This is a genomic window from Streptomyces naganishii JCM 4654, assembly GCF_014650575.1.
GTDB classification, from domain to species: domain Bacteria; phylum Actinomycetota; class Actinomycetes; order Streptomycetales; family Streptomycetaceae; genus Streptomyces; species Streptomyces naganishii.
Window position 1 is genome coordinate 513316 of sequence record NZ_BMVF01000002.1, and the last position, 56696, is coordinate 570011.

General features: G+C 73.2%; 50 protein-coding genes, 1 tRNA gene and 1 pseudogene (1 of these 52 running past the window's edge). 32 read left to right on the plus strand and 20 right to left on the minus strand.

Features of this window, described 5'->3' with window-relative positions:
- Positions 1-262: the 3' portion of a hypothetical protein gene (locus tag IE217_RS05130; protein WP_308432688.1), read on the plus strand. The gene continues 797 nt to the left of window position 1, outside the view; only the last 262 of its 1059 coding nucleotides appear in the window; its start codon lies off the left edge, out of view; its stop codon occupies positions 260-262.
- Positions 263-349: 87 nt separating this feature from the next.
- On the opposite strand, the gene IE217_RS05135 is transcribed toward IE217_RS05130, so the two are convergent.
- Complete coding sequence (locus tag IE217_RS05135) at positions 350-1132, minus strand: SURF1 family protein (RefSeq protein ID WP_190176474.1); 783 nt, start codon at positions 1130-1132, stop codon at positions 350-352.
- A gap of 111 nt (positions 1133-1243) precedes the next feature.
- Between IE217_RS05135 and IE217_RS05140 the strand changes: the two genes are divergently transcribed.
- A complete protein-coding gene (locus IE217_RS05140; protein WP_229865034.1) occupies positions 1244-3070 on the plus strand; it encodes a S9 family peptidase in 1827 nt (608 codons plus the stop codon).
- Positions 3071-3616: 546 nt separating this feature from the next.
- Here IE217_RS05140 and IE217_RS05145 read toward each other — a convergent pair.
- Positions 3617-5623: an NAD-binding protein gene (locus IE217_RS05145; protein WP_190176558.1), complete on the minus strand. Its 2007-nt coding sequence runs from the start codon at positions 5621-5623 to the stop codon at positions 3617-3619.
- Positions 5624-5820: 197 nt separating this feature from the next.
- Between IE217_RS05145 and IE217_RS05150 the strand changes: the two genes are divergently transcribed.
- The 5 genes from IE217_RS05150 (at position 5821) to IE217_RS05170 (ending at position 10129) form a co-directional block, all read left to right on the plus strand.
- Positions 5821-6867 (plus strand): permease, encoded by a 1047-nt coding sequence (locus IE217_RS05150; protein WP_229865036.1) that lies wholly within the window; start codon positions 5821-5823, stop codon positions 6865-6867.
- A complete protein-coding gene (locus IE217_RS05155; RefSeq protein ID WP_190176475.1) occupies positions 6864-7583 on the plus strand; it encodes a TIGR03943 family putative permease subunit in 720 nt (239 codons plus the stop codon). The genes IE217_RS05150 and IE217_RS05155 overlap by 4 nt, the downstream gene beginning before the upstream one ends.
- A gap of 209 nt (positions 7584-7792) precedes the next feature.
- The gene (locus IE217_RS05160) at positions 7793-8638 is read left to right on the plus strand and encodes an LLM class flavin-dependent oxidoreductase (RefSeq protein ID WP_190176476.1); all 846 of its coding nucleotides are present in this window, start codon (positions 7793-7795) and stop codon (positions 8636-8638) included.
- Positions 8639-8790: 152 nt separating this feature from the next.
- Positions 8791-9384, plus strand: coding sequence for an RNA polymerase sigma factor (locus IE217_RS05165; protein ID WP_190176559.1), 594 nt, complete (start codon positions 8791-8793; stop codon positions 9382-9384).
- Positions 9374-10129 (plus strand): hypothetical protein, encoded by a 756-nt coding sequence (locus IE217_RS05170; protein WP_190176477.1) that lies wholly within the window; start codon positions 9374-9376, stop codon positions 10127-10129. The genes IE217_RS05165 and IE217_RS05170 overlap by 11 nt, the downstream gene beginning before the upstream one ends.
- A gap of 18 nt (positions 10130-10147) precedes the next feature.
- Here IE217_RS05170 and IE217_RS05175 read toward each other — a convergent pair whose 3' ends face one another.
- Positions 10148-11062, minus strand: a complete 915-nt coding sequence (locus IE217_RS05175; protein ID WP_190176478.1) for a serine/threonine-protein kinase — start codon at positions 11060-11062, stop codon at positions 10148-10150.
- Positions 11059-12996 carry an ABC transporter ATP-binding protein gene (locus IE217_RS05180; RefSeq protein WP_190176479.1) on the minus strand — a complete coding sequence of 646 codons (1938 nt, stop codon included), beginning with the start codon at positions 12994-12996 and terminating at the stop codon, positions 11059-11061. The genes IE217_RS05175 and IE217_RS05180 overlap by 4 nt, the downstream gene beginning before the upstream one ends.
- A 485-nt stretch (positions 12997-13481) precedes the next feature.
- Here IE217_RS05180 and IE217_RS05185 point away from each other — a divergent pair, with 485 nt between their 5' ends.
- The 6 genes from IE217_RS05185 to IE217_RS05210 all read left to right on the plus strand — a co-directional run bounded on the left by IE217_RS05185 (position 13482) and on the right by IE217_RS05210 (position 17922).
- A complete protein-coding gene (locus IE217_RS05185; protein WP_190176480.1) occupies positions 13482-13922 on the plus strand; it encodes a Tat pathway signal sequence domain protein in 441 nt (146 codons plus the stop codon).
- The gene (locus tag IE217_RS05190; RefSeq protein WP_190176481.1) at positions 13919-14578 is read left to right on the plus strand and encodes a class F sortase; all 660 of its coding nucleotides are present in this window, start codon (positions 13919-13921) and stop codon (positions 14576-14578) included. Before IE217_RS05185 ends, IE217_RS05190 begins: the two co-directional genes overlap by 4 nt.
- Before the next feature lie 76 nt (positions 14579-14654).
- On the plus strand, positions 14655-15146 hold the full coding sequence (locus IE217_RS05195; RefSeq protein ID WP_189706520.1) for an RNA polymerase sigma factor: 492 nt from the start codon (positions 14655-14657) through the stop codon (positions 15144-15146).
- Between the two features lie 817 nt (positions 15147-15963).
- The gene (locus IE217_RS05200) at positions 15964-16614 is read left to right on the plus strand and encodes a hypothetical protein (RefSeq protein ID WP_190176482.1); all 651 of its coding nucleotides are present in this window, start codon (positions 15964-15966) and stop codon (positions 16612-16614) included.
- A 91-nt stretch (positions 16615-16705) separates the two neighbouring features.
- A complete protein-coding gene (locus tag IE217_RS05205) occupies positions 16706-17122 on the plus strand; it encodes a hypothetical protein (protein WP_190176483.1) in 417 nt (138 codons plus the stop codon).
- A 488-nt stretch (positions 17123-17610) separates the two neighbouring features.
- A complete protein-coding gene (locus tag IE217_RS05210) occupies positions 17611-17922 on the plus strand; it encodes a putative quinol monooxygenase (RefSeq protein ID WP_229865038.1) in 312 nt (103 codons plus the stop codon).
- A gap of 567 nt (positions 17923-18489) precedes the next feature.
- Here IE217_RS05210 and IE217_RS05215 read toward each other — a convergent pair.
- From IE217_RS05215 to IE217_RS05225, 3 genes are all read right to left on the minus strand, one after another.
- Positions 18490-18563 (minus strand) — tRNA-Pro (locus IE217_RS05215).
- A 33-nt stretch (positions 18564-18596) separates the two neighbouring features.
- Positions 18597-19397 (minus strand): Pr6Pr family membrane protein, encoded by an 801-nt coding sequence (locus IE217_RS05220; RefSeq protein WP_190176485.1) that lies wholly within the window; start codon positions 19395-19397, stop codon positions 18597-18599.
- Positions 19398-19611: 214 nt separating this feature from the next.
- Positions 19612-20538 (minus strand): metallophosphoesterase, encoded by a 927-nt coding sequence (locus tag IE217_RS05225; RefSeq protein WP_190176486.1) that lies wholly within the window; start codon positions 20536-20538, stop codon positions 19612-19614.
- A gap of 260 nt (positions 20539-20798) precedes the next feature.
- Between IE217_RS05225 and IE217_RS05230 the strand changes: the two genes are divergently transcribed.
- On the plus strand, positions 20799-21263 hold the full coding sequence (locus IE217_RS05230) for a GatB/YqeY domain-containing protein (protein ID WP_190176487.1): 465 nt from the start codon (positions 20799-20801) through the stop codon (positions 21261-21263).
- A 113-nt stretch (positions 21264-21376) separates the two neighbouring features.
- On the opposite strand, the gene IE217_RS05235 is transcribed toward IE217_RS05230, so the two are convergent.
- Positions 21377-23680, minus strand: coding sequence for a transglycosylase domain-containing protein (locus tag IE217_RS05235; RefSeq protein WP_190176488.1), 2304 nt, complete (start codon positions 23678-23680; stop codon positions 21377-21379).
- A gap of 481 nt (positions 23681-24161) precedes the next feature.
- Here IE217_RS05235 and wblA point away from each other — a divergent pair, with 481 nt between their 5' ends.
- The gene (gene wblA, locus IE217_RS05240) at positions 24162-24500 is read left to right on the plus strand and encodes a transcriptional regulator WblA (protein ID WP_189706502.1); all 339 of its coding nucleotides are present in this window, start codon (positions 24162-24164) and stop codon (positions 24498-24500) included.
- 132 nt (positions 24501-24632) lie between these two features.
- Here wblA and bagB read toward each other — a convergent pair whose 3' ends face one another.
- Together bagB and bagA are read right to left on the minus strand one after the other, a co-directional pair.
- On the minus strand, positions 24633-26060 hold the full coding sequence (bagB, locus tag IE217_RS05245; RefSeq protein WP_229865039.1) for an ATPase BagB: 1428 nt from the start codon (positions 26058-26060) through the stop codon (positions 24633-24635).
- Complete coding sequence (gene bagA, locus IE217_RS05250; protein WP_190176489.1) at positions 26057-27034, minus strand: ATPase BagA; 978 nt, start codon at positions 27032-27034, stop codon at positions 26057-26059. The genes bagB and bagA overlap by 4 nt, the downstream gene beginning before the upstream one ends.
- A gap of 106 nt (positions 27035-27140) precedes the next feature.
- Between bagA and sp36 the strand changes: the two genes are divergently transcribed.
- The 4 genes from sp36 to IE217_RS05270 all read left to right on the plus strand — a co-directional run bounded on the left by sp36 (position 27141) and on the right by IE217_RS05270 (position 29589).
- On the plus strand, positions 27141-27299 hold the full coding sequence (gene sp36 / locus IE217_RS05255) for a Sp36 family protein (protein ID WP_009189813.1): 159 nt from the start codon (positions 27141-27143) through the stop codon (positions 27297-27299).
- The gene (locus tag IE217_RS05260) at positions 27296-27760 is read left to right on the plus strand and encodes a RidA family protein (RefSeq protein WP_190176490.1); all 465 of its coding nucleotides are present in this window, start codon (positions 27296-27298) and stop codon (positions 27758-27760) included. The genes sp36 and IE217_RS05260 overlap by 4 nt, the downstream gene beginning before the upstream one ends.
- Positions 27761-27854: 94 nt before the next feature.
- Positions 27855-28724, plus strand: coding sequence for an NUDIX hydrolase (locus IE217_RS05265; RefSeq protein WP_190176491.1), 870 nt, complete (start codon positions 27855-27857; stop codon positions 28722-28724).
- A gap of 34 nt (positions 28725-28758) precedes the next feature.
- Positions 28759-29589, plus strand: coding sequence for an MBL fold metallo-hydrolase (locus tag IE217_RS05270; RefSeq protein ID WP_190176492.1), 831 nt, complete (start codon positions 28759-28761; stop codon positions 29587-29589).
- Positions 29590-29624: 35 nt separating this feature from the next.
- On the opposite strand, the gene IE217_RS05275 is transcribed toward IE217_RS05270, so the two are convergent.
- Together IE217_RS05275 and IE217_RS05280 are read right to left on the minus strand one after the other, a co-directional pair.
- Positions 29625-30380, minus strand: coding sequence for a nucleotidyltransferase domain-containing protein (locus IE217_RS05275; RefSeq protein ID WP_229865041.1), 756 nt, complete (start codon positions 30378-30380; stop codon positions 29625-29627).
- Positions 30381-30457: 77 nt separating this feature from the next.
- On the minus strand, positions 30458-31132 hold the full coding sequence (locus IE217_RS05280; RefSeq protein WP_009189818.1) for a Crp/Fnr family transcriptional regulator: 675 nt from the start codon (positions 31130-31132) through the stop codon (positions 30458-30460).
- 320 nt (positions 31133-31452) lie between these two features.
- Between IE217_RS05280 and nth the strand changes: the two genes are divergently transcribed.
- From nth to IE217_RS05295, 3 genes are all read left to right on the plus strand, one after another.
- Entirely contained in the window at positions 31453-32559 is a 1107-nt protein-coding gene (nth, locus tag IE217_RS05285) for an endonuclease III (RefSeq protein WP_190176493.1), read from the plus strand.
- A 91-nt stretch (positions 32560-32650) separates the two neighbouring features.
- Positions 32651-33424, plus strand: a complete 774-nt coding sequence (locus IE217_RS05290) for an NUDIX hydrolase (protein WP_373297958.1) — start codon at positions 32651-32653, stop codon at positions 33422-33424.
- A gap of 120 nt (positions 33425-33544) precedes the next feature.
- The gene (locus IE217_RS05295) at positions 33545-34744 is read left to right on the plus strand and encodes a MarP family serine protease (protein ID WP_190176494.1); all 1200 of its coding nucleotides are present in this window, start codon (positions 33545-33547) and stop codon (positions 34742-34744) included.
- A 364-nt stretch (positions 34745-35108) separates the two neighbouring features.
- Here IE217_RS05295 and IE217_RS05300 read toward each other — a convergent pair whose 3' ends face one another.
- From IE217_RS05300 to IE217_RS05320, 5 genes are all read right to left on the minus strand, one after another.
- The gene (locus IE217_RS05300) at positions 35109-36068 is read right to left on the minus strand and encodes an alpha/beta fold hydrolase (RefSeq protein ID WP_190176495.1); all 960 of its coding nucleotides are present in this window, start codon (positions 36066-36068) and stop codon (positions 35109-35111) included.
- The gene (locus tag IE217_RS05305) at positions 36065-36559 is read right to left on the minus strand and encodes a phage holin family protein (RefSeq protein ID WP_190176496.1); all 495 of its coding nucleotides are present in this window, start codon (positions 36557-36559) and stop codon (positions 36065-36067) included. The genes IE217_RS05300 and IE217_RS05305 overlap by 4 nt, the downstream gene beginning before the upstream one ends.
- Positions 36560-36652: 93 nt before the next feature.
- Positions 36653-38092, minus strand: coding sequence for a Na+/H+ antiporter NhaA (nhaA, locus tag IE217_RS05310; RefSeq protein WP_190176497.1), 1440 nt, complete (start codon positions 38090-38092; stop codon positions 36653-36655).
- 266 nt (positions 38093-38358) lie between these two features.
- Positions 38359-40314 (minus strand): acetate--CoA ligase, encoded by a 1956-nt coding sequence (gene acs, locus IE217_RS05315; protein ID WP_190176498.1) that lies wholly within the window; start codon positions 40312-40314, stop codon positions 38359-38361.
- A gap of 361 nt (positions 40315-40675) precedes the next feature.
- On the minus strand, positions 40676-43036 hold the full coding sequence (locus IE217_RS05320) for a bifunctional SulP family inorganic anion transporter/carbonic anhydrase (RefSeq protein ID WP_190176499.1): 2361 nt from the start codon (positions 43034-43036) through the stop codon (positions 40676-40678).
- Between the two features lie 263 nt (positions 43037-43299).
- Here IE217_RS05320 and IE217_RS05325 point away from each other — a divergent pair, with 263 nt between their 5' ends.
- Entirely contained in the window at positions 43300-44562 is a 1263-nt protein-coding gene (locus tag IE217_RS05325) for a polysaccharide deacetylase family protein (protein WP_190176500.1), read from the plus strand.
- A 7-nt stretch (positions 44563-44569) separates the two neighbouring features.
- On the opposite strand, the gene IE217_RS05330 is transcribed toward IE217_RS05325, so the two are convergent.
- Positions 44570-45550, minus strand: a complete 981-nt coding sequence (locus IE217_RS05330; protein WP_190176501.1) for an ATP-binding protein — start codon at positions 45548-45550, stop codon at positions 44570-44572.
- A gap of 100 nt (positions 45551-45650) precedes the next feature.
- Here IE217_RS05330 and IE217_RS05335 point away from each other — a divergent pair, with 100 nt between their 5' ends.
- A complete protein-coding gene (locus tag IE217_RS05335) occupies positions 45651-46475 on the plus strand; it encodes a Fic family protein (RefSeq protein ID WP_190176502.1) in 825 nt (274 codons plus the stop codon).
- Positions 46476-46855: 380 nt separating this feature from the next.
- On the opposite strand, the gene IE217_RS05340 is transcribed toward IE217_RS05335, so the two are convergent.
- Complete coding sequence (locus IE217_RS05340) at positions 46856-47689, minus strand: HAD family hydrolase (protein ID WP_190176503.1); 834 nt, start codon at positions 47687-47689, stop codon at positions 46856-46858.
- 582 nt (positions 47690-48271) lie between these two features.
- Between IE217_RS05340 and ssd the strand changes: the two are divergent.
- From ssd to IE217_RS05375, 7 genes and pseudogenes are all read left to right on the plus strand, one after another.
- A pseudogene (ssd, locus tag IE217_RS05345) lies at positions 48272-49366 on the plus strand (septum site-determining protein Ssd); the annotation flags it as partial.
- Between the two features lie 168 nt (positions 49367-49534).
- A complete protein-coding gene (locus IE217_RS05350) occupies positions 49535-50695 on the plus strand; it encodes a TadA family conjugal transfer-associated ATPase (RefSeq protein ID WP_190176563.1) in 1161 nt (386 codons plus the stop codon).
- Positions 50696-50858: 163 nt separating this feature from the next.
- Positions 50859-51710, plus strand: coding sequence for a type II secretion system F family protein (locus IE217_RS05355; protein ID WP_190176504.1), 852 nt, complete (start codon positions 50859-50861; stop codon positions 51708-51710).
- Positions 51707-52525: a type II secretion system F family protein gene (locus IE217_RS05360; protein ID WP_190176505.1), complete on the plus strand. Its 819-nt coding sequence runs from the start codon at positions 51707-51709 to the stop codon at positions 52523-52525. Before IE217_RS05355 ends, IE217_RS05360 begins: the two co-directional genes overlap by 4 nt.
- A gap of 66 nt (positions 52526-52591) precedes the next feature.
- Positions 52592-52792: a DUF4244 domain-containing protein gene (locus IE217_RS05365; RefSeq protein ID WP_190176506.1), complete on the plus strand. Its 201-nt coding sequence runs from the start codon at positions 52592-52594 to the stop codon at positions 52790-52792.
- A complete protein-coding gene (locus IE217_RS05370; RefSeq protein ID WP_268249129.1) occupies positions 52779-53210 on the plus strand; it encodes a TadE family type IV pilus minor pilin in 432 nt (143 codons plus the stop codon). The genes IE217_RS05365 and IE217_RS05370 overlap by 14 nt, the downstream gene beginning before the upstream one ends.
- Entirely contained in the window at positions 53207-53572 is a 366-nt protein-coding gene (locus IE217_RS05375; RefSeq protein ID WP_190176507.1) for an Rv3654c family TadE-like protein, read from the plus strand. The genes IE217_RS05370 and IE217_RS05375 overlap by 4 nt, the downstream gene beginning before the upstream one ends.
- Positions 53573-53736: 164 nt before the next feature.
- Here the strand turns inward: IE217_RS05375 and sftH are convergent, their stop codons facing one another.
- A complete protein-coding gene (gene sftH, locus IE217_RS05380; protein ID WP_190176508.1) occupies positions 53737-56202 on the minus strand; it encodes a DEAD/DEAH box helicase in 2466 nt (821 codons plus the stop codon).
- 83 nt (positions 56203-56285) lie between these two features.
- Between sftH and bldG the strand changes: the two genes are divergently transcribed.
- Positions 56286-56627: an anti-sigma factor antagonist BldG gene (bldG, locus tag IE217_RS05385; protein ID WP_009189842.1), complete on the plus strand. Its 342-nt coding sequence runs from the start codon at positions 56286-56288 to the stop codon at positions 56625-56627.
- The last annotated feature ends 69 nt before the right edge of the window (positions 56628-56696 follow it).

The following is a 56696-nucleotide window of genomic DNA, read 5'->3' on the forward strand; positions in this document are numbered from 1 at the left end:
CGGCGGCACCGACACCGGCGGCACCCAGAGCGGCGCGCCCTCGCCCGACCCGTCGCCCAGCCAGGACGCGGGCGCCACCAACTCCACGACCGGCACGGAGACCGGCGCCTCGACCCAGATGGTCAGGGAGGACGGCGCGCCGGCCGACGGCAGCGTGGTGGTCTCGCACACCGCGGAGGCGGGCTCTCCGACGGTCTCGGCGACGGTGCCGAACGCCTGCTCCGGCACGGTCTACCGCACGGGCGTGCTCGCGGCGTCGTGACCGCGGGGGTGCTCACGGTGTCGTGACCGCGGGCGTCTCACCGCGGGGTGCTTCACGGCGTCGTGAGCGGAGAGCGCGCGGGCCCGCTCACACCACGGCGGGCTCCTCGCCCTCCGGCACCAGCCCCAGCTCGGCGTCCCGCAGGGCCTCCACCTCGCGCCGCACCAGCCGGAACCACATGAACACCACGAACCCGGCGAAGACGAACCACTCGCCGGTGTACCCGAGGTTCTGGAAGGCCTTGAGGTCGAGCCCGGTGTTGTCCGGCGCCTTCGCCGGCACCGCCTTCATCCCGGAGTCGGCCTTGTCGAGGGTGATCCACGCGTCGTAGACGTCGTACGGCACGAGGTTCACCAGTGAGGCCGCGCTGATCGCGCCGGTCTGTCCTGCGGGCAGTCCGCCCTGGGCGGTGACCCCGTTGTCGCCGGGCGTCTCGGAGGCCTGGAGCGCGCCGGTGACCGTGACCTCGCCGGAGGGCGGGGCGGGCGCCTTGGCCGCGTCGGCGGTTCCGGGCAGCCAGCCCCGTACGACGGGGAGCGCCTTGCCGGAGTCCGTGCGCAGCAGCGTCAGCACGTAGTACCCGCGCTTGCCGTCCAGCTCGCGGCCGGGGACCAGCAGTTGCGTGGCGTACCGGCCGGTGGCGGTGGCGCGCATGCCGGAGGTCCTCTTGTCGACGGGCAGCAGCCGCGCCAGCGGCGTCGCCGCCGCGGTGCGGTCCGCGTCGGCCCGCTGGGTCGCGGCGCGGTGGTCGTGCACCCGTCCCTCGAACCGGCTGAGCTGCCACGATCCCATGAAGATGCAGAAGGGGATCGCCAGCAGGACGAAGACGTTGATCCCCCACCAGCGGGGCGTCAGCAGAAACCGGTACACACCACAACGGTACGGTGCCGTCCGGCGGTGGCGGCGCACTGGGGGTCGAAGTTGTCCACAGGCTGGGGAAGGGGGCGGCGCGTTTCGGCTCCGGCCAGGCAATATGGGGCCATGACTGAGAGCAACGGGTCCCTGCCGCGGGACCTGCGGGGACCGATCGCACAGATGCCGGACTGGGAGAAGCGCTTCCGCGCGCCCCGCGTGTCGCTGCCCGACTGGGCGGAGGACGCGCCCGACCGCGCCCTGTTCGTGTCGAACGCGACGGGGACGTACGAGCTGTACGCCTGGGACCGGGCGAGCGGCGAGCAGCGCCAGGCGACGGACCGGCCCAACGGCACGACGGACGGTGTGCTCTCCCCGGACGGCGAGTGGATCTGGTGGTTCGACGACAAGGACGGGGACGAGTTCGGCATCTGGCGCCGCCAGCCCTTCACCGGCGGCCCCGACGAGCCGGCCGTGCCGGGCCTGGAGCCGTCCTACCCGGCGGGCCTGGCCCTCGGCCGTGACGGCCGTACGGCGGTGGTGGGCCGCTCCACCGACGAGGGCGGCACGACGATCCACCTCGCACGCGCGGGCGAGGCTACCGTCGAGATCTACCGGCACCGCGAGTCCGCGGGCGTCGGCGACCTCTCCCACGACGGCACGCTGATCGCCGTCGAGCACACCGAGCACGGCGACGCGATGCACTCCGCGCTGCGCGTCCTGCGACCGGACGGCACGCCGGTCGCCGAGCTGGACGACACCAAGGGCGGCACGGTCGAGCTGGGCCTGGAGGTGCTGGGCTTCGCCCCGGTCGAGGGCGACTCCCGGCTGCTGGTGGGGCATCAGCGCCGCGGCCGCTGGGAGCCGCTGGTGTGGGACGTGATCACGGGCGAGGAGACCGACCTGGCCCTGGAGCTGCCCGGTGACGTGAGCGCCGAGTGGTATCCCGACGGCAGCGGGCTGCTCGTCGTCCACAGCTTCGAGGCCCGCAGCGAGATCCTGCGCTACGACCTCGCCACCCGTGAGCTGGTCGCGATCCCCACCCTGCGCGGCACGGTGTCCGGCGCGACCGCCCGCCCGGACGGCAGCGTGGAGTACCTGTGGTCCTCGGCCGCGGAGCCGCCCGCGGTGCGCTCCACCGAGGGCGGGGTGGTCCTGGACCCGCCCGGCATGAAGTGCCCCGGCTCGGTGCCGGTGGAGGACGTGTGGGTGGACGGCCCCGGCGGCCGCATCCACGCCCTGGTGCAGAAGCCGGCCGGCGCGACCGGCCCGCTGCCCACGGTCTTCGACATCCACGGCGGTCCCACCTGGCACGACAGCGACTCCTTCGCCGCCGGCCCGGCCGCCTGGGTCGACCACGGCTACGCGGTGGTCCGCGTCAACTACCGCGGTTCCACGGGTTACGGCCGCGCCTGGACCGACGCCCTCAAGCACCGGGTCGGCCTGATCGAGCTCGAGGACATCGCGGCGGTCCGCGAATGGGCGATCACCTCGGGCCTCGCCGACCCCGACCGCCTGGTCCTCACCGGCGGTTCCTGGGGCGGCTACCTCACCCTCCTCGGCCTCGGCACCCAGCCGGAGGCGTGGACGCTCGGCATCGCCGCCGTCCCGGTCGCCGACTACGTCACGGCGTACCACGACGAGATGGAGGCACTGAAGGCCATGGACCGCACCCTCCTGGGCGGCACGCCGGAGGAGGTCCCGGAGCGCTTCGAGGCGTCCTCCCCGATCACCTACGTCGACCGGGTGCGGGCCCCCGTCTACATCTCGGCGGGCGTCAACGACCCCCGCTGCCCCATCCGCCAGATCGACAACTACGTCAAACGCCTGGAGTCCCGCGGCGCCCTCCACGAGATCTACCGCTACGACGCGGGACACGGCTCACTGGTGGTGGACGAACGCATCAAACAGGTCCGCCTCGAACTCGACTTCGCGGCTCGCAACTTGCCCAACTGAACATTCGGCCGACGGCCGGCCCGGCCCGGGGACGGCCCCCACCACTGCCACCGCGACCGAGCTGAGGGCCGGTCCCGCCGCACCCCGACCCGAGGACCCGTCCGGGACTTGGCGGGCCGGGGCCGCGGACCGCACCGGGCCGGGACCTGGCGGCCGGGGGGCCCGGGCCCCGAGCTGAGGGTTCGGCCGGGGCCGCGGGCCGCGCCGGGCCGGGCCGGGCCTGCAGATCGGGGTTCAGGCCGCAGGCCGGAGTCCGGCGGTGGCCTGGTCGGCGAGGGCGCCGGCTGCGGCCGCAAGAAGGGCGCCGCGTGATCCCTGGCCGGGGTCCGGGCCGCAGGCCGCGGGGCCTGACGTTGGCGGACGATGTCCGCCCCCTCAGGTCCCCGTGCGTTCCCGCGCGCTGCGGCCCAGCAGTTTCGTGAGGGCGTGTCGGCCGCGGGGCCCGGGCCCCGAGCCGAGGGCTCGGTCGGGGCCGCGGGCCGTGCCGGGCCTGCGGCTTGGGCCGGAGACTGGGCCCGGGGGAGGGGGCGGCCCGTGACCGGTCTCTCAGGGGGCCGTGGGGTGGCGGGGGCGGCGGCCCAGGAGTTCTGCGAGGCCGCGGCGGGTCGCTGCCAGGACCACCCGGTCCTCGCGGCGCAGGACGTACGTCGCGGGCAGGTTCCAGATCAGGGCCGTCCCCGGACGGCCCCCGCGCCCCGCCGCCTCCTCCGTCGCGTCGTCGGCGCCGGCGTCCCGCCGCTCACCGCGCGCCCCGGACGCCCCCGCCGCGCCCGCGTCCAGCGCGAGCACCCGCCAGTACCCCGCGCGGAACGCCTCCGCGACCGTGCGCCCCTCCAGTTGCGGATGCCCGCCCACGTCCACCGACGCGAACAGCAGCACCCGCCGCTCCACCGGGATCGCCCCGAGGATCTGCCGGCCGAACATCGCCCCGGCGAAGGCGGGCGCCGCCAGGTGCGACACGCTCCGGCTCCGGGTCAGCGCCCGCGGATGCGCGGCCCGCAGGGTGCGGTACACCGCGGTCGCGAAGTCGTCGTCGTAGAGCCGCAGCACCACTCGCAGATCCGGCCGTACGGACCGCGCGTACAGCGCCGCCTCCAGGTTGGTCGTGTCCGCGCTGGTCACCGCGAGCAGCGCGTGCGCGCGGTGGATCTTCGCCGCCTCCAGCACCCCCTCCTGCGTGACGTCCCCGAGCACCACCGGCACCCGCAGCCGCCGCGCCGTCGCCAGCCCCCGCGCCTCGGGATCGGACTCCACGCACACCACCGGGATGTGCAGCTCGCGCAGCCGCGTCAGCACCCGCGTGCCGATCTTGCCGAGCCCCAGCAGCACCACGTGCCCGCCCAGCCCGCGCGGCGGCTTGCGCAGCCCGGACGCCGACCGGAAGGTCCCGAGCGCCTCCAGCACCGCGGCCAGCAGCACCGGCAGCAACAGCAACCCCACGAGCCCGGACAGCAGTTGGAGCACCTGCCGCCCGAGCGGCTTGCCCAGTGCGGGATCGTCGATGGCGAACAGGTCCAGCAGCGTCAGGTACAGCGCGCCCAGCGGATGCACCCCCGTCACCAGCCACAGCGCCACCGCGAGCGCGAACACGCACGCCACCAGGCCCGCCAGCGACCACCGCAGCCGCCGCGAGAACAACGACGCCAGCGGCCCCGCGACCCCGACCCCGCCCCGGCCGCCGCGCCCGGCCGACAACGGCGGACCGGCGGCGTACGACACCTGCTCCAGCACCACCGTGCCGCGCCCGGTGGCCGCCCGCACCATCGCCTCGTCCGGCAGCAGCCGCGGCCGCTGCTCGCCGCTGCCCTCGGACCCGTCCGCGCCCGCCGGATCGCTGCTCGTCGCCGACAGCAGCGCGAGCGTGCACAGTCCCGGGTCGGCGACCTGCCCCGGCGCGGGCGGCGGCCGCTCCACCGCGCGCAGCAGCAGCCCGTCGGTCTGCACGACCTTGCTGGTTCCGGCCACGGCGGTGGCCGCGAGGGCGGGGGCGGCGGTGTCGGCGTCCGACAGCACCGTCGTGGAGGCGTCGGCGTCACCCCCGCCGTCGGCCCCCTCGCCGCCACCGCCGCCCTCGCGGAGCGCCAACGCGGCCGCCTGGTCGAGGAGTTCCTCGATGTGCTGGCCGAGCCGCCGGTTGTAGAGGCGCAGCACGAGCCGCAGCCTGGGGTTGAGCCGGCGGGCGGTGAGCGCGGCCCGGATGTTGGTCTCGTCGTCTTCGTACACCAGCGCCATGGCCGCGGCCCGCTCCACGCCCGCCTCCGCGAGCACCGCCTCGGTCAGCTCGGAGACCTCCAGCGCGCGGTCGTCGCCGGGCAACCGGCCGTTGCCGCCGCCCCCGGCCGGGCTTCCGTTGCCCCCGGCCCGGCTCACCGCCGCGCTCACCACCCGGTCCACCCGGTCGAGCAGCGCGGAAGTGCCCCGGGCGCGGCCGACCACCGGCGGCCGCACCACGTGCTCGGCCGGTGGCACGACGAGCGTCACGTGCTCCCCGTACACCCCGCGCAACTCGGCGGCCAGCCGGTGCGCGAGCCCGTCGTCCCCGCACACCACCATGTGCGCGCCCGCGCCGTCCCCCGGCGCACCACCCTGATACGGAACGCTCCCCACGCCGGGAAAGACTGCCCCAAGGTGACCGCCGGTTCCAGAATTCGGCCCCGGTCGGTGCCCCGGCCGGTGAACAGTCGGGGGCTCTGGGCCGTACGGGAGAAAAGGGAGCAGAACCAGCCCAGCCCGCCGGAGGTAGCGCGCACGTGGCCATCACCAGACCAGCCCCGCCGGGCTCGGCCCACGCCGACGAGCGCTCCGGCCCGGGCGCACCGGCCGGCGGGCCCGGACCCGAGCGGGACGGCTGGCACCTCACCTCCCCGGTCGCCCTGACCCTGCTCCTGCTCGTCGTGGTCGTCGCGCAGGGCCCCCTCCGCGGGGCGCTGTCCGCGCCGGTGATGCAGAGCTGGATGACCGTGTTCGTCGCCGTGGTGGTGCAGGCCCTGCCCTTCCTCGTGCTCGGCGTACTGCTGTCGGCGGCCATCGCGGTGTTCGTACCGCCGTCGTTCTTCGCCCGCGCGCTGCCCAGCCGTCCCGCCCTCGCCGTCCCGGTCGCCGGGGTGGCCGGCGCGGTGCTGCCCGGCTGCGAGTGCGCGTCCGTGCCGGTGGCCGGCGCCCTGGTCCGGCGGGGCGTCACCCCGGCCGCGGCGATCGCGTTCCTGCTCTCCGCCCCCGCCATCAACCCGATCGTGCTGACCGCCACCGCCGTGGCCTTCCCCCGCGACCCGGAGATGGTCCTCGCCCGCTTCGCCGCGAGCCTGCTGGTGGCCTGCGCGATGGGCTGGCTGTGGCAGCGCCTGGGCCGCGCCGACTGGCTGCGCCCGCCCGCCCGCGCCTCCCACGAGGGCGGCGGCAAGGGCGAGGCCTTCTGGGGCTCGGTGCGCCACGACGTGATGCACGCCGGCGGTTTCCTGGTCGTGGGCGCGATGGCCGCCGCGACCCTGAAGGCGGTCGCCCCCGCGAGCTGGCTGCGCACGGCGGCCGGCAACCCGTTCGTCGCCGTCCTCGCGCTGGCCGTCCTCGCCGTCCTGCTGTCGATCTGCTCGGAGGCGGACGCCTTCGTGGCGGCCTCGCTGACGCAGTTCTCGCCGACGGCCAAGCTGGTGTTCCTGGTCGTGGGGCCGATGATCGACCTGAAGCTGTTCGCCATGCAGACGGGCACCTTCGGCCGCCGCTTCGCCCTGCGCTTCGCGCCCGCCACCTTCGTCCTGGCCGTGCTGGGCGCCGTACTGACCGGGGCGGTGCTGCTGTGAACCGGCAGGCGCAGTCGGTGGTGATGTTCCTGGTCGGCGCGGCCCTGCTGCACGCGGGCCTCAGCGGCCTCTACCTGCGCTACGTCAAGGCGGCCCTGCAGCCCCTGCTGCTGGCGTCGGGAGCGGTGCTCGTCGTGACGGCGCTCATGACGCTCTGGTACGAGCGCAGGAGACGCCACGCCCCGGAGGAAGAACACGGGCACGCGCACCGCGAACCCCGCGTCTCCTGGCTCCTCGTCCTCCCCCTCTTCGCGCTGATCCTCGTCGCCCCGCCCGCCCTCGGCTCCTACAGCGCCGTCCGCACGGGCACGGCCCTGCAGAAGCCGTACGCCTACGAGGCCCTGCCCAAGTCCGACCCGCTGCCGCTCAGCGTGGTCGACTACGCCGGCCGCGCGGTCTACGGCCACGGCCGCTCGATCGCCGGCCGCCGCCTGAGGATCACGGGCTTCGTGGCGCTGGACCGCGGCGGTGCGCCGTACCTCGTCCGCATGGCGCTGAACTGCTGTGCAGCGGACGCCCAGCCCGTCAAGATCGCCCTGACCGGCCACGTCCCGCCGGTCCTCGAGCCCGACACCTGGCTGGAGGTCACCGGCGCGTACACCGCCCGTCAGACGCGCGACCCGGTCAACAACGGCCCGATCCCCTACCTCGACGTCACCGGGGCCAGGCCGGTACCGACACCGCACGACCCGTACGACGAGACCTGGAACCAGTAGCCCGAAGACGAGACATGGAACCAGTAGCCCGAAAAGGAGTGGCCGGTGACGAGCCGGCCACCCTAGGCTGACGGCACTTCGAAGAGGCCTCCCCGGAAGTACGCCGCAGAGCGGGAGCGTCCCACCCCGCGCGGGTGCCGGAGGGGCGGCAAGGGTCCTTGGCGACCCGTTTTCCGCCCTTCCCGCCTTACCGACTACGGAGGCTCTTCATGAACGTGGGCATCGGCCTGCCCGTCGGCGATCCGGCCACCCTTCTCACCTGGGCCCGGCGCGCCGAGCACGGCCCCTTCACCACCCTCGGCCTGCTCGACCGGCTCGTCTACGACAACCCCGAACCGCTGGTCGCCCTCGCCGTGCTGGCGGGCGCGACCTGCCGCGTCCGCGTCCAGACCGAGGTGCTGCTCGCCCCCCTGCGCGACACCGCGCTGCTGGCCAAGCAGGCGGCCACGCTGGACCGGATGACCGGCGGCCGCCTCGTCCTCGGGCTCGGCGTCGGCGGCCGGGAGGACGACCACCGGGCCGCGGGCACCGACATCCGCACCCGTGGCCGCCGCATGGACGACCAGATGGCGCTGCTGTGCCGTCTGTGGTCGGGCGAGCCGTACGGCGACGGCGTGGGCCCCATCGGCCCGGCCCCCGCCCGCCCGGACGGCCCCGAGGTGCTCTTCGGCGGCTTCAGGCCCGCCGCCCTGGAACGCGTGGCCAGGTGGGGCGACGGCTTCCTCGCGGCGGCGCCCCCGTCCTGGGCCGGCGGCCTGTTCGACACGGTCCGCGCGCAGTGGCGCGAGTACGGCCGTACCGGCGCCCCGCGCATCGTCGCCCAGGTGAACGTGGCCCTCGGCCCGCCGCCGGTCGTCGAGGAGGCCCGGGCCGCCATGCACGCGTACTACGCCTTCACCGGCACGCCCGACCGGATGGTGTCCGGCATGCTCACCACCGCGCGGGAGATCCGCGGGGCCATCGGCGCCTACGGGGACCTGGGCGCCGACGAGGTGATGCTCTACTGCCACGGCGCCGACCCCGCCCAGGCCGACCGCCTGGCCGACCTGCTCTGACCCGCGCGGAACCCGGGGTCACCGCGGGCACGACGGCACGAATCGACACGACAGCGCGACGGGAGGACGGCGGCGCGGAAGAATCGGAGGCGGAACGCGGGATTGCGCGCCGCCGGGCAATCCCGGGTGGCGTACGAACCGTATGTATGGATATGTCGAGATTCCGGTTCCCTGTGGGTCGTCTCCCGGACGAGGCTCTGCTGTCCGGGCTGGCCGGCGGTGACCCGGAGCTCGCCGTCAGCTTCGTACGGCGGTTCCAGCACCGGGTCTTCGGCGTCGCCATCGCCGTCACCGGGGACCCGCAGCTCGCCGAGGACATCGCGCAGCAGACCTTCGAGCGGGCGTGGCGCCACGCGCAGATCTACGACTCGCGGCGCGGCTCGGTCACGACCTGGCTGACCACGATCGCCCACAACCTCGCCATCGACGCGGTCCGTTCACGGCGGCCCGAGCCGGTGGCGCCCGAGGATCTGGACGCGATCCTGGGCGTGGTCAGCGAGACGCCCGAGCAGCACGCGCTGGCCGACGAGGCGTCGTCCCGGCTGCGGGCCGCGGTCGCCGAGCTGCCGCCCGAGCAGGGCCGGGCCCTGGTGCTGGCCGGCATCTACGGCATGACCGCCCAGCAGGTCGCCGACTGGGAACGGATACCTCTGGGCACCGCCAAGACCCGGATCCGTACCGCGATGGGCAAACTGCGGACCGCGCTCGCGGCCCCCTCCGTGCGGCGAGGCGACCATGCCCAGTGACGTGAACTGCCAGGAACTGCGCGGGATCGGCGCCGAACTCGCCCTCGGCGTGCTGCCGGGCCGGGAGCGGGCGGGCGCGGTCGCGCATCTCGACCGGTGCGCGTACTGCCGGGAGTACGTCCAGCAGCTCACCCAGGTCGGCGACCGGCTGATCGGTCTGCTGCCGGGCAGCGAACCGCCGGTCGGGTTCGAGACCCGTGTGGCGCAGGCGCTGAAGCAGCTGGCGGCGGCGCACGAGGGGCGCCCGCACGCCCGCGCGAGCGGCCTGCGCGCGGGTGCGTTCGGCCGGCTCCGGCCGCGGCTCGCGGCCGCCGGGGCCGCGCTCGTCCTCGCCATCGGGTTCGGCGGCTGGTCGGTCGGTACGGCGATCGAGGCCACCATGGCCCGGCCCGCGGCGCCCTCGGGCGGGCAGACCGGCATGCTGTGGGGAGGGCTGACCTCAACCCAGTCCCGGGTCGGCAGGCCCGCCGGCGAGGTCTACGCCCACCCCGGCTACCCGGGCTGGGTCTACATGTCCGTCGACCTCTCCCAGGCCGGCACCCCGTACAGCGGCAAGGTCTCCTGCGTGCTGGTGCGCAAGGACGGCAGCACGGTGCGCGCGGGGAGCTTCACCCTGCACAAAGGCCAGGGCTCCTGGGGCGCCCCCGTCTCCGTCGACCCGCGCAGCCTCGCGGGTGCCCGCGTGACGGCGGCGGACGGCCATGTCCTGGCGGGCGCCCGCTTCGCCATGGGCGCGGAGACCTGAGCGGGGCGTCGCGGGGCCTCAGCAGCTTCCCGGCGGATACCCGGGGAGCAGCGCGGCGAGTGCGGTGGCGAGGCGGCCGACCGTGGGCCGGTCGGCCGGGTCCGGCCGCAGACAGCCGTCGACGGCCGCGGCGAGCGGGCGCGGCAGCCGCCGCCGCGCGGCGACGGGCGGGGCGGCCTCCTCCAGCTGGGGATACCGGGGGTCCGTGTCCTGGCTCCAATCCCGTTCCCGTTCCCGTTCCCGGCCCCGGTCCCGCTCGAACGGCACCTCCCCGGTCGCCGTCTCGTACAGCGTCACGCCGATGCCCCACACGTCGACGGCGGTGGTGAGCGTGCCGCCGGCCGCCTGCTCCGGGGCGAGGTAGCTGAAGGTGCCCACCCCGGGCGGGACCGGCCCGGGCGGCCGGGCCAGGCCCAGGTCGAGCAGCTTGGCGTGCCCCCGGTCGACGACGACGTTGGACGGCTTGAGGTCCAGGTGCAGCAGGTCCCGCCCGTGCAGATAGTGCACCGCGGAGCACAACTGCACGCCGAGCATCGCCACGTCGGTGGCGGCCGGGCGGCGCCGGAGCCGGTGGACGAGGTGGGCGAGCGTCTCCCCGGTGAGCGTCTCCAGGACGACCACGGGCTCGGGCCCGTCGAAGGTCTCGTACCCGCGGACCAGGTGTGGGTGGGTGAAGTCGCGCAGCCAGCGGCCCTCCCGCAGCAGCCGGTCGGCGAGGTCGTCCTCGTCGCGCCGGTCGGGACGCAGCACCTTGACCACGCACCGGCAGGCCCGTTCGTCGCTCCAGGCGTCGTACAGGTCCAGCCACCCGGTGCGGACCAGATGCCCGAGCACCTCGTAGCCGGGGGCGGGCCGGGCGCCGGGGGCGAGGGGAGGGGGCAGCGGCGGAGGCGCGTAGGGCGGGGGTGGTGCGCTCCGGGTGGTGGCGGTCACGACGCCACCGCCCCGCGGGAACCGGCGCCCGTACCCGTACCCGTATCCGTACCGGTGCCGGAACCCGTACCACCGCCGGGCCCCGCACCACCGCCGGGCCCCGCACCGCCGCCGCCGCCGGACCCCGCACCGTCGACCGCGTGCAGCCGTTGCAGCCGGGCGTACGTCCCGCCGCGCAGGAACAGTTCGTCGTGGGTGCCGGACTCGACGACCCGGCCGTGGTCGAGCACCACGATCCGGGTGGCGTCGCGCACGGTGAGCATGTTGTGCGAGATCACGACGGTGGTCCGCCCCGCCATCAGGCGCCGCAGCGGCTCCATGATCCGGCGGGCGGAGTCGGCGTCGAGACCGGTGGTCGGCTCGTCCAGGAGCAGCACGGGCGCGTCCCTGACCATCGCGCGGGCGATCGCGAGCCGCTGGCGCTGCCCGCCCGACAGCGTCCGCCCGCGCTGGCCGACCATCGTGTCGTAGCCCTCGGGGAGCAGCCGGATGAACTCGTCGGCGTCCGCGGCGCGCGCCGCCGCCACGATCTCGGCGTCGGTGGCGTCCGGCCGGCCGTAGGCGATGTTCTCCCGCACGGTGTCGTGCAGTACGAGGGTCTCCTGGAGCACGACGGCCACGTTGTCGCGCACGTCGGCGAGGGCCAGTTCGCGCAGGTCGGTGCCGTCGAGCCGGACGGCGCCGCGGTCGGGGTCGTAGAACCGCAACTGGAGCTTGGCGACGGTGGACTTGCCGGCCCCGCTGGCCCCGACGAGGGCGAGCGTCTCCCCGGGACGGACGTGGAAGGACACGTCCGACAGCGCCGGGCGGGACGCGCCGGGGTAGCCGAAGGACACGCCGTCGAACTCGACCGCGCCCCGCGCCCGCCCGATCCGCCGCGGGCGGGCGGCCTCGGTGACCTGGGGCCGCTGGTCGAGCAGTTCGGCGATCCGCTCGGCGGAGGCGGAGGCGGAGTAGAAGGTGGTGCCGAGGCGGGAGAGGTCCCGTACCGGGCTGTAGAGCTTGCCGATCAGGGCCAGGAACACCAGCAGCCCGCCGAGCGTGAGCTGGCCCTGCGCCAGCTTCCAGGTGCCGAGTCCCATCACGGCGAGGCCGCCGCACACCTCGATGAGCTCGACCAGCGGCCGGTAGACGGCGCGGATGCGCACGGAGGCCATCGCCGCGTGGTACTTGCCGAGGTTCTCGCGCTCGAAGCGGCGCGCCTCCCAGGACTGCCGGTTGTACGCCTGCACCAGCGCCACGTTGCCCAGGGACTCCTCGGCGACCGCGCTGAGCGAGCCGCTGCGGCGCCTGCGTTCGCGCGAGGCGTCCTTGATCAGCCGGGAGAAGTGGCGGGCGGCGCCCCAGAACAGCGGCACGATGACGAGCGCGAGGAGGGTGAGGTCCCAGCGCAGGTAGAAGAGCAGTCCGAGGAAGACCCCGAGCCGGATCACGTGGTAGAGGCCGTCCGCCACGCCCGAGAGCAGGAACGTCTCGACGGCGTCCACGTCTCCCGTGACCCGGGACAGCACGTCCCCGAGCCGGCGCCGTTCGAAGAAGCCCAGCGACAGCCCCTGGACGTGCCGGAACACGTCGGCGCGCAGCGAGAGCAGGAAGCGCTCGCTGACGGACGCCGAGGTCATGTCGTCGGCGAAGCCGAGCACTCCGGAGGCGAGAATGAGGCCCAGGTAGGTGGGCGCGATCCACAGGAACGGCTTGAGGTCCCGGGGTACCAGCACCTCGTCGACGACGAGCTTGAAGAGCCACAGTTCACCGGCGTCGACGAGCGGCCCGACCAGGCTGAGCAGGACGAGCGGGAACAGCCAGCCCCGGCGCCCGCGCGTGTAGGGCCAGAAACGCCGGAACACCTCGCGCGGGGGCAGTACGGGGGCGGCCGCGACGACGGCCTCCGACTCCCCGCCCACCGACAGCAGACGCCGCAGCAGGTGTGCCATGGCACGTGACTTCCTTCGCGGTCGGGCATACGGTCACGCGGCCGGGCGGACCGGCGCTCGCGATCGCGTCACCGGTCCGCCCGGCCTCGGCCCGATGTCACCTCCCGTGATCCGAGTGGCGGCCCTCGCCGTGGTCGTGACCCCGGCCGTGATGTCCGTTCATCGACGACTCGTCGCGTCCGTGGCTGGAGTCGTCCCCGTGCCCGTGGTGGTCACCGTGGTCGCGGCGCTTGGCAGGAAAGAGATCTTTGAAGATCGCCATGGCATTCCTCCCACTGGAACGTGCCTTGTAGTTGATACGGGGCGGACGGGGGAACCGGATGGGACATTCAGCAAAAAAGCGGCAAATTGCCACCAGGGCCCCTCCAGTCACCCTCGCATGGCTTTGCCTTTCCTTTACAACCCGGCCCACCGCCCCCTCGTCTCTCCGCACGACCGGCCGGTCCCCAGCACCACCCGACCCGACCGACGAGAGAGAGCGACCCATGCGCCGTACCGTCCTGAGCGCCCTGGCCCTGGCGTGCACCGCCGTACTGGCGGGCACCGTGCCCGCCTTCGCCGACGGCGGCTCCCCGACCGCGGCCCCGAGGAAGACGCCGACCGCGGCACCGGCCGAACCCGGGAGGACCGCCCCTACCCCGGTCCCGACCAGGGCCCCCTCCGAGGCCCCCGCCCCCGCCGTCCCCACGCCCAGGGCCACGCCGACCGCCCCCCGCCCGGTGCCGAGCGAGGCCCCGACCCGCGCCCCCTCCGGGGGCCAGGTCGCCGTCGTGCCGAAGGGCGCGCCGGACACCGGAGTGGCCGTCACGTCCTCGCGGTCCGGCCCGGGCGCGGCGGTGATCGGCGGCGGCGCGGCCGGCACGGCCCTGCTGGCGGGCGGCGCGGCGGTCTTCGCCGTACGCCGCCGGAGGGCGACCGGAGCATGACCCGGCCCCCCGGGCGCGTCCTCGCCGCGGCCACGGCGGCGCTGGCCGCCCTGCCGGCCGCCCTGCTCGTGGCCTGCGGCGGCCCCGGGGACGGGGGGTCCGCGCACACCCCCGCCCGGCCGGCGGCCTCGTCGTCGGCCGGGCGGCCGGCGGGGCAGACGGACCAGGCGGGCCGGCCCGCCCGCCCGCTGCCCCGCTCGGTCCCGGTCGAACTGCGCATCCCGGCCATCGGCGTCGACACCCCGGTCATGCGGCTGGGCCTGGCGCCGGACGGCACCGTGCAGGTGCCGCCGGTCACGGCGCACGACCAGGCGGGCTGGTACGGGCACTCGCCGACCCCGGGCCAGGTCGGCCCGTCGGTCGTCCTCGGCCACGTCACGGTCGGCCGCTACGGCGACGGCGTCTTCCGCCGCCTGTCCCGGCTGCACCGGGGCGACCGCATCGAGGCCCGCCTGGGCAACGGCACGACGGCGGTGTTCACGGTCGGCTCCGTGCGGACGGTCGCCAAGGCGCACTTCCCGACCCGGGAGGTGTACGGCGACGTGAACCGCCCCGAGCTGCGCCTGATCACCTGCGGCGGCCCGCGCACCGCGAACGGCTACGAGGACAACGTCATCGTCTTCGCCACCCTGAGCGCCGGCACGCCGCCCGGCTGACTGCCGGGCCGGCCGCCCGACCGGCAGTCAGAAGACCGGGCAGGTCAGGCATTTCCCCCGTAGATCCTGGAGAGCGTTGAAACGGTCCCGCGACAAGGCAGCGTCCGAGCTGTTCGCAGCCCTGTACCCGCGCCTCGCCGGGTGGTGCCGCCGTCTCGTCGACGACGACGAGACGGCGCACGAGATCGCCGCGGAGGCGTTCACCCGCCTGTGGGCCCGCTGGACATCGGTGGACGAGCCCCGCGGCTTCCTCTACGTCACCGCCGCCAACCTCGTCCGCGACCACTGGCGCAAGCTGGAGCGCGAGCGCAGGGCGGTGCGCAGGGCGACGACGGAGGCCGCGGTCCGCCCGCACCCGGAACAGGCGGACCCCTCGGTACGCCTGCTGGTCCAGTCGCTCCCGGAACGGCTCCGTATCCCGATCCTCCTCCACTACTACGCTGACATGCCGATCCGGGAGGTGTCCGCGCTGACCGGACGCAAGGAAGGAACCGTCAAGGCCGACCTGCACGCGGCCCGGGAACTGCTCCGCGTCCACCTGAGGAGAAGCCTTGACCACACGCTTTGAGGACGCCCCGGAGCCCGACGACCCCCTGACGGTCATCCTGCGCCCGGCCGCCCCCGACCACCTGAGCCCGCCCGCCGGCCAGTACGACCGCGTCCGCCGCGCGGCGACCCGCCGCCGCCTGCTGCGCACGGCGGCCGCCACCGCGGTGACCTGCGCGGCAGCGGCCCTCCTGGCCCTGCCGCTCCACCACCTGACGACCGCCCCCGACACCCCGGCGCGCCCGGCGACCCCCCTGGCCCCGCCACTCCCCCGGGAGAGCCCGCCCATCCCTACCCGGGAGAGCCCGCCCACTCCGACCCGGGAGAGCCCGCCCACCCCGAACGCCTCCCCACCCCTCTCCGAGCCCCCTACGAAGACCCCGGCCCCGACTCCGACGCCGACCTCACCCCGGAGTCTTCCCCCGTCCACGGCCCCCGGCCGCACCGCGCCGTCGGCCCGGGCCCCGAGGCCCGGCGGCGTGAGTCCCACGGCCGGCACCACGGTCCGGGCCCCCGACCGCACACCATCGCCGTCGGCGGCACCGGCAACCGGAAGCCCCGCCGCCCGACAGGCCCCGAGGGGCTGACGCCAGGCTTTTTCTGCCTCCGCCACGTCCGGACCCGGGCGGCCGTACGCAGCCCGGTGCGGTGATCGTGCTTCGCTCGGGGATGGTCGGCCCACGGGCCCGATGGCCGTCGCCGGTCGTCATGGCCGCTGTCGAGCGGCCACATGGAGCATGATCGAAGTGCGACCGCCGTCGCGCGCTTCGACCATGGGCTCAAGGGCGGAGTGCCAGCCGAGCACTCCGCCGGGTCATGCGTCAAAGGAAGAGGGAACTATGACGGCAGCGACGGAGACTCCCACTCGTGAAAAGGCCGGGGGAGGCCAGGAAGAGACCGGCGAGGAATCCACCTTCGGCCCGCTCCTGCTGGCGGCCTTGCTGTCCCGGCGCGAGGAGCGTGGCGAGGAGTCGATCATCGAGCACCCGGTCCTGCTCGCCGCGCTGGCGCGCCGCCGTGAGGAGGGCGGGGAGGAGTCGATCATCGAGCACCCGCTCCTGCTTGCCGCGCTGGCGCGCCGCCGTGAGGAGGGCGGGGAGGAGTCGATCATCGAGCATCCGCTCCTGCTTGCCGCGCTGGCGCGCCGCCGCCGGGAGGAGGGCGGGGAGGAGTCGATCATCGAGCACCCGCTCCTGCTCGCCGCGCTCATGCGCCGCCGCCGGGAGGAGGGCGGGGAGGAGTCGATCATCGAGCACCCGCTCCTGCTCGCCGCGCTCATGCGCCGCCGTGAGGGGCGTCGTGAGGAGTCGATCATCGAACATCCGCTCCTGCTCGCCGCGCTCATGCGCCGCCGCCGGGAGGAGGGCGGGGAGGAGTCGATCATCGAGCACCCGCTCCTGCTCGCCGCGCTCATGCGCCGCCGCCGCGAGGAGCGTGGCGAGCCGCTGATCCAGCATCCCCTCCTGCTTGCTGCGCTCATGCGCCGCTGACAGGAAACAGCGACACTCTGCCCCCCGATCCCCGCAGTCGTGGCATCGGGGGGCGAGGCCCGTACGGCAACCGAAGACCTGAGGAAACAAAATGGCAGCTGAGTCCGGCGACAAATCGGAACGGGATCCCTTGGAGACCTTTGTCGACGAGATCTTCGAAGAAATCGTGCGCGATGCCGGAATCTCCAGTACCGGCACCGGTGTCAAGCACGGAAAGGACCCACTGGCGGGCGCCCTGATGGAGGCGGCCGTGGCGCTCCTTTCCCAGCCGCCTTCCCGCTCCTCAGAACTGGAACGGGTGTTGCTCGCGCAGACACTCGCGACCGCACTGGCAGACTCTCTCGCGCCCGCACTGGCCGACGTGCTGGCCACGGAGATCATGAAGGTGCTGAATCACCACGCGGACACCCAGGGTGGCGGCAGTGGTGAACACGTCGGCGGATCCAGCCGCAGCCCACGCTCCTCCGGCGGGAGTGAGCGGCAGCGGTCTGGTGACGGTCACTGCTGAGGTCGGCGTGCCGGCTGTGGGCGGGGCTGCTTCGGCGCGGGTGCTTGCGGCCCTGTGGGTTTCCGGCGCCTCGGGCAGCCTGCGTACCCGCCCGGTCAGGCACGCCGTGGGGCCGTGACCTTCGAGACTCGCGCCGAAGCGGCCGGCCCCGTGCCCCGGGCTGGAGTGTGCCGCACTCTGTGCCGTTCCACTCCTGTTCGCGAACCTGGGCGAGTGCGCGCCGCTCCACCCGAACCCGTATCACGATCTGCCCGGGCCCCGACGTCCGACGCTTGCGGATCACCGAATCCGGGAGCAGGGACACCTGGAGACACCGCTCAACCCGATCAGGAAAAAGCTTGTTGATGTCCGGCGACGGGCGAGAATTCACCCCCGAAACGTAGACTCGTCCCCTGCGGAGGAAGCCGCTTGAATGTCTCGAGGCGGCGAAAAGCGGGATCAAATACGCACAGATCGGACGAGGGGTGGCTCGTGTGTCAAGCGGGGGCATGTTCAGCGTCTACGGACGAATGACCGCACTGTCCGGTCGGCGTGACGAACTGATCAACGTGCTTCTTGACGGCTTCCGCGCGGGCGGCGATGGCAGCGGCCTGCTCACTTACAGCATCAACACGGTGGTTGACGACCCGGACGCGATTTGGCTGACGCAGTTGTGGATCGACAAGGATGCACACGATGCGACCACGCGTTCCGAGCCGGTCGCAGCAGTGACGCGCCGACTTCCTCAACTGCTGGCCCGGCAGCCCGAGGGCTTGTACGGTCACGCCGTCCATGTTCACGGCCAGACCGCGGAGTCCTGACCGCACGTTGCCCGCGCTATACCGCGCCACCGCCGAGCGCGGTCCTCGCGCCAACCTGCAAAATGGCGCCGCTGTGAGCGGAGTCCCGGACAAGGCGGATACGGCAACCACCTGTCTGGGGGTGTAGAACTTCGGAAGGGCCGTCGAGTTGGTCAGGTCGAAGCGAGTAGGCCCCCGAGGGGCCTACAGCAGTTCGACCGACGGTGCGACCGTGCCGGCGTCCGACAGATCCGCGTACACGACCCCCGGCACACCTGCGCTCGCTCCTGGCCGCCCTCGACGTGCACCCCCGGATCGCCATGCAGATCCTTCGCCGCTCCGAGACCGCCGTGACGATGGAGGTGTACATCCCACGCGCCCTCGTCGGAGACCCGGCGGGCGCCCCGGAAGCTCGGGAAGGCTCTGGGCGGCAGCAAGCAGAAGGACGGCAAGAAGAAGAGCAAGCGCAAGCAGGAAGAGCGGCCGGACGAGGACGGTCGGCAAGCGCCATAGAGGTTGCTGTACTTCGCTGCTGTGCAAACACTCAGGGGCCCATTCACGATCACGTGAATGGGCCCCTGACTTGTGTCGGGGTGGCGGGATTTGAACCCACGACCTCTTCGTCCCGAACGAAGCGCGCTGCCAAGCTGCGCTACACCCCGATGTCACTGCTTGTCGCGGTGACGTCGTTTACTTTAGCCCACGGGCGGCCGGAGGCGAAATCCGGTTTTGGTGCGGCGGCGGACCGGGTTCGGGCGGGCGTGGTCCACGGCCACGAGGAGGACCGCGAGGGCGTAGAAGGTGAGGCCCAGGAGGAGGGCGTTGCCCAGGACGTGTTTGTAGCCGTGCTGGGCCGCGTCCAGGAAGGGGTAGAGGTAGCGCTCCGGCATGCCGGGTGCCAGCAGTTCGCCTCGGGTGAGTGAGAAGGCCAGGTAGGCCAGGGGGCAGAGCAGCCAGGGGGCCGCCATGCGCAGGTGGAGGCGGTCGGGGGCGGTCAGCAGGAGCCAGTCCAGGAGGGCCGCTGCCGGGGCGGCCGTGTGGAGGATGTGGGCCGCCGTCGACTGCCAGAGGGGGTGCGTGTCCGGGGCGCCGGTGATCGAGGCGGCGGCCGGCAGCAGGTGGTGGACCAGCGCGGCGATCGTGACGTAGAACACCGCCGCGCCGGTCAGGCCGGACGGGAGCGGGCGGCGGGCGGACCAGGCCCTGCGGGCCGAGACGGCCAGGACCAGGGCCAGCAGGATGTTCGCCTGGACGGCGAAGTCGCACGCGACGCGGGCCGCGGGGCCGATGATCATGTCGGCGGTCACCGCGGCCGCCGACAGCGCGGCGGCCAGGAGGCGGTACACCGCCGTCCAGGGGCGGCGGGCCGGTGCCACCACCGCGGTCGCGGGGACCGCGGACGGCATCAGTGCGGGGATTCCCGGGATCGCGGGGAGGTCCGGTATGTCCCGCGGTATCGGAGGCGTCGGCGGTATCGGGGGTGTCTGGGCCGTCATGCCCTCACCGTAGGTAAGGGGTAGATAAGCGGCGATTCGGGTGCCTCCGTGTGGGTTACGGAGGCGGCCGGAACGCCCCGGTGGGCGGCCCAGCGGGGCGTGGAGGGCCGCTCTTACCTGCTTACTCCGGCCCGTCGGCGTCCTTACTTACGGGCCACCGACGTCCTTAACTTTGGCCCCACCGGCGTCCTTACTTCCGGCCCCACCGGCGTCCTTACTCCCGGCCCACCAGCGTCAGCAGCGTCGCCTCCGGGGGACAGGCGAAGCGGACCGGGGTGTAGCGGTTGGTGCCGCAGCCGGCCGAGACGTGCAGGTAGGACGTGTGGCCCTCGGCCGTGTGGGTGGACAGGCCCTTCACCCGGTCCGTGTCCAGGTCGCAGTTGGTGACCAGGGCGCCGTAGAAGGGGATGCACACCTGACCGCCGTGGGTGTGGCCGGCCATGATCAGTGGGTAGGCGTCGGCGGCGAAGGCGTCCAGCACGCGCAGGTACGGGGCGTGCACCACGCCCATCGAGAAGTCCGCCGAGCCGGACGGGCCGCCCGCCACCCGTGCGTAGCGGTCACGCTTGATGTGCGGGTCGTCCAGGCCGGTCAGCTCCACCGAGACGCCCTCGACCTTGAGCATGCCGCGGGTGTTGGTCAGGTTCAGCCAGCCCGCCGCGTCGAAGCCGTCGCGCAGGTCCTCCCACGGGTTGTGGATCACGCCGACCGCGGGCGGGTTGCCGTTCAGGCCGTGGCGGCCGCTGGTCTTCTCCAGCAGGTAGCGGGCGGGGTTGCGGGGCTTGGGGCCGTAGTAGTCGTTGGAGCCGAAGACGTACGCGCCCGGGAACTCCATCAGGGGGCCGAGCGAGTCCAGGACCTCCGGGACGGCATCGGGGTCCGAGAGGTTGTCGCCGGTGTTGATCACGAAGTCCGGGCGTAGGCCGGCCAGGGAGCGCAGCCAGCGCTGCTTCTTGCGCTGGCCGCCGACCATGTGGATGTCGGAGACCTGCAGGACGCGCAGCGGGCGCATGCCCGAGGGCAGGACGGGGACGGTCACCCGTCGCAGGCGGAAGGAACGGGCCTCGAACCCCGCCGAGTAGAGGAGACCGGCGGCCGCGACCGCCGTGATGCCCAGGGGTACTCCGTATCGCGCGCGCATGTGTCCATCGTCTCAGGTGGGGGGCGCGCGGCGGAAATCAGCCAGGGGCGGCCCCGGCCGCGCGGCCCGGGAGTCGCCTTACGCCGGGCCGGATGCCTCCGCCCCGGGTGCCGGGCCGCGTCCGCCGCCCGGTGCGCCGCCCACCACGCCGCCAACCCGCGCACTCCGCCCGCCAACCCGCGCACTCCGCCCGGTAATCCGCGCGCCCCGCCCGGTAATCCGCGCGCCGTCCTCCCGGCGTACCTGCCACAATCAAGACCATGACCACGCTCAAGTCGAAGCTGCAGGAAGACCTCAACGCCGCGATCAAGGAGCGCGACGAGCTCCGCTCCTCGACGCTCCGGCTGACGCTCACCGCGATCACCAAGGAGGAGGTCGCGGGTACGGAGAAGCGCGAGCTCTCCGACGGCGAGGTGCAGAAGGTGATCGCCAAGGAGGCCAAGAAGCGGCGTGAGGCCGCCGAGGCCTTCGCCCAGGGCGGTCGCGCCGAGTCGGCCGAGCGGGAGCGGGCGGAGGGCGAGGTGCTCGCCGCGTACCTGCCCAAGCAGATGTCCGACGAGGAACTGGACCGGATCGTCGCCGCGGCGGTGGAGGAGGCCCGGGCCGCCGGTGCGGAGGGGCCGCGTGCCATGGGCGCGGTCATGAAGATCGTGAACCCGAAGGTGGCGGGGCAGGCCGAGGGTGGCCGCGTGGCCGCCGCGGTGAAGAAGCTGCTGGCGGGCTGAGCGACAGCCCCCGCACACATCAACGGGGCGCCGGCTGTTCGCCGCGCGCCGCCGACACCAAGGGGCGCCGGCTGCTCGCCGCGCGCCCCTTGTGCGTCTGTTCGTGCCGGGCCTCAGCCCCGCTGACCCCCGTTCCCGTTCCCGCGGGTGCCGCCGCTCTGGCCGCGGATGAAGCCCTGGGGGATGGAGAACGTCGGGGTCGGGAAGGTACCGCCGCCGGTCGTGCCGCCGTTGCCGGTGCCGCCGTCGGTCAGGCCGCCGATGAGGCCGCCGATGTCACCGTTGTTTCCGTCCGTGGTGCCGTTTCCGGTCCCCGGACCCTTTCCTTTTCCCTTGTCCTTGCCACCACCGTCCGGGATGTTGACGAGGTTGAACGACGGGGCCGGTTTGCCCTGGAGCGCGCCGGTCATGGCGTCGCGCCAGATCGGGCCGGGCACCTGACCGCCGTAGACGAGGGCGTTGAAGACTCCGCCGATGCGGATGTTCTCCATCTGGACCTTCTGGGTGGCGCTGCCGACCCAGACCGCGCCGGCCAGGTTCGGCGTGTAGCCGACGAACCAGGCGTTCTTGCGCTCGTCCGTCGTACCCGTCTTGCCGGCGTTGTCGCGGTCGGAGAGGCCGGCCTGCTGACCCGTACCGGAATCGATCACGCCCTGGAGCAGGGTGTTCACGGTGTCGGCGGTCTTCTGGGACATGGCGCGCGAGCAGGTCGACTTCGGCACGGGCAGCGACTTCTCCTGCCCGCCGATCTTCTGCGTGATCGACTCGATGGCGATCGGCGTGCAGTACATGCCCCGGGAGGCGAAGGCGGCGTAGGCGGTCGCCATGGTCAGCGGGGAGATGCCCTTGGAGCCGAGCGCGATGGCCGGCACCTGGGGCAGCTTGTCGCCGTTGCCCTGGACCACGTGCAGGTTGTTGGTCATGTTGACCACCGGGCACAGGCCGATGTCGGAGATCATCTGCACGAAGTAGGTGTTGACCGACTTCGCCATGGCCTCCTTGAGCTGGTACGGGCCGTGCTCGGAGGTGCTCTCGTTTGCGACGTCGGCGTGTTCCTGGTTGGTCCAGGTCTTGCCGTCGCACGCCTGGACCGGGCTCGGGTACGGCATCTTGTACGGCGAGGAGTACTCCTGCGTGGGCGGCTTGCCCTGCTCCAGCGCGGCCGCCGCCACGAACGGCTTGAACGTCGAACCGGTCGGGAAGCCGAAGTTCGAGCCGCCCAGGTCGCTGCCGACCGAGTAGTTGATCTCGGTCTCGTTCTTGCCGTAGCCGTACGGCTTGGACTGGCCCATCGCGACGACCTTGCCGGTGCCGGGCTCGACCAGCACGGCCGCGGCCGCCACCGGGTCCGACTGGTAGACGTGCTGCTTGAGCGAGGCCTGCACCGAGGCCTGGGCCTGCGGGTCGAGCGTGGTGCGGATGGTCAGGCCGCCCTGGTTCCAGATCTTGGCCCGCTGCTCGCGGGTCTTGCCGAACACCGGGTCGGTGAGGAAGACCTGCTCGACGTACTTGCAGAAGAAGCTGGAGTTCTTGACCGCCGTGATGCAGCCGTTGCGCGGCTGGGTGACCTTCAGCTCCAGCGGCGCCTTCTTCGCCGTGTCGGCGTCGGCCTGCGAGATGTCGCCCACCTCGGCCATGCGCTGCAGGACGACGTTGCGCCGCTTGGTGGCCTCGGCCTCGTCGTTGACCGGGTCGTAGCGGCTCGGGGACTGGACGATGCCGGCCAGCAGGGCCGCCTGGGGGAGCGTGAGGTCCTTGGCGTGCTTGGAGAAGTACCGCTGGGAGGCGGCCTCCACGCCGTAGGCCTGCTCGCCGAAGAACGTGATGTTCAGGTAGTTCTCGAGGATCTTCTTCTTGCCCAGCGTCTGCTCGACCTGGATCGCGTACTTCAGTTCCTTGATCTTGCGGCCGAGGGTCTGCTGGGTGGCCTGCGCGACCTTCGTCGGGTCGTCGCCGGCCTCCTCCACGAAGACGTTCTTCACGTACTGCTGGGTGAGCGTGGAGGCGCCCTGGGCGACACCGCCGCTCTGCGCGTTCTTGTTGAGGGCGCGCAGCACGCCCTTCAGGTCGATCGCGCCGTGCTGGTAGAAGCGCGAGTCCTCGATCGCGACGATCGCCTTCTGCATGTACGGGGAGATGTCCTTCAGTTCCACCACCGTACGGTCGCGCGAGTACACCTGGGCCAGCTGGTGGCCCTGGCTGTCGAGGATCGTGGTGCGCTGGCTGAGCGGCGGACGCTTGAGGTTCGCGGGGATGTCGTCGAACCCTTGGACCGAGCCCTTGGCCGCCAGGCCCAGCGCGCCGGCGGCGGGCAGCGCGATGCCGGCCATGACCGCCCCCGCGAGCACACTGACACCGAGGAACTTGGCGGCCTGCTGCGTTGGCGACAGGCCACCGCCCGAGCGCTTCTTTGGCATGAGGGCAGCCTACGTTCTCATTCGCCGGACACGCGTATATGCCTTGGCCTAAGCTGCTGCCAACTGTCACAGCGGTGCGGCCACGTATCAATACGTGCGGCGGCCTCAGAACGTTCCGGAACCGCTCGATTTTTTTCATCAAGCCGGTGTGAGGGCGGAGTTGGGGCCGGTCGCGGGTGCCGGACGGCACGGTGAGAGCCGTGGAGGCATGAGGGACACGTGCCCGAAATCGCCTTGTGTGACATCCGGTGTCCCTTGTGGTGCGCCAAGGATGTCCGAACGTGCCGGGAATGTCGCGTATGTCGTCACCTCACTCCCCCGGGTGATCTGCGGCCCACCCATAGTCCGTTCGGGCCATTCAAGATTGGGCCCGCTGGGGGTGTTGCGCCGTGCCCACCTTCCGTAACGTCCTCAACTGGCGGCGGTGAATATGCCGCTGCCGCCGTGGGGGAGCCTCGATTCGGGAGAGGACGGCGCCGGTATGGGCTGGGTAACCGACTGGAGTGCGCAGGCGGCCTGCCGCACTACCGATCCGGATGAACTGTTCGTTCAGGGAGCAGCGCAGAACAGGGCCAAGGCGGTGTGCACCGGATGCCCGGTACGCACCGAATGCCTCGCCGACGCGCTCGACAACCGCGTCGAGTTCGGCGTGTGGGGAGGCATGACGGAGCGGGAGCGCCGCGCACTGCTGCGCAGGCGGCCGACCGTCACCTCGTGGCGCCGGCTGCTGGAGACGGCACGCCTGGAGTACGAGCGCGGGGCGGGCCTGGTGTCCCTCGACGACGACCAGGTCTACGAGAACTACGCGGCGGTCGGCTGAGAGCCGGCAGCGCAGGGGCGCCGTCGGCTGGGCGGCCTTCGCGCGAGCGTCGGGCCCCCGCGTGAGCGGCAGGCACGGCGGGCAGGGCAGGCCCGCCTCGCAGGCTCGCGTGAGCGGCAGGCTCGGGGCTGCCTAGGCTGTCGCCTCCGGTAGCTCTCTGCGGTCGTCCGCGAGACGGTCGCCGATGTCCCGCAGTCCCGCGAGGTCGTGCACGTCGCCGGGCAGCGCGGCCACTTCGGCCACCGCCACTTCGGGATGCAGCGCGGTGAAGCGGTCACGTGTGCGCTGCTCACGGGAGAGCAGCCGCATGCGCTCGGCGTGCAGCCTCAGCAGGCCGGCGGTGACCTCCTCGACGGACGGCTCCGCCGCGGAGTCCGAAGGCTCGGATGGGTCCGAAGAGGGAGAAGCGGAGGATCCGGAAGAAGAGGCATCGGGAGAATCTGAACTGCCGTATGTGTCGGGGGAGTTACGAAGTCCAGCTTTCCCGTCCCCCTGATCCACAATGCGGGACTCCTCAAGATTTTCCGCGGCGGCGAGCGCCCGCTCGGCCGACAGCCGGTCGGCGCCGCTGCCGTGCACCCGGTTGAGCACCAGACCCGCCAGCGGCATCCGCTCCGCGGCCAGCCGCTCCACGAAGTACGCGGCCTCGCGCAACGCGTCCCGCTCCGGGGCCGCGACCACCAGGAACGCCGTCCCGGGCGCCTGGAGCAGCTTGTACGTGGCGTCCGCGCGGGTGCGGAAACCGCCGAAGGTGGTGTCCATCGCGGCCACGAACGTCTGGACGTCCTTGAGCAGCTGACCACCCAGCAGCTTGCCGAGCGTGCCGGTCATCATCGACATCCCGACGTTCAGGAACTTCATCCCCGCGCGGCCGCCCAGCTTCGCGGGGGCGGTGAGCAGCCGGATCAGCCGGCCGTCGAGGAAGGAGCCGAGCCGCTTGGGCGCGTCCAGGAAGTCCAGCGCCGAGCGCGAGGGCGGGGTGTCGACGATGATGAGGTCCCACTCGTCGCGGGCCCGCAACTGGCCCAGCTTCTCCATCGCCATGTACTCCTGCGTGCCCGCGAAGCCCGCCGAGAGCGACTGGTAGAAGGGGTTGGCCAGGATCGCGGCCGCCCGATCGGAGTCCGCGTGCGCCTCGACGACCTCGTCGAAGGTGCGCTTCATGTCGAGCATCATGGCGTGCAGCTCGCCGTCGCCCTCGGTGCCCTTCACCCGGCGCGGGACGTTGTCGAGCGAGTCGATGCCCATGGACTGGGCGAGCCGGCGGGCAGGGTCGATGGTCAGGACGACCACCTTGCGGCCGCGCTCGGCGGCCCGCAGCCCGAGGGCCGCCGCCGTGGTCGTCTTGCCGACCCCGCCGGAGCCGCAGCACACCACGATCCTCGTCTTCGGATCGTCGAGCAGCGGGTCGACGGCGAGGACGGGCGCGGGCGCCAGCCTGCGGTGCGTGTCGTACCCCCGTCCTCCCAGGTCGTGCCCCCGCCCCTGATCGTCGGCACGCTCCTGATCGTCGGAACGCCCCTGCGAGGCGTTCCGCTCCTGCGCCGCATCCGGGCTCATGACATCCCCTGCTTCCGCAGCTCGGTCGCCAGTTCGTACAGTCCCGCCAGGTCCATGCCCTCGGCGAGCAGCGGCAGTTCGTGCAGCGGGAGGCCCAGCTCGCCCAGCACGGAGCGCTGCTCCTGCTCCAGCGCGTACCGCTCGGCGTACTCCTCGGCCTGCTCGAGCAGCGGGTCCACCAGCCGCTCGGCGTTCCCGCCGCGCCGGGCCCCGCCGAGTCCGGCCAGGGACAGCGACCGGGCGAGGGCGGTGCGCGGCACGGTCCGTACGAGTTCCAGATCGGCGGCGTCCAACACCTGCGGGCGCACCATGTTGACCACGATGCGGCCCACCGGCAGCCGGGCGGCGCGCAGTTCCGCGATGCCGTCCACGGTCTCCTGGACGGGCATCTCCTCCAGCAGCGTCACCAGGTGCACGGCCGTCTCGGAGGACTTCAGCACCCGCATGACCGCCTGGGCCTGATTGTGTATCGGGCCGATCTTGGCGAGGCCGGCCACCTCGTCGTTGACGTTCAGGAAGCGGGTGATGCGGCCGGTGGGGGGCGCGTCCATGATCACGTAGTCGTAGACGAAGCGGCCCGCGCGGTCCTTGCGGCGCACCGCCTCGCACGCCTTGCCGGTCAGCAGGACGTCCCGCACGCCCGGCGCGATGGTGGTGGCGAAGTCGATGGCGCCGAGCTTCTTCAGGGCGCGGCCGGCGCCGCCGAGCTTGTAGAACATCTGGAGGTAGTCCAGCAGCGCCAGTTCGGCGTCTATGGCGAGGGCGTACACCTCCCCGCCGCCCGGAGCGACCGCGATTTTCCGTTCCTCATAGGGCAGCGCCTCCGTTTCGAAGAGCTGTGCGATGCCCTGCCGGCCCTCGACCTCGACGAGGAGCGTGCGCTTCCCCTCCGTGGCCAGGGCCAGCGCGAGGGCGGCGGCGACCGTCGTCTTTCCGGTCCCGCCCTTGCCGCTGACGACCTGGAGCCTGCTCACGCCTTCGAGCGTAACCAGTCCCCGCGCGGAGCACGCGGGAGGCTGTGGACAACCGCCGTCGAAGTCGGCCGCGAGCACCCCGGAGGCGAGGGGCTACAGTCGCCCCATGACCAAGTGGGAATACGCAACCGTGCCGCTGCTCGTCCATGCCACGAAGCAGATTCTGGACACCTGGGGCGAGGACGGCTGGGAGCTCGTCCAGGTCGTGCCCGGGCCGAACCCGGAGCAGCTCGTGGCCTACCTGAAGCGGGAGAAGCAGGCATGAGCGCGGTCGAGGCGAAGCTGGCCGAGCTCGGCCTGACGCTGCCGGAGGTCGTGCCTCCGCTGGCCGCCTACCAGCCGGCCGTGCAGTCCGGTCCCTACGTCTACACCGCCGGCCAGCTGCCGATGGTGGACGGCAAGCTCCCGGTCACCGGCAAGGTGGGCCTCGAGGTCACCCCGGAGGAGGCCAAGGAGCTGGCCCGCACCTGCGCGCTCAACGCCCTCGCGGCCGTCAAGTCCGTCGCCGGCGACCTGGACCGCATCGCGCGCGTGGTGAAGGTCGTGGGCTTCGTCGCCTCGGCCGCGGACTTCACCGGGCAGCCCGGTGTCGTCAACGGCGCGAGCGAGCTGCTGGGCGAGGTGCTCGGCGACAAGGGCGTGCACGCGCGCAGCGCGGTCGGCGTGGCGGTGCTGCCGCTGGACGCGCCGGTCGAGGTCGAGATCCAGGTCGAGCTGGCGCCCTGACCGCCGCCGCCGGGCAGCGCCCCGGGCGGCCCTGAACGGGCCCTGACCTCGGGCACCTCTCGAACATTCGCGCACCACGGGATAGCCTCCGCCCATGGCGAATGGGCAGTGGTTTCCCCCGGACTGGCCGGACCGCATCCGCGCGCTCGCGGACGGCACCCTCACCCCGGTCACGCCGAAGCGCGCGGCCACCGTGATGCTCCTGCGGGACACCGGCACCGGTCCGGCCGTGCACATGCTGCGCAGACGCGCCTCCATGGCCTTCGCCGGGGGCGCGTACGCGTACCCGGGCGGGGGAGTCGACCCCCGTGACGACGACCACCTGGTGCGCTGGGCGGGTCCCACGCGCGCGTGGTGGGCCGACCGGCTCGGCGTGGACGAGACGGAGGCGCAGGCGATCGTCTGCGCGGCCGTGCGGGAGACGTACGAGGAGGCGGGCGTCCTGCTCGCCGGGCCCGGCCCCGACTCCGTCGTCGGCGACACCACGGGAGCCGACTGGGAGGCCGACCGGGGCGCCCTGGTCGCCCGTGAGCTGTCCTTCGCCGAGTTCCTGGACCGCAGGGGCCTGGCCCTGCGCTCCGACCTGCTGGGCGCCTGGACGCGGTGGATCACGCCGGAGTTCGAGCCCCGCCGCTACGACACCTGGTTCTTCGTGGCCGCCCTGCCCGAGGGCCAGCGCACCCGCAACGCCTCCACGGAGGCCGACCGCACGGTGTGGATCCGGCCGGGCGACGCGGCGGCCTCGTACGACAGGGGCGAGCTGCTGATGATGCCGCCCACCGTCGCCACCCTGCGCCAGCTGATCCCCTACGGCAGCCCCGCCGAGGCCCTGGCGGCGGCGCCCGCCCGCGATCTGACGCCCGTACTCGCGCGGGCCCGCCTGGTGGACGACGGGGTGGTCCTGTCCTGGCCGGGCCACGACGAGTTCACCAAGCACATCCCGGCCGGCGCCGGCCCCGCCTGATCGCCGCACCGACGTCCAGGAAGGTCCCCCTCGCATGACGGACGCAGCAGCGCTCCCCGGCCGGCCCCGGGGCGGCGTCCTCACGGGTCCCGCCACCGCGCGGGCGGTCAACGTCCTCGCGCCCAACGCCTCCGCCATGACCCTCGACGGCACCAACACCTGGATCGTCTCCGAGCCCGGCTCGGAACTCGCCGTGGTGATCGACCCGGGGCCGCTGGACGAGGGCCACCTGAGCAACGTCGTCGGCACGGCGGAGAAGGCCGGCAAGCGCGTCGCGCTGACGCTGCTGACCCACGGGCACCCCGACCACGCGGAGGGCGCCGCCCGTTTCGCCGAGCTGACCCGCACGCGCGTGCGTGCCCTCGATCCGGCGCTGCGGCTGGGCGACGAGGGCCTCGGCGCCGGGGACGTGATCGAGGTGGGCGGCCTGGAGCTCAGGGTCGTACCCACACCGGGACACACCGCGGACTCCCTGTGCTTCCACCTCCCGGCCGACCGGGCGGTGCTGACGGGGGACACGATCCTCGGCCGCGGTACGACGGTCGTGGCCCACCCCGACGGCCGGCTCGGCGACTACCTGGACTCGCTGCGCCGCCTGAGGTCGCTGACCGTCGACGACGGCGTCCACACGGTGCTGCCGGGCCACGGGCCCGTCCTGGAGGACGCCCAGGGCGCCGTCGAGTTCTACCTCGCTCACCGCGCCCACCGGCTCGCCCAGGTCGAGACGGCGGTCGAGGACGGCCACCACATCCCCGCGCAGGTCGTCGCCCACGTGTACGCCGACGTGGACCGCTCCCTGTGGCCGGCGGCCGAACTCTCGGTCCGCGCCCAGCTGGACTACCTCCGCGAGCACGGCCTCATCTAGCCGCCTCATCCAGCCGTCTCGTCGAGCCCCGGCCGTCACTGCCCCGCGCGGGCCGCCTTGACGCCGTGCACGCGCGCGTACTCCATGGCGAGCCAGGGCCCCAGATCGTCGACGTAGGAACGCAGCACGGCGGGATCGCCCACCGGCTCCCGGCCGTACGCCGCCGCCGAGGCCATCTGCGCCTCCCGCGCGGGGTAGTACGCGCCGAAGACCCGCGCCATCTCGCGCAGATCGCTGGTCCAGCCCCGCCACCGGGGCATCACCAGCGTGAAGCCCGTACGGACCAGGTGCCGGGACATGAAGCGCACCAGCGGCCTGCGGGCCTCCTCGGTGTCGTCCGCCGCGGCGATCCGCTCCCGCCACCGGGGCAGGTGCCGGGCGAGGTCGCCGTTGGTCTCCCGGGCGAGGGGCGGGTCGTCGGGGCGGTAGCGGGGGAGGCGGGCGGCGAGGTCCTCGCCCAGCAGGGGGGTGCACAGGCAGGCGACGAACCAGCCGAGGTCGTACCGCTCCCCCTCGCTGAGCAGCCTGTCGCGGCTGAAGAGGAGGGTGCCTGTGCCGTCGATCTCGGCGAACTCGGCGTCGAGTTCCGCGCCGAGCGCGTGGGCGGTTCGGTGGTCGGCCTCCGCCGGGTCGTGGCGCAGGGCCACCAGGAGGTCCAGGTCGCTGCGGCCCACGCGGGCGGTGCCGCGGGGGACGGAGCCGTAGAGGTACGCGCTGTGCAGCCCCGTGCCGAAGGCGCGCGGCAGGCGGGCGCGGGCCGCGGAGACGACCGGGCGGAAGGCGTCCTGCACGCGCGCGAGGGATCCTTCGCGCGCGATGTGCCCGTCCGGGGTGAGGCCCTTGCCGCCGGGGCCGGCGGACTCGGCGGTCAGCGGGACCTCTTGGCCAGCCGCTCCACGTCCAGCAGGATCACCGCGCGCGCCTCCAGGCGCAGCCACCCGCGCTGGGCGAAGTCCGCGAGGGCCTTGTTCACGGTCTCGCGGGAGGCGCCGACCAGCTGGGCCAGCTCCTCCTGCGTCAGGTCGTGCACGACGTGGATGCCCTCCTCGGACTGCACGCCGAAGCGGCGGGAGAGGTCCAGCAGGGCCCGGGCGACACGGCCCGGCACGTCGGAGAAGACCAGGTCGGACATCTGGTCGTTGGTCTTGCGCAGGCGCCGGGCGACGGCGCGCAGCAGGGCGCCGGCCACCTCGGGCCGGACGTTCAGCCAGGGCTGGAGGTCGCCGTGGCCCAGGGCCAGCAGCTTGACCTCGGTGAGCGCGGTCGCGGTCGCGGTGCGCGGGCCCGGGTCGAAGAGGGACAGCTCCCCGATGAGCTCGCCGGGGCCGACCACGGCCAGCATGTTCTCGCGGCCGTCGGGGGACGTGCGATGCAGCTTGACCTTGCCCTCGGTGACCACGTAGAGGCGGTCGCCGGGGTCGCCCTCGTGGAACAGCGAGTCGCCACGGGCGAGGGTCACCTCCGTCATGGAGGCGCGAAGCTCCGCGGCCTGCTCGTCGTCGAGCGCCGCGAAGAGCGGATTGCGCCGCAGAACGTCGTCCACGAGTTCTCTCCTTGTCGACCTGCTCAGGGGATCTTGCTCCCCCGTGTGCCAGGGGTCCGTGTTCCCCATTTTGCCGGACGGTCCAAACAGTGTGATCTGTCACAAGGATGCCGCACAGGTGTGCCGGGGTAAGCGGCAGGGGGCCAATCGGGCGCCGATCTTCGGGGGCCGGGGCGGATGTCCGTGCCGGGCCTTAGGCTGGCCGGGTGTCCAAATCGCCGGTGAGAGCACAGGCCGAGGGGGCTGGGCGGGTGGTTGTACGTCAGGATTCCGCTGTGGGCGAACATGAGCCCGACGACGGCAAGAAAACGGCAAAAACGGTGAAAAAGGCCACTGGGAAGCAGGCGGCTGGGAAGAAGGCCGCGGCCACGGGGAAGAAGGCGGCCGCCGACACGGGCGCGAAGACCTCGGCCGAGAAGGCTCCCGCCAAGACGGCCGCTGCCAAGAAGGCCGCCGTCAGCAAGGCCGCTGCCAAGAAAGCCCCTGCCAAGAAAGCCCCTGCCAAGAAAGCCCCTGCCAAGAAAGCCCCTGCCAAGAAGGCCGCCGCCAAGAAGGCCGCGCCTCCGCGGAAGGTGGCCGTCGCGCCCAAGAAGGCCACCGCCGCCGTGGCCGGGGCCTCGCCCGCGAAGACCGTCGCCCCCAAGCCCCCGGGCGGCGAGTCGCGCACCGCCCTCGTGCGCCGCGCCCGCCGGATCGACCGCGAGCTCGCCGAGGTGTATCCCTACGCCCACCCCGAGCTGGACTTCGAGAACCCCTTCCAACTGCTGGTCGCCACGGTCCTGTCCGCCCAGACCACCGACCTGAGGGTCAACCAGACCACGCCCGCGCTGTTCGCCAAGTACCCCACCCCCGAGGATCTGGCGGCCGCCGTACCGGAGGAGGTCGAGGAGATCCTGCGGCCCACCGGCTTCTTCCGGGCGAAGACCAAGTCGGTCATGGGCCTGTCCAAGGCGCTGGTCGAGGAGTTCGGCGGCGAGGTGCCCGGCCGCCTGGAGGACCTCGTCAAGCTGCCCGGCGTCGGCCGCAAGACCGCCTTCGTGGTCCTGGGCAACGCCTTCGGCCGCCCCGGCATCACCGTGGACACGCACTTCCAGCGGCTGGTGCGGCGCTGGAAGTGGACCGAGGAGACCGACCCGGACAAGATCGAGGCCGCCGTCGGCTCGCTCTTCCCCAAGAGCGACTGGACGATGCTGTCCCACCACGTGATCTTCCACGGCCGCCGCATCTGCCACGCCCGCAAGCCCGCCTGCGGCGCCTGCCCGATCGCCCCGCTCTGCCCGGCGTACGGCGAGGGCGAGACCGACCCGGAGAAGGCGAAGAAGCTGCTGAAGTACGAGAAGGGCGGCTTCCCGGGCCAGCGGCTCAAGCCCCCGCAGTCCTACCTGGACGCGGGCGGCAAGCCGGCGCCGCCGCTGGGGGCCGGATGACGGCCCGCGCGGGCGCACGGCCCGCCGCCGCGGAACGATCGCGGGGCCCTCGGGCGTTGGACACGGCAGGACGACGGGGACGGGGGTGGCGATGACGCGGGCGGGCGAGACGCACACGAGCGGGACCCACGCGGGCGCGACCCGGGCCGGCGGACCGCGGGCGGGCGGTACGGCGCACGTGGACGGGGCGCGGGGCGGTCCGGTGGAGCTCAGCAAGGAGGGGCTGCCCGGCTGGCTGGAGCCGGTCGTCCGCGTCGTCGAGACGGTACGTCCCGTCCAGCTCAGCCGCTACCTGCCGCCGGAGGACGGCGCGGGCCGCCAGTCGGCCGTGCTGGTCCTCTTCGGCGAGGGCGCGCGCGGCCCCGAGCTGTTGCTGATGGAGCGGGCGACCTCCCTGCGCTCCCACGCGGGCCAGCCCTCCTTCCCCGGCGGGGCGCTCGACCCCGAGGACGGCGACCCGCGGGGCGAGGGACCGCTGCGGGCCGCGCTGCGCGAGGCCGAGGAGGAGACCGGGCTCGACCCGGCCGGCGTCCAGCTGTTCGGCGTGCTGCCCCGGCTCTACATCCCGGTCAGCGGCTTCGTCGTCACGCCCGTGCTCGGCTGGTGGCGCGAGCCCAGTCCGGTCGGCGTCGTCGACCCGGCCGAGACCGCGCGGGTGTTCACCGTCCCCGTGGCGGATCTCACCAACCCGGACAACCGGGCCACGGCCGTGCACCCCAGGGGTCACCGAGGTCCGGCATTCCTGGTCGAATCGGCCCTCGTGTGGGGCTTCACGGCCGGGATCATCGACCGCCTGCTGCACTTCGCGGGGTGGGAGCTGCCCTGGGACCGCGAGAAGCAGGTCCCGCTCGACTGGCGGTCATGACAGGGTGGGCACCGTGCCGTGCTGCCCGGGGGACGCCGTGTCCTGCCGTCGCCGCGCGGCCGGCCGGACACCCGGCCCTCCGGTGGTGATCGACAAAATGATGAGGCGAGGCTCGACGCGGTGAACGTGCTGGACATCCTGCTGCTGGTCGCCGCCGTGTGGTTCGCGGTCGTCGGGTATCGCCAGGGCTTCGTCGTAGGTGTGCTGTCGGTGATCGGCTTCCTGGGCGGCGGCCTCGTCGCCGTCTACGCCCTGCCGCTCATCTGGGACGCCCTGACGGACAACACTCCGGTCAGCACCACGGCGGCGGTGGTCGCGGTCGTCGTGGTCATCGTCTGCGCCTCGGTCGGCCAGGCCCTGACCACCCATCTCGGCAGCAGGCTGCGGGTGTTCATCACCTGGTCCCCGGCGCGCGCCCTGGACGCCACCGGCGGCGCGCTGGTCAACGTGGCCGCGCTGCTGCTGGTCGCCTGGCTGCTCGGCTCGCTCCTGGGCGGCACGACGATACCGACCGTCGGCAGGGAGGTCCGCAACTCCCGGGTGCTTTTCGGGGTGTCCGAGGTGATGCCCGCACAGGCCGACACCTGGTTCACGGACTTCACCTCCGTCCTCGCGCAGAACGGCTTCCCGCAGGTCTTCAGCCCGTTCGCGAGCGAGCCCATCACCGACGTGCGGCCACCGGACCCGGCCCTGCGCAACAGCGTGGTGGCCGAGCGCGCCCGGCGGTCCGTCGTCAAGGTCGTGGGCACCGCGCGCAGTTGCGGCAAGGTGCTGGAGGGCAGCGGATTCGTCTTCGGCGACCGCCGCGTCATGACCAACGCGCACGTCGTCGGCGGTGTCGACGAGCCGACCGTCCAGATCGGCGGCGAGGGCCGCAAGTACGACGCGAAGGTCGTGCTGTACGACTGGCACCGCGACATCGCCGTGCTCGACGTACCCGATCTCAGGGCGCCCGCCCTGCGGTTCACGGACACCGACGCGCGCAGCGGCGACGGCGCGATCGTGGCCGGCTTCCCGGAGAACGGGTCGTACGACGTGCGCGCCGCGCGCGTGCGCGGGCGCATCACCGCCGACGGCCCGGACATCTACCACCGCGGCACCGTCCGCCGTGACGTCTACTCGCTGTACGCCACCGTCCGCCAGGGCAACTCCGGCGGTCCGCTGCTGACGCCCGAGGGGCGGGTGTACGGCGTGGTGTTCGCCAAGTCGCTCGACGACGCCGACACCGGTTACGCGCTCACGGCGGACGAGATCAAGCAGGACATCGCCAACGGCCGTACCGCGAACCAGCAGGTGGACAGCGACAACTGCGCGCTGTAGCCGGCGCGGTCAGCCGCGCGGGTGACGCAGGCGTACGGAGACCCAGCGGGCGCGGCGGCGCAGGATGCGCGGAATGCCCACCTGTGGGTCCGCGCCCGTCGGCCGCGGTGCGCCCATGTGGGGTCCCGGACCGCTCGCCGAACGGCGGGTGCGTGCTACGTCACTGTAGTCGTGCGTCCAGCCCATACCCCGACCTCTGCCCCCGCCCCAAGGTCGATAACCGCCCGCCGGGGCCCCAATTGGCCTATGCGCCGGGCAAGTGGCCGTTCGTAGGACAGGTGTTCACGTTCGGGTGCCGGGCGCACCTGCGGAGTCACCGGCCGGGGCAGTGGCGGGCGGGTCAGCGGCGGGGTCACCGGCCGGGTCAGCGGTCCGGTTCGGGGTCGCGCAGCCAGTTGATGAGTTCGGTGGAGAACGCCACCGGGTCCTCCTCGTGCGGAAAGTGGCCGAGGCCGTCGAACAGGCGCCAGCGGTACGGCGCCTCGACGTACTGCCCGGAGCCCGCCGCGCTGCGGGTGCGCACCACGGGGTCCAGGGAGCCGTGCAGATGCAGTGTGGGCACGCGCACGGGCCGCTTCATCCTGCGGTAGAACTGGATGCCGTCCGGACGCGCCAGCGAGCGCACCAGCCAGCGGTACGGCTCGATGGAGCAGTGCGCCGTCGAGGGGATGCAGATCGCCCGGCGGTACGTCTCCACCGCCTCGTCGTCCGGCAGCCGCGGCCCCGACCAGTCCCGTACCAGACGGGCCACCAGGGCGCCGTCGTCGGCGATCAGCCGGCGCTCGGGCAGCCAGGGGCGCTGGAAACCCCAGATGTACGAACTCGCCGCCGTCTGGCGGGCGTCGGCGAGCATGGCGGAGCGCCAGCGGCGCGGGTGCGGCATGGAGGCCACGGCGAGGCGCCGTACGAGCTTGGGGCGCATCGCCGCCGCCGTCCACGCCAGGTAGCCGCCGAGGTCGTGGCCGACCAGGGCGGCGTCGGGCTCGCCCAGGGAGCGGATCACACCGGTGATGTCGAGGGCGAGGTTGGCCGGGTCGTAGCCGCGCGGGGTGCGGTCGCTGCCGCCCACCCCGCGCAGGTCCATCGCCACGGCGCGGAAACCGGCGTCGGCGAGGGCGGTCAGCTGGTGCCGCCACGCCCACCAGTACTGCGGGAAGCCGTGCAGCAGCAGCACCAGCGGCCCGTCGCCGAGCTCGGCGATGTGGAAGCGCGCGCCGTTGGCGGCGACGTCCCGGTGGGTGACCTTACGGCCGCCCGGGAGGTCGATCCGTACGATCTGCGCCGGCTGGGTCGATTGCGCCGAAGGGGTGGCGGGCTCCGTCATGAGGACGAGCGTGCCACAGCCTCGATCGCCTGGGGGGCCCGGTCCTCGAGAGCGGGGGTCTCGGGACGCGGATGCGGCTTGGCCTTCTGGAGCACTCCGGCCGTCTCCTTCACCGAAGCGGCGACCTTCTGCGGGCCCTTGCTCTTCTTGGCCTTCTTCGCGAAGACCACGCCGATCAGGGCGAGGCCGCCGGCGACGAGGACGTTGGCGGCGAAGGACAGCAGGAAGCAGACCGCGAGGTTCCAGCCGCTCCAGGTCCGGATCCCGTACGCGAGCGCGAAGTTGAGCATCGGCAGGGAGAACAGCAGCAGCACGCCGGCCGCGCTGAACGCGCCGCCGCTGGTGGCGCCCCGCTTGACGTCCTGCTTCAGCTGGGCCTTGGCCAGCGCGATCTCGTCGTGCACCAGCGCCGACAATTCGGTCGTCGCCGAGGCGAACAGCTGGCCGATGCTGCGTTCGGCGCCGACCGGGCTGCCGTCGGGTGCGCTCATCGCGGTCTCCCTCTCCTGCTCCTGCGTGGACCTGGCCGCGCTGCTTCGCGACCTGTCTTTTGTACCGTCTGTCTTTTGTACTGTCCCGTCAGATCATGCCGGACCGTCCTTCTCCCCGCCTGCCCCGCCCGGCACTTCGGCAAGCCGCTTTGCCCGTTCGGCCGCCTTCTCGCGGGCGAGGCGGCGGTGCTCGGCGGCCCTGCGCTCCAGGATGGCGGCCATCCGCAGGTGGTAGTCGGGGTCGTCCTGCTCGTACACGTCGGGGACGCCGTCGAGGTCGTCGTCCCGCTCCTCGGCCTCCCACAGCCGCCGGTAGCGGGCGTTGCGCACCTTCAGCAGTACGGTGGCGAACGCGGCCGCGATCAGGGAGCCGACGAGGACGGCGGCCTTGACCTCGTCGGTCAGCGTCGCGTCGCCCTGGAAGGCGAGCTCGCCGATCAGCAGGGAGACGGTGAAGCCGATCCCGGCGAGCGTGGCGAGGGCGAAGACGTCGGCCCAGGCCAGGTCGTCGCTGAGCGAGGCGCGGGTGAAGCGCGCGGTGAGCCAGGTCCCGCCGAAGATGCCGGCCGCCTTGCCGACGACCAGGCCGAGCACGACACCCAGCGTCTCCGGCCTGGTGAACACGTCCGCGAGCGCCCCGCCCGAGATCGACACACCCGCGCTGAACAGCGCGAACAAGGGCACGGCCAGGCCCGCCGACAGGGGGCGCACGAGGTGTTCGACGCGCTCGCCCGGGGAGTGCTCCTCGCCCTCCCGTGTGGTGCAGCGCAGCATCAGGCCCATCGCGACGCCGGCGATGGTGGCGTGCACGCCGCTGTTGTACATCAGTGCCCAGACGACCAGCGCCAGCGGCACGTACACATACCAGCCGCGTACGCCCCGCCGCAGCAGCAGCCAGAAGAGGACGAGGCCGGCGACGGCCCCGCCGAGCGCGGCGAAGTTCAGCCGGCCGGTGAAGAAGACCGCGATGATCAGGATGGCGAACAGGTCGTCGACGACCGCCAGGGTCAGCAGGAAGGCGCGCAGCGCGCTGGGCAGCGAGGTGCCGATGACCGCGAGCACGGCGAGCGCGAAAGCGATGTCGGTCGCGGTGGGCACCGCCCAGCCGGCCTGCGCGCCGCCTCCCGCGAGGTTGGTCAGGGCGTAGACGGCCGCGGGCGTCGCCATGCCGCACAGCGCGGCCACGACGGGCAGCGCGGCGGCCCTCGGGTCCTTGAGGTCGCCCGCGACCAGTTCGCGCTTGAGCTCGATACCGGCGACGAAGAAGAACACCGCGAGGAGTCCGTCGGCGGCCCAGTGCTCCACCGACAGGTCGAGGCCGAGGGCGGCGGGGCCGAAGTGGAAGCGGGCCACGCTCTCGTAGCTCGCGTGCAGGGCCGGGAGGTTCGCCCAGACGAGGGCGGCGATCGCGGCGAGGAGCAGCAGGACGCCGCCGACCGTCTCGGTGCGCAGCGCTTCCGCGACGAAGTTCCGCTCGGGCAGGGACAGGCGTCCGAGGACTTTGCGGGCGGGGGTGGTGCGGGGCGCGGCCACGGGAACCTCCGGTCGGTGGGCAGGACGGATCGCGTGCCGACCAGACTTCCCGGCGCACCTGAGGAGCTTCAGCCTGGGCTGGAGCCATGTGTTGAGTTGTCGCTTTGCTTACTTTACCTAAGGTGGGGCGGGCGGGTGCGTCCGTCGTACTTCCGGCGGGTGCCCGAGCCGCGGAGCCGTGAGGCCGCGGGGACGCTGCGCGGTCGCGAGGACGCGGGAAGGGGCACCCGGCGCGTGTGCGACCGGGTGCCCCTTCCGGATCGGGCTCAGTCGTCGCTGCCCGCAGCCGGGAGCTTGGCCTGGATGAGGTCCATGACCGTGGAGTCCGTCAGCGTGGTGACGTCTCCGAGCTGCCGGTTCTCCGCGACGTCGCGCAGCAGGCGCCGCATGATCTTCCCCGAGCGGGTCTTCGGCAGCTCCGCCACCGGCAGGATCCGCTTCGGCTTGGCGATCGGGCCGAGCGTGCTGCCGACGTGGTTGCGCAACTCCGCGACCAGGCTCTCGGTCTCCGCCGCCGTACCGCGCAGGATCACGAAGGCGACGATCGCCTGCCCGGTCGTCTCGTCCGCCGCGCCGACCACGGCCGCCTCGGCGACCGAGGGGTGAGAGACGAGCGCGGACTCAACCTCGGTGGTGGAGATGTTGTGCCCGGACACCAGCATCACGTCGTCGACCCGGCCGAGCAGCCAGATGTCGCCGTCCTCGTCCTTCTTCGCCCCGTCACCGGCGAAGTAGCGTCCCTCGAAGCGGGACCAGTAGGTGTCGAGGAAGCGCTGGTCGTCGCCCCAGATGGTGCGCAGCATCGACGGCCACGGCTCGGTCAGCACCAGGTAGCCACCGCCGCCGTTGGGCACCTCGTTGGCCTCGTCGTCCACGACGGTGGCGGAGATGCCGGGCAGCGGCCGCTGCGCCGAGCCCGGCTTGGCCTCGGTCACGCCCGGCAGCGGGGAGATCATGATGCCGCCGGTCTCGGTCTGCCACCAGGTGTCGACGACCGGGGTGCGGTCCGCGCCGATGTTCTTGCGGTACCAGATCCACGCCTCCGGGTTGATCGGCTCGCCGACCGAACCGAGGACGCGCAGGGAGGACAGGTCGAACTTCGCGGGGATCTCGTCGCCCCACTTCATGAACGTACGGATCGCGGTCGGCGCCGTGTAGAGGATCGTGACGCCGTACTTCTGCACGATCTCCCAGAAGCGGCCCTGGTGCGGGGTGTCGGGCGTGCCCTCGTACATCACCTGCGTCGCGCCGTTGGCCAGCGGGCCGTAGACGATGTACGAGTGGCCGGTGACCCAGCCGACGTCGGCCGTGCACCAGAAGACGTCGGTCTCCGGCTTGAGGTCGAAGACCGCCCAGTGGGTGTAGGCGACCTGCGTGAGGTAGCCGCCGGAGGTGTGCAGGATGCCCTTCGGCTTCCCCGTGGTGCCCGAGGTGTAGAGGATGAACAGCGGGTGCTCCGCGCCGAACGCCTCCGGGGTGTGCTCGGCGGACTGCCGGCCGACCGCGTCGTGCCACCACACGTCCCGGCCCTCGGTCCAGGCGACCTCCTGGCCCGTGCGGCGGACCACGAGCACGTTGCGCACGTTGTCCACGCGGCTGACGGCCTCGTCGACGGCCGGCTTGAGCGCGGAGGGCTTGCCGCGCCGGTAGCCGCCGTCCGCGGTGATCACCACACGCGCGTCGGCGTCCTGGATGCGGGTGGCGAGCGCGTCCGCGGAGAAGCCGCCGAAGACGACGGAGTGCGCGGCGCCGATCCGGGCGCAGGCGAGCATCGCGACCGCGGCCTCGGGGATCATCGGCAGGTAGATCGCGACCCGGTCGCCCTTCTGGACGCCGAGCTCGGTCAGGGCGTTCGCGGCCCTGGACACCTCGTCCTTGAGCTCGGCGTAGGTGATGGCCCGGCTGTCGCCGGGCTCCCCCTCGAAGTGGATGGCGACCCGGTCGCCGTGGCCGGCCTCCACATGCCGGTCCACGCAGTTGTACGCCACGTTGAGCGTGCCGTCCTGGAACCACTTGGCGAACGGCGGGTTCGACCAGTCGAGGGTCTCGGTCGGCTCCTTGGCCCAGGTCAGCCGGCGTGCCTGCTCGGCCCAGAAGCCGAGCCTGTCAGCCTGGGCCTGTGCGTACGCCTCCGCCGTGACGTTGGCGCCCGCGGCCAGGTCAGCCGGGGGCGCGAACCTGCGCTCTTCCTTGAGCAGGTTGGCCAGGCTTTCGTTGCTCACGACATCTCCCTTTCTCAGGGTGTCCGTTGTGTCCCAGGCCACAGCTCATCAGACCTGGGGGGCGGATGACAAGGGCCGACGGAGAATTGGTTTAGACCTGTTGGTGAAACGTTTGCACAGTCGCGCGCTCGGAGGCACGCGGCCGGGTGTCACTTCCTCCCACGGACGGCGGGCCGCCCAAGTTCAGCACGGTCCTCCGGTCCGCCTCCGCGAGTACGCACCCGCCGGGCGTGTCGCCCGCCGGGAGGGCCACCCGCCGGGAGGGTCGTCCGGCAGGCGGGTCGCCCGGTGGGCGGGTCACCTCCGGCAGGGTCGCCCGGCAGGCGGGTCGCCCGGCGAGTGGGCGCCCGGCGGGTGGGTCTCACACCTTCGTCGGCCTGCCTTCCGTCGCCGCCACTGCCGTGAACACCATCTCGCCGTCCGCCTCCGTGAGCAGGTAGGCCTGGGCCTCGCCTACGTGGAAGTACATTCCGTGCAGCTCGAGCAGGCCCGTGCGCAGGGCCCGGGCGACACAGCCGTGGGCGCGCAGGTGCTCCAGCTGCTGCACGACGTTGGCCAGGCCCAGCCGCTCGGCTTCGTCGACGGGCCGCGGGCCGGTCTCGTCCGCCGGCCGGAGCCCGGGGCCGTCACCCCGGCCCAGCCGCGCCAGGCTCGGCAGCCCGTGCCGCAGCCACCTGCCGAGCGGGGTGTGCTCGGGCAGGGACCCGGCCCCGTGGTCCGGGCCGTTGCCGAGCAGGGCCTGCATCGCCCCGCACCCGGAGTGGCCGCACACCGTGATGGAGCGCACGCCGAGCACCTCCACCGCGTACTCGATCGCCGCCGCCACCGAGTCGTCCCCGCCCTCCTCGCCCGGTGGCGGCACCAGATTGCCCACATTCCGCACGACGAACAGGTCGCCGGGGCCGCTTGCGGTGATCATCGAGGTGACCAGCCGCGAGTCGGCGCAGGTGAGGAAGAGCTGGGACGGCCGCTGCCCCTCGCGCGCCAGCCGCGCCAGTTCCTCGCGCACATGGGGTGCGGTGGCGCGCTGGAACGTGCCGATGCCGTGCGCGAGCTGGAACGTGCCGGCGTCGCGGGGAAGCCGGGGCGCGCGCGGGCCACCCTCGCACTGGTGGTTGCGCCAGGGCGTCCACGGCCGGCAGCGGCAGCCCGTGCCGTCCGGGGCGGCGGGCTCGGCGATGCGGACTCCGGCCCGGCGGCCGGTGAGCTCCACGGACCCACCCTGCGCGGTGTGCGTGCGCTGCCAGTCCTGCAGTGACTCGTATGCCGCGTGGTCCATGAACGAGCCGTCCAGCTCGACGACCGCGTCGGCCTCGTGGGGCACGAGGTGCAGGGCCCGGCTGAGCCGTGGCACCGCGAGGAACGTCAACTGCCCTCGTACTCGTACGTGGTGGACTCCTTCCCTTACGTCGTGGGTGATGCGCGTGCGGGCGAGGCGGTGCAGGGCGACGGCGACGGCCACGGCGATCCCGAGGGCCACGCCCTGGAGGACGCCGAGGGCCACCACGCCGAGGGCGGTGGCGGCGTACACCAGCACCTCGCGGTGGCGGGTCACCGTGCGGATGTGGTGCAGGGACACCATCTGGATGCCGACGGCCATCACCAAGGCGGCGAGCGAGGCGAGCGGGATGTGCTCCAGGACCGGGACCATCAGCAGCGCGGCGATCACTACGAGAACGCCGTGCAGCATCGTGGAGTTCCGGCTGACGGCGCCGGCTCGCACATTCGCCGTGCTGCGCACCGCCACCCCGGCGACCGGCAGTCCGCCGAGCGCGCCGGAGACGACGTTGGCGGCGCCCTGACCGAGCAGTTCCCGGTCCAGGTTCGAGCGTGCGGGGCGGGCGGCCGGGTCCGGGCGGCCCGCGACCAGCTTGTCCACCGCGACCGCGCCGAGCAGTGACTGCACGCTGCACACCAGCGTGGTGCTGAGCACCGCGGCGGCCAGCCCGAGGACGGGTCCCCGCGGCAGCCCGGCCAGCGCGTGGCTGCTCCAGGAGGGCAGGCCGACCCTGGGCAGGGCAAGTCCGGTGAAGGCGGCCACCGCGGTGGCCCCGGCGACGGCGACGAGCGCGGCCGGCACCCGGCGCAGCAGCAGCCCGGGCCGGCCGGGCAGCCGCGGCCAGAGCACCAGGAGGGCCAGGGTCAGGGCGCCGGCGGCGAGGGCGGCGGGGTCGAGGGAGGCCAGCTGGGCGGGCAGTGCGCGCAGGTTGTCGGTCACGGAACTCTGCGGATTGCCGCCGAGGACGATGTGCAGCTGGGCGACGGCGATGGTCACACCGATCCCGGCGAGCATGCCGTGTACGACGGCGGGGCTGACGGCGAGTGCGCCGCGGGCCACGCGCAGGCAGCCGAGGAGCAGTTGGGCGAGGCCGGCGAGGACGGTGATGGCGCAGGTCGTTCGCCATCCGTAGCGGTGGATCAGGTCGGCGGTGACCACCGTGAGGCCCGCGGCGGGGCCGCTGACCTGGAGGGGGCAGCCGCCGAGCCGGCCGGCGACGAGTCCGCCGACGGCGGCGGCCACGAGGCCCGCCTGGAGCGGGGCGCCGGTGGCGAGGGCGATGCCGAGGGAGAGGGGCAGGGCGATCAGGAAGACGGAGACGGCGGCCGACAGGTCGGCGCCCGCGAGACGGGGCCGGCGCGTGCGCCGGGGCGGGCTGTGCGGCGGGTGGGACCGCTCGGTCCGAGCGGCGTCGGTGGTGCGGGTGGGGACGCAGGACGACATGTTCCGGTCTCCTCCGGTCAGCAGGGATCAGCCGAATCACGCTGAGTAAAGCGATCGTAATGCAACGTAAAGTTCATCTCTGGATTCTTGGCGCGAATGGATTATCGAATCACCTCGAAGGGTGAAGTGAGCTTTTTATCGGCTTGTCGTATTAATTCCGCCCCTTCTTCGTGCGACCTTGGCGGCGCTGCCGGCCCGCCCGGCACACCACCAGCACGCGCCGTCTCGGCGTTGGACGAGAGAAGGAAGAAGGTGGGCGGAACATGGCCGCCACCCAGAGGATCGCCGCGGGGGTCGTCGCCGCCGCGGCCTGCGCCTCGTCGCTCGCCGGTTGTGCGAGTGGCACGAGCGCTCCCCCCAAGCAGGGCGCGCACGGCGCACAGAAGGGCGCCCCGGCGCCCGGGAGCGTCGTCCGCCTGATCGGGGACGGGTCGACCGCGTACACCGGAGCACAGCCGCACCTGCCCAGACCCGAGCGGCTCAGGTCCGGCGAGAAGCCCCCGCAGTTCGTCGTGTTCTCCTGGGACGGCGCGGGCGAGGACAGCCAGAAGCTGTTCTCCCACTTCCGCAAGGTGGCCAAGGCCAACAACGCGACGATGACGTACTTCCTCAGCGGCGTGTACATGCTGCCGGAGGAGAAGCGCGACCTGTACCACCCCCCGCAGCACGCGCCGGGCGCTTCGGAGATCGGCTTCAACGACGAGAAGGGCATCGCCGACACCGCCAAGCAGGTGCGCCTGGCCTGGCTGGAGGGCAACGAGATCGGCACCCACTTCAACGGCCACTTCTGCGGCCCGGACGGCGGGGTGGGCCAGTGGTCGGTCGACGAGTGGAAGAGCGAGATCGCCCAGGCCAAGGACTTCGTGAAGACCTGGAAGACCAACAGCGGCCTGAAGAACCTGGCCCCGCTGCCCTTCGACTACGACAAGGAGCTCATCGGCGCCCGCACGCCCTGCCTGGAGGGCCAGAAGAACTTCGTGAAGGCGGCGAGCCAGCTCGGCTTCCGCTACGACAGCAGCGGGGTGAACAACCAGATCTGGCCGAAGAAACGTTCCGGCTTGTGGGACCTGTCCATGCAGCTGGTGCCCTTCCCCGGTCACACCTTCGAGCAGCTGACCATGGACTACAACTTCATGGTCAACCAGTCGGGCACCCGCACCCAGGGCGACCCCGACAAGTTCGACTACTGGGGCGACCAGATGCGCGACGGCCTGCTCAAGGGCTTCTACCGGGCCTACGACGGCAACCGCGCGCCTCTGGTCATCGGCAACCACTTCGAGTCCTGGAACGGCGGCACGTACATGCGCGCCGTCGAGGACGTCGTGAAGGAGGTGTGCAACAAGCCCGAGGTGCGCTGCGTCTCCTTCCGGCAGCTGGCCGACTGGCTGGACGCCCAGGACCCGCAGACCCTCGCCAAGCTGCGTGAGCTGAAGGTCGGCGAGACCCCCAAGCAGGGCTGGGCGTCCTTCCTGTCGGGCCGGCCGGCCCCGGCCCCCAAGGGCGTGCCCGGGGCGCCCAGGCCGTAGCCGAACGTCAGGCGGTGGCGGTGACGTCCTCGCCGAGCACGAAGCCGGGGTCGATCTGCGCCGCCAGGTCGGCCCCGGTGCGCTCGTTGCCCCACGCGGTGGCGTTCTTGAGGTGGAAGTGTGCCATCTGGCGGGTGTAGCGGTGCCAGTCGCGCAGTTCGTACGTGGCGTCGGCGGCGACCTGGAGGGTGCGCAGGGCACGGCGGTTGGCGTCCTCCAGGAACTCGAACCGGGGCGGCCGGCCCTTCTCCATGGCGCGCACCCAGTCCGAGTGCCCGACGGTCACCAGAAGGTCGTCCCCGGTCTCGGCGCGCAGGAAGTCGACGTCGTCGCGGCCCTGCACCTTGTTGCCGACGACCCGGAGGACGACGCCGAAGTCGCGGGCGTACTCCCTGTACTGGCGGTGGACGGAGACCCCCTTCCGGGTCGGCTCGGCGACGAGGAACGTCATGTCGAAGCGGGTGAACAGGCCGGAGGCGAAGGAGTCCGAGCCGGCCGTCATGTCGACGACCACGTACTCCTCGGGGCCGTCCACCAGGTGGTTCAGGAACAGCTCCACCGCGCCCGTCTTGGAGTGGTAGCAGGCGACCCCGAGGTCGGCGTCGGTGAAAGGACCCGTGACCATCAAACGGACGGCGCCGCCGTCGAGTTCCACCTCCCGGGCGCAGGCGTCGTAGACGGGGTTGTCCTCGCGCACCCGCAGCAGGCGCGATCCCTCGCCGGGCGGGGTGGTCTTGATCATCGTCTCGGCAGAGGCGATACGGGGATTCGTGCCGCGCAGGTACTCCTTGATCAGCGGCAGGTGGTCGCCCAGGGCGGGCAGCGCGGCGGCCTCCGCCTCGTCCAGGCCGAGCGCGGCTCCCAGGTGCTGGTTGATGTCGGCGTCGATCGCGACGACGGGTGCGCCGGTGGCGGCGAGATGGCGGACGAACAGCGAGGACAGGGTGGTCTTGCCGCTGCCGCCCTTCCCGACGAAAGCAATTTTCATGTTCACGAAGCGTAGTCGTACCTAAGCTCTCAGTGGTCGGAAGGGTGAAGAAGACCACTCCTTCGTGGGGCGGGCCGCCGGGGTGCGTAGTGTCGTACTCATGAGTACGACAGGCGCGACCGCCGACCCGCTCGCGGCCCTGGGTTCGCTGCCCGGTGTGGCCGAGTCCGTGGAGTCCGTGCGCAAGGCCGTGGACCGGGTCTACGGGCACCGGATCATGCGGCGCCGGAGCAACGAGATCACCTCCGAGGCGGCGCTGCGCGGCGCGCGCGGTTCCGCCGCGCTCTCCGGCGCGGACTGGGCCCTGGAGGAGGTGCGCCGGCGCACCGACTTCAGCGGTGACGACGAGGCGCGCGTGGTGGGCGCGGCGCTCCGGCTGACGGCCGAGGCCGGTCAGCTGCTGTCGATCTGGCGCCAGTCCCCGCTGCGCGTGCTGGCCCGGCTGCACCTGGTCGCCGCCGCGAGCGACGACGCCCGCGTTGGCCGGCCGCGCCAGGAGGGCGAGGAGGTGGCCGAACCGCTGGTCGAGCTGCCGCTGCCCGGCGCCGCGGAGGTCTCCGGGCGGCTGGAGGGCCTGTCCGGGCTGATCGTCGAGGGCAGTTCCGCGCCCGCGCTGGTGACGGCCGCGGTCGTGCACGGCGAACTGCTGGCGCTGCGGCCCTTCACCTCCCACAACGGGCTCGTCGCGCGGGCGGCCGAGCGCGTCGTCCTGGTGGGCAGCGGCCTCGACCCCAAGTCGGTCTGCCCGGCCGAGGTGGGCCACGCCGAACTGGGCCGCGCGGCCTACCTGGCCGCCCTCGACGGCTACGTCTCGGGGACTCCGCAGGGCATGGCCGCGTGGATCGCCCACTGCGCCAAGGCGGTGGAACTGGGCGTGCGCGAGTCGACGGCGGTGTGCGAGGCGCTGCAGCGCGGCGCGGCCTGAGGCGCCCGGACACACAAGTGCGGCGGTACGAGAACTCGTACCGCCGCTGGCATGTCCACCGAGTTACCAAGCGTCCTCGATATGTCGCCCATCAGGTCGGGAACTTTGCCCGTCACCTGGTGCGGCTGGCCCGTAATCGACGGGTCGACGTCGCGTGGGTGCCCGGTGTTCATGCTCGGTCCGTGGGGCCAAATGCGTTTTGAAGGTGATCCTTTCGGATGCCCTTCGGTCTCGCGGGCCGTTAGGTCCTTTGTACTGCAAGCCGGGAGCAAGCGGAACCCCTGGCTGCACTTCTTTACTTTTAGGTACAAACGGGACCTAAACCGGCCCGGGTGTCAACACCATTTCCGCCGGGAAACCGCCCGCCCGGCCGGTGGTGATCAGGCGACCGTTCCCCGGCGCCTGCTCGCGTACCAGACCAGGCCGGCGGTGGCGGCCGCGGCGCCTATGGCGGCCGCCGCGACCAGGGCGGGGCGGGGCGGCACGGAGAAGCCGGGCAGCCGCTGCTTGAGCCGCACCGGCCGGTGGAAGTCGAGAATCGGCCACCCGCGCGCGAGTGCCTCCCTGCGCAGCGCGCGGTCCGGGTTCACGGCGTGCGGGTGCCCGACCGACTCCAGCATCGGCACGTCGGTGACCGAATCGCTGTAGGCGTAGCAGCGCTCGAGGTCGTAGCCCTCGGACTCGGCCAGCTCCCGCACGGCCTCCGCCTTCGTCGGCCCGTAGGCGTAGTACTCCACCTCGCCGGTGAAGCAGCCGTCCTCGCCGACCACCATCCGGGTGGCCACCACCCGGTCCGCGCCCAGCAGTTCGCCGATCGGCTCCACCACCTCGGCGCCCGAGGTCGACACGATCACGACGTCGCGCCCGGCGGTGTGGTGCTCCTCGATGAGGGAGGCGGCCTCGTCGTAGATGATCGGGTCGATCAGGTCGTGCAGCGTCTCGGCGACGATCTCCTTGACCTGCCGTACGTTCCAGCCGCGGCACAGCGCGGACAGGTACTCGCGCATCCGCTCCATCTGGTCGTGGTCGGCGCCGCCGACGAGGAAGACGAACTGCGCGTATGCGGTACGCAGGACGGCCCTGCGGTTGATCAGTCCGCCTTGGTAGAAGGACTTGCCGAAGGTGAGCGTGCTCGACTTCGCAATGACCGTCTTGTCCAGATCAAAGAAGGCCGCTGTGCGGGGCCAGGAGTGGTTTTCCACGCCTCTGAGCATAGGGGCAGCCCATTCGGCGTAAGGTGGGCGTGTGGGTTTGCCTGAGAGGGCTCTCGGGTACACCATGGAAGTCACGGATCGTTCGCGACCGTGCTAACCCGGCCCGACTCCTCCCCCCCCGAGTCGGCCGTGGAGACGACCCCCGCTCTCCCCCCCGGCGGGGGTCGTCGCATGTCCGGGTGGGTTTCTCCCCTTCTGTACGGAACCGGCCGGCCGCACGGGCCCCTCGGTGCCGCTTCCTGCCTCGCCCCGCTGATCCGTCACGCTGCGTATCCGTGAGGCTGCGCTGCGGAAGTCGCGCGGGAAGTGGCGTCGCCATCACCAGTTCGGGTGATGGCGATATTCACAGCCGTGGAGTTGTCCACAGTTTTCGACCAAGATCCACATCATTTTCCGGGCCGTTGCACCGTGATTCCTGCGCGCACCGCTCGCGGCGAGTTCATGGCCGGTTCCGTTTGTCGGGCGCGTATGGCCGGTTTCCGCCGGCCGCCATATGAAGGGCCGCTTCGCCGGTTCTTCACACCTTACGGATTCGCGCGGCCGACAGGGCCGCGCGGAACACGCAGCGAAGGGGGACGACCCGTGGCCGGAACCGTCACACACGATCCGCCGCCCGGCACGCCGGGACGGCAGGGCGGACCGCTCATCGTCACCGAGGACGCGGCGCTCCTGGACGACCTGCTGCGCCTGTGCGCGGCGGCCGGCGCCACCCCGGAAGTCCATCACGGGGTGCCCGAGCGCAGAGGCAGCTGGGAGGCCGCGCCCCTGGTGCTGGTGGGCGACGATGCCGCGCGCCGGGTGCGCGGTGCCTCGCGCAGACGCGGCGTGGTCCTGGTCGGCCGCGACCAGGACGACTCCGGCGTCTGGCGGCGCGCCGTCGAGATCGGCGCCGACCACGTGCTGATGCTGCCCGACGGCGAGCAGTGGCTCGTGGACCGCATCGCCGACGTGGCCGAGGGCGTCGGCAGGCCCGCCCTCACCGTGGGCGTGATCGGCGGCCGCGGCGGCGCCGGGGCCTCCACCCTGGCCTGCGCGCTCGCCGTCACCTCCGCGCGGGAGGGCCTGCGCACCCTGCTCGTGGACGCCGATCCGCTCGGCGGCGGGCTCGACGTGCTCCTCGGCGGTGAGGCGGCGGAGGGACTGCGGTGGCCGGCGTTCGCCGGCTCGCGCGGGAGGGTCGGCGGCGGCGCCCTGGAGGAGTCGCTGCCCGAACTGCACTCGCTGCGGGTGCTCAGCTGGGACCGCGGCGACTGCGTCGCCGTCCCGCCCCAGGCAGTCAGGGCGGTGCTCGCCGCCGCCCGGCGGCGCGGCGGAGCGGTGGTGGTCGACCTGCCCCGCCGCGTCGACGAGGGCGTCGCCGAGGCTCTCGCCCAGCTCGACCTCGGTCTGCTCGTGGTCCCGGCGGAGCTGCGCGCCGTGGCGGCCGCGGCCCGGGTGGCCTCGGCGGTCGGCATGGTCCTGCGCGACCTGCGCGTGGCGGTACGAGGGCCGTACGCGCCCGGGCTCGACGACCGCGAGGTGGCCCGGCTGCTCGGCCTCCCGCTGGCCGGCGAGGTGCCCGTGGAATCGGGGCTGCGGCGCCCGGGCGAGGGCAGGACGCCTCCGGGCTCGGCCGCGCGCGGACCGCTGGCCCGGTTCTGCACCGCCTTCTGGGAGCGGGCGCTGATCGAGGCGGGGGGGTGCCGGATGAGGGCCGGAGCGGGGGAGCGGGAGCGGGGTTCGGGAAGGCGTGGTGCTTCGGTGAGTGGGGCGCCGCGGTCGGGGCAGTTCGGGCTGCCGGCGCGGTCAGGACAGTCGGGGCTGCCGGACCGGCTGGGGCTGCCGGATCGGGGCGGCGCTTCGGGGATGCCGGCGCAGTTGCTGGACGGCGTGCGGCAGCGGCTGGCCGAGAGCGGGGCCGAGCCGACACCCGCGCGGGTGGCGCAGGCGCTGCGCGAGCAGGGGCGGGTGCTCGGGGACACCGAAGTGCTCGGGGCGGCCGAGCAGTTGCGCTCCGAGCTGATCGGCAGCGGGCCCCTGGAGCCGCTGCTGGCCGACCCCTCGGTGACCGACGTCCTGGTGTCGGCGCCGGACCGGGTGTGGGTCGACCGCGGCGGCGGCCTGGAGCGCACCGCCGTCGCCTTCCCCGACGCCGCGGCCGTTCGGCGCCTCGCCCAGCGGCTGGCCTCGGTGGCCGGGCGCAGGCTGGACGACGCCCGGCCCTGGGTCGACGCCCGCCTGCCCGACGGCACCCGGCTGCACGCGGTGCTGCCCCCGGTCGCCGTCGGCTGCACCTGTCTGTCCCTGCGGGTCGTCCGCCCCCGCGCGTTCACGCTCGGCGAACTCGTGGCGGCGGGCACGGTTCCGCCGGGCGGGGACGCCGTGCTGCGGGCGCTGATGGAGGCGCGGCTGTCGTTCCTCATCAGCGGCGGCACCGGCAGCGGCAAGACCACGCTGCTCAGCGCGCTGCTCGGACTGGCCGGCCCCGGCGAGCGGATCGTGCTCGCCGAGGACTCGGCCGAACTGCGCCCGGACCATCCGCACGTCGTCCGGCTGGAGAGCAGACCCGCCAACCAGGAGGGGGCCGGGCTGGTCACCCTCGAGGACCTGGTGCGGCAGGCGCTGCGCATGCGGCCGGACCGGCTGGTCGTGGGCGAGGTGCGCGGCGGCGAGGTCGTCCACCTGCTGGCCGCGCTGAACACGGGGCACGAAGGAGGCTGCGGCACGGTCCACGCCAACGCGGCCGCGGACGTCCCCGCCCGTCTGGAGGCGCTGGGCACGGCCGCCGGGCTCGACCGCGCCGCGCTGCACAGCCAGTTGGCGGCCGCGCTGTCGGTGGTGCTGCATCTCGTGCGGGACCGGTCGGGGCGGCGCCGGATCGCGGAGGTGCGGGTGCTGGAGCGGGACGCGTCGGGTCTGGTGCAGACGGTGCCCGCGCTGCGCTGGGGCGCGCAGGCCTTCGTGGCGGAACGGGGGTGGGAGCGGCTGCGGGCGCTGCTGCGTTTGGGCGGGGCGGAGGGGCCGTGAGGAGCGGGAGAGGTGCGAGGGGCGCGAGGCAGTGGCGAGTGAAGTCGCGGGAGGCAGTGGTGAGTGGCAGCGGAGGTAGGAAGTGGTGGCCGTGATGGGTGAGTTGATGAGCGGGCCGGTGGTCCTTGCGGCGAGTGCTGCCGGGAAGGCCGCTCTCGGGCCGATGACGACGGGGACGGCCGTGCTGTGCGCCGGGGCGGCGGTGTGGCTGTTCGGCGGGCGGCGCTCCGGGGCACGGCGGGCGCGGCTGCTGCTCGCGGGCGGCGGAGTGGTGAGCACCGGCCCACCGGTGCGGGACCGGTTGCTGCGTGAACTCGCCCGGGTGCGCGGTCGGTTGAGGGCCGAGTGGTGGGCGCCCGTCGCCGGGCTCGTGCTGGCGGTGCTGGGCGGCTCGGTACTGCCGGTGGTCGCGGGGGCGGCCGGAGTACCCCTGCTCCGTCGCGCCCGGCTGGCCCGGGAGGCTCGGCGGGACACCGAGCGCGGGGCGAACGCGGTGATCGCCCTGTGCGGGGCGCTGGCCGGTGAGGTGCGGGCCGGGCGGCAGCCGGGCGCCGCCCTCCTGCGGGCCGCCCACGACTCGGGCGGCCTCGGGGCGGCGCAGGCTGCAGTGCTCGCGGCGGCGAGGTTCGGCGGGGACGTCCCCGGCGCCCTGGCGTCGGCGGCACGGCAACCGGGCGCGGAGGGACTGCGCGGGCTGGCGGCCTGCTGGCGGGTGGCCGTCGACCAGGGCGCGGGCCTCGCGGCCGGACTCGACCGGCTCGAAGGCGCCCTGCGCGTCGAGCGGGACCAGCGCGCTGACCTGCGCGCCCAGTTGGCCGGAGCCCGGGCCACCGCGGTGATGCTCGCCGCCCTGCCCGCCCTGGGGATCCTGCTGGGCACCGCGATGGGCGCCGACCCGCTGCACGTGCTGCTCCACACGGGAGCGGGCCTCGGCTGCCTGCTCGTCGGCGGGGCGCTGGAAGGGGCGGGCCTGTGGTGGGTCCTGCGGATCACGCGACGCGCGGAGGCGGAATGAGCGGCGATGGCGTGCTGGTGGTTCACGTCGTCCACAGGCTGGGGACGGTCGTGGGGGCGGCGGCGCTTTTGGCCCTGCTGGTCCGGTGGCTGGAGACGGTGCGCCGGGAGCGCGGAGCGCGGCGGCGGGCGGCCGCGCTGCTGGACCGGGCACCGCGGACCGTGCCGCGACCGGGGGCAGCGGGGTCCCGCCTTCCCGGAGTGGCCGCCCTGCGGCGGTGGTTGCCGGTCGCCGGGGTCGCGGGCGCCTGCTGGGTGCTGGTCGGGGGGTTCACCGGTATCGCGGTCGGACTGGCCGCGGCGGCCGGGCTCCGGAGGTGGCGGCAGCTGGTCGAGAGCCGTCCCGAGCCCGAGTTCGACGCGGTGGAGGCGGCACGCCAACTGCCGCTCGCCGCCGACCTGCTGGCGGCCTGCATCGCCGCCGGCGCCGGTCCGGTGATCGCCGCCCAGGCGGTCGGTGACGCCCTGGACGGACCGGTCGGACAGGCGCTGGCGCGGGGTGCGGCGGAGGTGCGGCTGGGCGGCCGGCCCGCCGACGCCTGGCGCCGGCTCGCCGCGATACCGGGGGCCGCCGCCCTCGCGCGGCTGCTGGAACGGGCGGACGAGTCGGGGCTGCCCGCCGCCGGGCCGGCCGCGCGGCTCGCGGCCGACGTCAGAGCGGACCGGGCCCGCACCGCCACGGCGCGGGCACGCAGGGCGGCCGTCCTGGTCAGCGCCCCGGTGGGACTGTGCTTCCTGCCCGCCTTCGTCGCCGTCGGTGTGCTGCCCGTGGTCATCGGACTGGCGGGCGGGGTGCTGCGGGGGCAGGGCGGCTGACCGCCGCCGACCGGTGGAGACCGGCGATCGGAAATCAACGAACACCAAGACCCAACGGGGGTTGAGATGCACGGAAAGGTACGGGCACGGCTGCGTGCCCTGGTGACCCGGATGCGCCGGGACGCGGGAATGGTCACCTCCGAATACGCCATGGGAATCATCGCGGCGGTGGCGTTCGCGGTGCTGCTCTACGAGGTGGTGACCAGCGGGGAGGTCAAGACCGAGCTGCAGAACATCGTGAAGAAGGCGCTCAGTGCGCGGACGTGAGGGGCCGGGCGGGCGTGATGCCCGGGGTGGCGACCAGGGGTTCGTGACGGCCGAGGCCGCCATGGTGCTGCCCGTGCTGGTGCTGGTGGTGACCACGCTGGTGTGGGGGCTGCTGGTCGTGCTCGCGCAGATCCAGTGCGTGGACGCGGCCCGGGTGGGTGCCCGGGCCGCCGCCCGCCAGGACCCCGAGGGCGCGGTGACCTCGGTGACCCGCGAGGCCGCGCCCGACGGGGCGCGGGTGACGGTCACCCGGGAGGGCGAGCACGTCCGCGTGGTGGTCGTGGCCGACCCTCCGGGGACGGGCGTGCTCCCCTTCCGGCTCAGGGGGGAGGCGGTGGCGGATACGGAGGAGACGGTGGGAACGGCGGGGGCGTCGGCGGCCCCGGCGCCGCCGGCACAGGAAGGGGCGGGGTCATGAGGCGCCGGTTCGCCGAGCCCGACCGGGGGTCCGCGACCGTCTGGAGCGTGGGTGCGATCGCGCTGCTCTGCGTGGTCTTCGGGGTCGGCCTCGCCCTGGGGCAGGCCGTCGTCACCCGGCACCGGGCAGCCGGGGCCGCCGACCTCGCGGCCCTGGCGGCGGCCGGCCACTGGGCGGAGGGCCGGGACGCGGCCTGCGCCCGCGCGGACCGGGTGGCCCGCGCCCAGGGCGCACGGCTGGCTCGGTGCGCCGTCGTGGGCGACGTATCGGACGTCACGGCGGCATCGGAACGCGGACCGCTCACGGCCCAGGCCCGCGCAAGAGCGGGGCCGCCCGGGCCGCCCGCACCGGGGCCGCCCTGACCACCGGGCCGCCTGGACCACCGGGCCCGCCCGGACCACCCGCCGCCCGGACCGCCGGGTCCGCCCGGTCCCTCCGGACTGCCGGGGTCACGTGGTCCGCCGCCCTCGCCGGACACCCCCGGCACGCCGGCTCCCGCGGCACCGGCCCCCGTCACTCGGCCGGGCTAAGCCTCCGCCTCCTTTTCGGGTGCCCCGCGGAGCAGTGTCGTCAGGAGGCGTACGGCGCCGCGCTTGTGCAGGGGGTCGTTGCCGTTGCCGCACTTGGGGGACTGGATGCAGGAGGGGCAGCCGGCGTCGCACTCGCAGGAGGCGATCGCCTGCCGGGTGGCGGTGAGCCAGGCGCGGGCGGTGTGGAAGGCGCGCTCGGCGAATCCCGCGCCGCCGGGATGGCCGTCGTAGACGAAGACCGTGGGCAGGAGCGTGTCCGGGTGGAGCGGGACGGAGACGCCGCCGATGTCCCACCGGTCGCAGGTGGCGAACAGGGGCAGCATGCCGATCGACGCGTGCTCGGCGGCGTGCAGGGCGCCGCCGAGGATCTCCGGGCTGATCCGGGCCTCGTCGAGCTGGTCCTCGGTGACCGTCCACCACACCGCACGGGTACGCAGCGTACGAGGAGGGAGGTCGAGTTTCGTCTCGCCCAGCACTTCACCGGTGAGGACGCGTCTGCGCAGGAAGGAGACCACCTGATTGGTGACCTCGACGGAGCCGTGGCACAGGCGGCCCGCGCCCCAGGGGACCTCGACGTCCGTCTCCAGCACGGAGATCGCCGTCGTGTCGCGGGCGACCGTCGTGTAGGGCGGGCTGGCCTCCTCGACCAGGGCGACCGAGTCGTCCAGGTCGAGGGCGCGCACCAGGTACGTACGGCCCTGGTGGAGGTGGACCGCGCCCTCGTGGACGGTGGTGTGCGAGGCGGCCTCGTCGACCGTGCCGAGCAGCCGGCCGGTGCCGGCCTCGACGATCTGCACCGGGCGTCCGCCCTCGCCGCGGATGTCGGCCAGGTCGGCGGCCCGTTCCCGGCGCGTCCAGTGCCAGGCCCTCGTCCGGCGGCGCAGCAGCTTCGCGGCCTCCAGCTGCGGCAGCAGCTCCGCGGACGCCGGCCCGAACAGCTCGGTGTCCTCCTCGGTGAGGGGCAGTTCGGCGGCGGCCGCGCACAGGTGCGGAGCGAGGACGTAGGGGTTGTCGGGATCGAGGACCGTGGACTCCACCGGCTGGTCGAAGAGGGCCTCCGGATGGTGGACGAGGAAGGTGTCCAGCGGGTCGTCGCGGGCCACCAGCACCGCCAGCGCGCCCTGTCCGGCGCGGCCGGCCCGGCCCGCCTGCTGCCACAGGGAGGCGCGGGTGCCCGGGTAGCCGGCGATCAGCACGGCGTCCAGGCCGGAGACGTCGACGCCCAGCTCCAGGGCGGTGGTGGCGGCGAGGCCGAGGAGTTCGCCGGAGTGCAGGGCGCGTTCCAGGGCGCGTCGCTCCTCGGGGAGGTAGCCGCCGCGGTAGGCGGCGACACGCCGGGCCAGTGGGCGTTCGATCTCCGCCAGCCGTTCCTGGGCGATGACCGAGATCAGCTCGGCGCCGCGCCGGGAGCGTACGAAGGCGACCGAGCGCACGCCCTGGAGGGTGAGGTCGGTGAGCAGGTCGGCGGTCTCGGCGGTGGCGGTGCGGCGCACCGGGGCGCCCCTCTCGCCGCGCAGCTCGGTGAGCGGCGGCTCCCAGAGGGCGAACACCAGTTCACCGCGCGGTGAGGCGTCGTCGGCCACCTCGACCACCGGCACGCCGGTCAGGCGGCGGGCGGCGACCGCGGGCTCGGCGGCGGTCGCCGAGGCCAGCAGGAAGACGGGCGAGGCGCCGTAGCGCGCGCACAGGCGCCGCAGCCGGCGCAGCACCTGGGCGACATGGGAGCCGAAGACGCCCCGGTAGGTGTGGCACTCGTCGACGACCACGAACTTCAGGGCGCGCAGGAAGGAGGACCAGCGGGGGTGGGAGGGCAGGATCCCGCGGTGCAGCATGTCGGGGTTGGTCAGCACGTGGTTGGCGTACTGGCGGATCCACTCGCGTTCCTCGGGCGGCGTGTCGCCGTCGTACACGGCGGGCCGTACGGCCTTGCCCAGCGGCCCGGCGAGTTCCTTCACCGCCCGGCACTGGTCGGCCGCCAGGGCCTTGGTGGGGGCCAGGTAGAGGGTGGTGGCGCCGCGGCCGTTGGGCGCCTCGGAACCGTCCAGCAGAGTGGAGAGCACCGGGACCAGGTACGCCAGCGATTTGCCCGAGGCGGTGCCGGTGGCGACGACCACGGAATCGCCGTCCAGGGCGTGCTCGGCGGCCAGTGCCTGGTGAACCCAGGGGTGTTCGATTCCGCAGGCCTGCACGGCCGCGACGACCTCCGGGCGAATCCGGTCCGGCCAGATGGCATGCCGACCCGCCCGCGGGGGCAAGTGCTCCGTATGAGTGATGCGCGCAGCCCGGCTCGGCCCGGAGGCGAGCCGGTCCAGAACCGCGCCTGGCGTCAAGCGGGTTGCGGGGTCCGCCGGGGGTCGATCGGGTCGGTGATTCTTGGCCATCGGGACCGAGTCTGTCACCGGCGTGACGGACAATGGAGCCAAGGCGTCGTGCACGCCTGCCGGTAAGTGATTGAATGCCATCGCGGCTGGCGAACCGTCCCGGGGGCTTCCAAGCCGAGGTGTCCCGAGGGGCGACCGCTCGATAGCAAGGTGCTGGAGGATCCGTGGACCTGTCCCTGTCGACCCGTACCGTCGGCGATCGTACGGTCGTCGAGGTCGGTGGCGAAATCGACGTATATACCGCGCCCAAGTTGCGCGAGCAGCTGGTCGAGCTGGTGAACGACGGGAATTTCCACCTCGTCGTCGACATGGAGGGTGTGGACTTCCTCGACTCCACCGGGCTCGGCGTGCTGGTCGGAGGCCTGAAGCGGGTGCGTGCCCATGAGGGCTCGCTGCGCCTGGTCTGCAACCAGGAGCGCATTCTCAAGATCTTCCGCATCACCGGTCTGACCAAGGTGTTCCCGATCCACACCTCGGTCGACGAAGCGGTGGCGGCCACCGACTGACCGCCGGCCCCGGGCGGTGTCCGGGGCGGAAGAGATCAACGCGGGGGACCGGGCTCTCGGCGGCCCGGC

Coding starts and splice junctions, on each gene's coding strand:
- IE217_RS05145 (WP_190176558.1), bottom strand. CDS start 5,623: ATGGTGGTGTGCGGGGACGACGGGCTCGCGCACCGGCTGGCCGCCGAG.
- IE217_RS05180 (WP_190176479.1), bottom strand. CDS start 12,996: ATGGCACACCTGCTGCGGCGTCTGCTGTCGGTGGGCGGGGAGTCGGAG.
- IE217_RS05365 (WP_190176506.1), top strand. CDS start 52,592: ATGCACGGAAAGGTACGGGCACGGCTGCGTGCCCTGGTGACCCGGATG.
- IE217_RS05260 (WP_190176490.1), top strand. CDS start 27,296: ATGAGCGCGGTCGAGGCGAAGCTGGCCGAGCTCGGCCTGACGCTGCCG.
- IE217_RS05200 (WP_190176482.1), top strand. CDS start 15,964: ATGACGGCAGCGACGGAGACTCCCACTCGTGAAAAGGCCGGGGGAGGC.
- IE217_RS05325 (WP_190176500.1), top strand. CDS start 43,300: ATGGCCGCCACCCAGAGGATCGCCGCGGGGGTCGTCGCCGCCGCGGCC.
- IE217_RS05330 (WP_190176501.1), bottom strand. CDS start 45,550: ATGAAAATTGCTTTCGTCGGGAAGGGCGGCAGCGGCAAGACCACCCTG.
- IE217_RS05140 (WP_229865034.1), top strand. CDS start 1,244: ATGACTGAGAGCAACGGGTCCCTGCCGCGGGACCTGCGGGGACCGATC.
- IE217_RS05305 (WP_190176496.1), bottom strand. CDS start 36,559: ATGAGCGCACCCGACGGCAGCCCGGTCGGCGCCGAACGCAGCATCGGC.
- IE217_RS05350 (WP_190176563.1), top strand. CDS start 49,535: ATGCCGGCGCAGTTGCTGGACGGCGTGCGGCAGCGGCTGGCCGAGAGC.
- IE217_RS05225 (WP_190176486.1), bottom strand. CDS start 20,538: ATGCGCGCGCGATACGGAGTACCCCTGGGCATCACGGCGGTCGCGGCC.
- IE217_RS05360 (WP_190176505.1), top strand. CDS start 51,707: ATGAGCGGCGATGGCGTGCTGGTGGTTCACGTCGTCCACAGGCTGGGG.
- IE217_RS05320 (WP_190176499.1), bottom strand. CDS start 43,036: ATGTCGTCCTGCGTCCCCACCCGCACCACCGACGCCGCTCGGACCGAG.
- IE217_RS05270 (WP_190176492.1), top strand. CDS start 28,759: ATGACGGACGCAGCAGCGCTCCCCGGCCGGCCCCGGGGCGGCGTCCTC.
- IE217_RS05265 (WP_190176491.1), top strand. CDS start 27,855: ATGGCGAATGGGCAGTGGTTTCCCCCGGACTGGCCGGACCGCATCCGC.
- IE217_RS05205 (WP_190176483.1), top strand. CDS start 16,706: ATGGCAGCTGAGTCCGGCGACAAATCGGAACGGGATCCCTTGGAGACC.
- IE217_RS05170 (WP_190176477.1), top strand. CDS start 9,374: ATGCCCAGTGACGTGAACTGCCAGGAACTGCGCGGGATCGGCGCCGAA.
- sftH (WP_190176508.1), bottom strand. CDS start 56,202: ATGGCATTCAATCACTTACCGGCAGGCGTGCACGACGCCTTGGCTCCA.
- IE217_RS05165 (WP_190176559.1), top strand. CDS start 8,791: ATGTCGAGATTCCGGTTCCCTGTGGGTCGTCTCCCGGACGAGGCTCTG.
- IE217_RS05355 (WP_190176504.1), top strand. CDS start 50,859: ATGACGACGGGGACGGCCGTGCTGTGCGCCGGGGCGGCGGTGTGGCTG.
- IE217_RS05300 (WP_190176495.1), bottom strand. CDS start 36,068: ATGACGGAGCCCGCCACCCCTTCGGCGCAATCGACCCAGCCGGCGCAG.
- IE217_RS05340 (WP_190176503.1), bottom strand. CDS start 47,689: ATGCTCAGAGGCGTGGAAAACCACTCCTGGCCCCGCACAGCGGCCTTC.
- wblA (WP_189706502.1), top strand. CDS start 24,162: ATGGGCTGGGTAACCGACTGGAGTGCGCAGGCGGCCTGCCGCACTACC.
- IE217_RS05335 (WP_190176502.1), top strand. CDS start 45,651: ATGAGTACGACAGGCGCGACCGCCGACCCGCTCGCGGCCCTGGGTTCG.
- IE217_RS05375 (WP_190176507.1), top strand. CDS start 53,207: ATGAGGCGCCGGTTCGCCGAGCCCGACCGGGGGTCCGCGACCGTCTGG.
- IE217_RS05185 (WP_190176480.1), top strand. CDS start 13,482: ATGCGCCGTACCGTCCTGAGCGCCCTGGCCCTGGCGTGCACCGCCGTA.
- IE217_RS05210 (WP_229865038.1), top strand. CDS start 17,611: ATGTTCAGCGTCTACGGACGAATGACCGCACTGTCCGGTCGGCGTGAC.
- IE217_RS05190 (WP_190176481.1), top strand. CDS start 13,919: ATGACCCGGCCCCCCGGGCGCGTCCTCGCCGCGGCCACGGCGGCGCTG.
- bagB (WP_229865039.1), bottom strand. CDS start 26,060: ATGAGCCCGGATGCGGCGCAGGAGCGGAACGCCTCGCAGGGGCGTTCC.
- IE217_RS05290 (WP_373297958.1), top strand. CDS start 32,651: ATGACGCGGGCGGGCGAGACGCACACGAGCGGGACCCACGCGGGCGCG.
- IE217_RS05160 (WP_190176476.1), top strand. CDS start 7,793: ATGAACGTGGGCATCGGCCTGCCCGTCGGCGATCCGGCCACCCTTCTC.
- IE217_RS05220 (WP_190176485.1), bottom strand. CDS start 19,397: ATGACGGCCCAGACACCCCCGATACCGCCGACGCCTCCGATACCGCGG.
- sp36 (WP_009189813.1), top strand. CDS start 27,141: ATGACCAAGTGGGAATACGCAACCGTGCCGCTGCTCGTCCATGCCACG.
- IE217_RS05235 (WP_190176488.1), bottom strand. CDS start 23,680: ATGCCAAAGAAGCGCTCGGGCGGTGGCCTGTCGCCAACGCAGCAGGCC.
- IE217_RS05230 (WP_190176487.1), top strand. CDS start 20,799: ATGACCACGCTCAAGTCGAAGCTGCAGGAAGACCTCAACGCCGCGATC.